This is a genomic window from Pseudomonas thermotolerans DSM 14292, assembly GCF_000364625.1.
Lineage (GTDB): Bacteria > Pseudomonadota > Gammaproteobacteria > Pseudomonadales > Pseudomonadaceae > Aquipseudomonas > Aquipseudomonas thermotolerans.
Map to the genome: position 1 here is coordinate 1 of NZ_KB822620.1, position 52146 is coordinate 52146.

A 52146-nucleotide genomic window follows, 5' to 3' on the forward strand; every position below is an offset into this window, starting at 1 on the left:
CCTTCCTGGGCGCGGATGCAGCCGGCGAAGTAGCGGAAGTGGTCGGCGGCCAGCGGCACGTCGGCATTCAGGGTCTCGCGGACCGCCTTGCCGTTGTCCCAGGTCTCGGTGACGGCCAGCAGTTCCAGGTTCTGCTCGATGCGGTCGGCGATCTTCAGCAGGATGTTGGAACGCTCCTGCACCGAGGTGCGCCCCCAGGCATCGGCCGCGGCGTGGGCGGCGTCCAGGGCGCGCTCGATGTCGGCGGCGTCGGAACGGGGGAACTCGGCGATCACTTCGCCGTTCACCGGCGAGGTGTTGGTGAAGTACTGGCCATTCACCGGCGGGACGAACTCACCGCCGATGTAGTTACCGTAGCGAGACTTGAAGGAAACGATGGCGCCAGGGGTGCCGGGATGCGCGTAGATCATGGAAGCCTCTCTCGTGCTGGATGCGCCTGCAGGCGAGGGGAAGAAGGGGGTATCCCTTAAGGCTTAGCAGAAGATGCACTGCCTGACGGGAGCGCCGATGGGTGGCCGCCCGATCTTTTCCGCCGTGCCGCGGTCGAACGGGGATTCGCAAGCGGCGCACGTCCTGGATTGGGGGCAACAGGCCGAGGCCCGGAAGCCCCGGTCGCTGTGCTAACCTGCGGCAAGATTTTCCGGGCGCCGACGCCCGCTCCAGAGGCCATTCATGCACATCCACATTCTCGGTATTTGCGGCACCTTCATGGGCTCGTTGGCGGTACTCGCCAAGGAGCTCGGCCATCGCGTCACCGGCTCTGACGCCAACGTTTATCCGCCCATGAGCACCCAGCTGGAGGCCCAGGGCATCGAGTTGCTGCAGGGCTACCTGCCCGAACACCTGAATCCGGCGCCGGACCTGGTGGTGATCGGCAACGCCCTGTCGCGTGGCAACCCGGCAGTGGAGTACGTGCTGAACAAAGGGCTGCCCTACGTCAGCGGTCCGCAGTGGCTGGCCGACCATGTGCTGCAGGGCCGCTGGGTGCTGGCGGTGGCCGGCACCCACGGCAAGACCACCACCAGCAGCATGCTGGCCTGGGTGCTGGAGCATGCCGGGATGAGCCCGGGCTTCCTGATCGGCGGAGTGCCGCGCAATTTCGCGGTGTCGGCGCGCCTCGGCGGTACCCCCTTCTTCGTGGTGGAGGCCGACGAGTACGACAGCGCCTTCTTCGACAAGCGCTCCAAGTTCGTCCACTACCGGCCACGGACCGCGATCCTCAATAACCTGGAATACGATCACGCGGACATCTTCCCTGACCTGGCGGCCATCGAGCGGCAGTTCCACCATCTGGTGCGGACCATTCCCGGCGAGGGGCTGATCATCCATCCGCAGGGCGAAGAAGCCCTGCAGCGGGTCATCGCCATGGGCTGCTGGACCCCGGTGCAGACCACCGGCGAAGGCGGCCAGTGGCAAGCGCGACTGCTCAGCGAAGACGGTTCGCGCTTCGAGGTACTCCATGAGGGGACCGTGCAGGGCGTGGTGGACTGGGAACTGAGCGGCCGCCACAACGTCAGTAACGCCCTGGCCTGCCTGGCCGCCGCCCGTCACGTCGGCGTGGTGCCGGAGCTGGGCATCGCCGGGCTGTGCAGTTTCAAGAGCGTCAAGCGGCGCATGGAGAAGGTCGCCGAGGTGCGCGGCATCACCCTCTACGACGACTTCGCCCACCATCCCACCGCCATCGCCACCACCCTGGACGGTCTGCGCAAGCGGGTCGGCGACGCTCCGGTGATCGCGGTGATCGAGCCGCGCTCCAACTCCATGAAGCTCGGCGCCCACCGCGAGGGGCTGGCGGATTCCGTGGCCCAGGCCGACCGGGTGTTCTGGTACGCGCCACCGAACCTCGGCTGGGACCTGGCCGCCACCGTGGCCGGCTCCGGGGTGCCCACCCAGGTGTGCGACTCCCTGGAGGCGATCATCTCCGGGGTCAAGGCCCAGGCCACTCCGGGCAGCCATGTGGTGATCATGAGCAACGGCGGTTTCGGCGGCCTGCACGGCAAGCTGGCTGCGGCGCTGGAGGCGTAGTTCTACTCCTTCTCCCCAGCGGGGAGGGGGAGGCCCTTTCCGGAGAAGGGGCATCTGGATTGACGAGGAGACTTCATGAGCGGTCCCGAACGCATCACCCTGGCGATGACCGGCGCTTCCGGCGCCCAGTACGGCCTGCGCCTGCTCGACTGCCTGATCCAGGAAGATCGCGAGGTGCACTTCCTGATCTCCAAGGCGGCGCAGCTGGTGGTCGCCACCGAGACCGACGTCAGCCTGCCGTCCAAGCCGCAGGCGATGCAGTCCTTCCTCAGCGAGTACACCGGCGCCGCCCCGGGACAGATCCGCGTCTACGGCAAGGAGGACTGGATGGCTCCGGTGGCCTCCGGCTCTGGCGCTCCCGGCGCCATGGTGGTCGTGCCCTGTTCCACCGGCACCCTGTCGGCGATTGCCACCGGCGCCTGCAACAACCTGATCGAGCGCGCCGCCGACGTGGCCCTCAAGGAGCGCCGCCAGCTGATCCTGGTGCCCCGGGAGTCGCCCTACTCGAGCATCCACCTGGAGAACATGCTCAAGCTCTCCAACCTGGGCGCGGTCATAGTGCCGGCCTCGCCGGGCTTCTATCACCAGCCGCAGACCATCGACGACCTGATCGACTTCGTGGTGGCGCGCATCCTCAACCTACTGAACATCCCCCAGGACATGCTGCCGCGCTGGGGCGAGCACCATCAGGTCAGCAGCGATGACTGAGTCCGGCGTGCCTGCTCGCCGATTCCGCGCCCTTGGCCTGGCGCTCGTGGTGCTGCTGCCCGGCTGCGCCACCGTGCGCGCCCTGGATGCCGCCAAGCCCGGCGCGCCCCTGGTGTATGCCGGCACCCGGCTGGACTGGTACGCACTGAACGGCGGCTGCTGCCCGGTGGAGCGCTTTGGCGCCGAGGCGCCCAGGCATGCCGTCCTCGACCTGCCCGGCAGCCTGCTTCTCGACACCCTGCTGCTGCCTTTCTCCCTGGCCGCCGTGCTGGGCATCAGCCTGGGCGTCACTGGCGGCTACTGAGCCTCCGTTGCCGTTCGTTCCCCTGGACGACCCGAGCGTCCGGGCGGGGCGTTCCCGTCCCGGAATCGGCTCGCATTTTCGCGATGGCGGGTTGGCACTACCCAATCATCGACTAGGCTGACCAAAAAAAACACAGCCTTCGTGAGGCAATGGTTATGCCCAGGGCCATCAGGATTTACGTCCGCGTCGTCAACCGGATCAACCTGTACGTCGGGCGCGCCACCATGCTGCTGTTCTTCGTGATGCTCGGCGTGCTGCTCTATTCGTCGATCTCCAAGGGGCTGCACATGCCGGCGATCTGGACGCTGGAGGTCGCCCAGTTCCTGATGGTCGCCTACTTCCTGCTCGGCGGCGGCTACTCCCTGCAGAGCGACGCCCACGTGCGCATGGACCTGCTTTACAGTCGCTGGTCGCCGCGCACCCGGGCCGTGGTGGATGCCTTCACCGGTCTGCTGCTGCTGTTCTACCTGGGGATGCTGCTGTACGGCGGGCTGTCCTCGACCCTGTACGCCATCCAGTACAACGAGACCAGCTATTCCACCTGGTCGCCGTACATGGCGCCGATCAAGATCGTCATGACCCTGGGCGTGGGCCTGATGCTGCTGCAGGCGCTGGCCATCTTCTTCACCGATCTCGCAGCCGCCAAGGGGGAGAGACTGGAATGAGCTACGAGATGATCGCCCTGCTGATGTTCTCCTCGATGATGCTCCTGCTGCTGACCGGCAAGCGGGTGTTCGGGGCCATCGGCTTCGTCGGGGTGCTGGCGGCCCTGCTGCTGTGGGGCGATGGTGGTGCGGAGATGGGCTTCAGCGCGGCCATGAAACTGATGAAATGGTATCCGCTGCTGACCGTGCCGATGTTCATCTACATGGGCTACATCCTCTCCGAGTCCCATGTGGCCGACGACCTCTACCGCATGTTCCACGTCTGGATGGGCCCGCTGCACGGCGGCCTGGCCCTGGGCACCATAGGCCTGATGGTGCTGATCTCGGCGATGAACGGACTGAGCGTGGCCGGCCTGGCCATCGGCGCCACCATCGCCCTGCCGGAGCTGCTGCGCCGCGGCTACGACAAGATCATGGTCACCGGGGTGATCCAGGCCGGCAGTACCCTGGGCATCCTGCTGCCGCCCAGCGTGGTGCTGGTGCTCTACAGCATGATCGCCCGCCAGCCGGTGGGCCAGCTGTGGCTGGCCGGGGTCTTCCCGGGGCTGCTGATGGCCCTGCTGTTCCTCGTCTACATCGCCATCCGTTGCCGCCTGCAGCCGCATCTGGGGCCGCCCTTGCCGGCGGAGGAGCGCCAGCAGATCACCTGGGGGGAGAAGGTCCGCCTGCTGCGCGCCGGGCTGGTGCCGCTGTTCGTGTTCTTCGCCATGAGCGGGCTGTTCCTGATGGGCGTCACCAGCCTGGTGGAAAGCTCCGCGGTGGGGGCCCTGGCTGCCACCCTGGCGGCTTTCGTACGCGGCCGGCTGACCCTCGGGGTGATGAAGGAAACCCTGCGCAAGACCCTGGGCGTCACCTGCATGTTCATGTGGATCATCCTCGCCGCGCTGTGCTTCGGCGCGGTGTTCGACGGCCTGGGCGCGGTCAGGGCGATCGAGGGGCTGTTCGTCGAGGAGATGGGCCTGGGGCCCTGGGAGATCATCATCCTGATGCAGCTGTCGTTCCTGGTTATGGGCATGTTCCTCGACGACACCGCCATGCTGGTCATAGTGGCGCCGCTGTACATCCCCCTGGTGGGGGCGCTGGGCTTCGACCTGGTGTGGTACGGGGTGCTCTACACCATCACTTGCCAGATGGCCTACCTGACCCCGCCGTTCGGCTACAACCTGTTCCTGATGCGCGCCCTGGCACCGCCGGAGGTGACCCTGCGCGACATCTACGTTTCCGTGGTGCCTTTCGTGCTGATCATGGCGCTCGGTCTGGCGCTGATCATGATCTTTCCGCAAATCGCCCTGTGGTTGCCGCAGCGCTACTACGGGCTTGGTTGAGGGGGAAAGGACGCACTTGGGGGGCTTCGCGCCGGGCTGGGCGAAGGCGTGCGTTCATCGTGCATCTGAGTCGACACTTACTGGAGAAGCAGCATGAGTACGAGACGCAAGTTCCTCAAGGACGCTGCCGTCGCCACGGGTGCCGCGGTGGGTACCGCGGCCCTGGGCTCGGCGCACATCTACGCCGCCGAGCCGAAGAAGATCACCTGGCGCCTGCAGACCTACGCCGGGCCGGCCCTGGCCGAGCACGTCATCAAGCCCTCCATCGAGGCCTTCAACAAGGTGGCCAGGGGCGAGATGGAGATCCAGCTCTACACCGCCGACCAGTTGGTGCCCACCGGCGAGCTGTTCCGCGCCATGCAGCGCGGCACCATAGACGCGGTGCAGAGCGACGACGACTCCATCGCGGCGCCGGTGGACGTTTCGGTGTTCGGCGGCTACTTCCCCTTCGCCAGCCGCTACAGCCTGGACATCCCGGTGCTGTTCGAGCAGTACGGCCTGCGCAAGATCTGGGAGGAGGCCTACAGTGAGGTGGAAGGCGTCACCTGGCTGGGTGCTGGGGCCTGGGACCCCTGCAACTTCGCCACCGTGCAGCCGATCCGCAGCCTGGCGGATCTCAAGGGCAAGCGCATCTTCACCTTCCCCACCGCCGGCAAGTTCCTCACCCGCTTCGGGGTGATCCCGGTGACCATCCCCTGGGAGGACGTCGAGGTGGCGGTACAGACCGGCGAGCTGGACGGCATCGCCTGGTGCGGCATCACCGAGTACACCACGGTGGGCTGGGCCAACGTCACCAAGTACTTCCTCACCAACAACATCTCCGGCGCCTGGATCGGCTCCTACTTCGCCAACAGCGAGAAGTGGGAGGCGGTGCCCGAGCACCTGAAGACCCTGTTCAAGCTGTGCATGGACAGCTCCCACTACTACCGGCAGTACTGGTACTGGGGTGGCGAGGCGCAGATCCGCGTGGAGGGCAAGAAACTGGAGCTGACCACCATCCCCGAGGCGGAATGGCGCACGGTGGAGGAGGAGGCCAAGAAGTTCTGGGACGAGATCGCCCAGACCAGTCCACGCTGCAAGCGGGTGGTGGAGATCTTCCGCAAGTACAACGCGCTCATGGCTGAGGCGGGGCCGCCGTACCGCTACAGCTGAGACGGCGGGGGTGGCGCACGGCGGAGCGCCACCCGGCTCGCCCGGGGACGGGCAGCGCGGGCTCAGAGCCCGCCGTCGTCCTCCAGGTCCACGTCCTCGCTGCTGGCCACCAGGGCCTCCAGACACTTGAGGCGATGCTCGCGCTCGCCCTCGGTGAGGATCCAGGTGTCGCTGGCCGCCTCGTAGCGCGCCTTCTCCACCGCCGCGCGGCTGAAGCGCCACTGCCGGCGGGTGCTGCCATCCATGGCCTCGATGCTCAGCAGGTGCTCCGCCTGGTCGCCGCGCAGCTCGAAATGCCAGGCGTAGAGGCCGTCGATCTCCAGCATGTCGGTGGTCTTCAGGGTGGCGAGCAGGGTGTCGGCTTGGCTCATGGTCGGCTCTTCGGACAGGGAATGATGGATCAGTTTACCGCCCCAGGCGGCGCAGCTCATCCGACTCCACCACCCGCACCCCGTCCTGCTCCTCCAGGGCCAGGCGCCACAGCGCGCGGGCCAGGGTGCAGGCGTGAATGCTGCGGTACTTGCCGGGGATCAGCCGCGCCAGCGGCGCCGCCAGCTGTTCGACCAGGCGCGTCTCGCTGCGCTCGCCGAGCAGCAGCGAGGGACGGGCGATGGTCAGCTGCGGCCAGTCCATGGCGCGCAGGGATTCCTCCATCTCGCCCTTGACCCGGTTGTAGAACACCGAGGACCTGGGATCGGCGCCCAGCGCGCTGACCACCAGGAAGTGACGGGCGCCGAGGGCGCGGGCGCGCTGCGCCACGGCCACCACCAGGTCATGGTCGACGGCGCGGAAGGCCTCCTGGGAACCGGCCTGCTTGATGGTGGTGCCCAGGCAACAGAAGGCGATGTCGAGTGGCCCGCCGAGCGTCGGCAGCAGGCTCGGCAGTTCGCCTTGCGGATTGTCCAGGCGGGGGTGTTCGGCCAGCGGGCGGCGCGTCGGGGCCAGCACGCGAAGGACCGTGGGTTCGCTGAGCAGACGGTCGAGCAGGTGTTCGCCGGTCAGCCCGGTGGCGCCGGCGAGCAGGATTCGTTGTGGCGTCAGATACATGGAGGACTCCCCCTATCCGTTACCAGCAAGCTTAGAAGCTAAGGACGCGGCTTGCCGACGGCCAGGGTGCCCATGGCTTCGCGCGCCTGGTTCTCGCGCAGCTGCCGCCAGCGTTGCAGGACACCCTGCGGTGCCCAGATCTGCGGTTCTGAGGGCTCGAAGCCGTCGCTTCTTTCGCGCTCGGCGATCAGCTCGCGGGCTCGCTGGAAGGCCCGCTCCAGATCGTCGGTCTCGTTCAGTGCCTGGCCGAAGAAGGCCTTGCCGAAGTAGGTGAAGTCGTTCTCCTCCGAGCAGCCGAAGGACACCCGGTCGGCGCGCGCCGCGGTGATCACCAGGGTGCGTTCGTCCTTGAGACCGGGCAGGAAGCCGCCGGAATAGCAGGCGGAGATCACCACCACCTTGTCGCGTTCGCGCAGCGGCGCGAGCAACTCGGCCAGCTCGGCGGCCGGCAGGTCGGCCAGGGCCAGGCGTGGCTGGTCGAGGACCAGCTCGTGGCCGGGGCTGCCGTGGCTGGTCAGGTAGATGAAGATCAGATCCTCCGCACCGCTGCGTTCGGCCAGGGTCTGCACGGCGCGGCGCAGGTTCTCGCGGGTGGCCAGTGGTCGGTCGACCAGGTGGTCGCGGTGGTTGACCAGGGTGATCTGGCCGAAGGCGCCGAAGCGTTGGCGCAGCAGCCGGCTGACGTAGTCTGCCTCGCGGAGGAACACGCTCTGCTTGCCGTCGCCGGCCAGGCTCAGGCTGTACAGCTCCAGCGCCGGGGTGGAGGCGGGCAGGGCGGCGAGGCTCGCGTCGAGCAGCGCGCCCTGGCGCAGCAGGCCGAGCTCCAGCGGGTCGGGTAGCGGGCGGTCCTGCTCGTCGCGGACGCGCTGGCCCTCGCGCCAGAGGCCGCCCAGCACGCTGCCGTCGGCGCGACTGAGCCTGCCCCGGCCGTGGAACTGGCCCTCGGCGAAGTGACCCTCGTAGACGCTGCCGTCAGGCTGGCGCAGGACGCCTTCGCCGTGGAACAGCCAGTCGCGGAAGTGGCCCTGGTAGTGGCTGCCGTCGGCGCCGAGGAATTCGCCCAGGCCGTTCAGTGCGCCGTCCCTGAACTCGCCGCTCCAGATGTCGCCCGCGGCGCTCTGGTAGCGGCCCTTGCCGGCGAACTGGTCATCGACGAAGGTGCCGCTGTACTGGTCGCCTTCCTGGCTCTGGTAGGTGCCCTGACCGTTCAGCCGGCCGTTCCTGAAGGAGCCGGCGAACTGGCTGCCGTCGCTGTCGATGCGCACCCCGGTGCCGTTGGGCTGGCCGTTGCTGAACTGGCCCTGGAAGCTGCTGCCGTCGTCGCGCTCCAGCTTGCCGAGACCGTTGAACTGATCATTGCGGAATTCGCCCTGGTAGCGAGAGCCGCTCTGCTCAAGGCGCCCCAGGCCGTGCATCCGGCCGTTCTCGAAGGCGCCCTGGTAGCGGGTGCCGTTGCCGTAGGTAAGGGTGCCGTTGCCGTGGAACAGGCCACGGCGGAACTCGCCGACGTAGCGTTCGCCGTTGGGCCCGTGCCACTCGCCGGGGCCGTCGAGCAGGCCGTCCTTGAAATGTCCCTCGAACCAGCTGCCGTTGGCGTAATCCAGGCGCCCCGGGCCCTGCAGCAGGCCGTCGACGATCTGCCCGCGGTAGCGGCCGCCGTCGGGCAGCAGGGCATCGGGCGGAGTCAGGGGGTCGCCTTCGCCGCAGGCGGCGAGTAGCAGGACGAGGAGGCAGGGAACGAGCAGACGGGGCATGGTGGAAAGCCGTTACCGGTCGGGAAATGCCGGAAGTATGCCCCAGAAAGGCGACGGGGCGCGCCTGGCGCCCCGTCTTGGGCCGTGCTCCGTTCAGACGAAGCAGAGGGCCAGGGTCTCGGCGACGAAGGCCGGCTTGGCCTGGCCCTCGATTTCCAGGGTGCAGCGGTTCTTCAGCAGCCACTGGCCGGGGTTCTTCTCGGTGACCTCGAGCAGGGTCATGGCCAGGCGCACCCGCGAGTCGACCGGCACCGGCTGGATGAAGCGCAGGCTGTCGAGGCCGTAGTTGACGCCCATCTTCATGCCCTGCGGGAGCACCGCAAGGTTCTCGCTGAGCTTCGGAATCAGCGACAGGGACAGGAAGCCGTGAGCGATGGTGGTGCCGAAGGGGGTCAGTCTGGCCTTTTCCGGATCCACGTGGATGAACTGGTGGTCCCCGGTGCACTCGGCGAACTGGTCGATGCGCGCCTGATCGATGGTCAGCCAGTCGGAATGACCGAGATCCTTGCCGATGTAGTTGTTCAGTTCGGAAACGGGTACGAACGGCATGCTGCCTCCTTGCCTGGGCGGTGCGTTGTTGTTGTGGAGCCTGGCCCGGCCAACCTCAGCACGGGCGATTGCGGTGGTCAAGCCGTCATCCATGCTGCAAATGCCCTGCCATGGATGCCGCCTGCCTATAATGGGGCTCTGCCCGCTCCCGGGGGAGGCGGGCATCGTTCCGGAGGTATCCCGATGCTGTTACGTGGCCTGACCTGGCTGGTGTTCTTCCAGCTGCTGGGTACGGTGCTCAATGTGCTGCTTTTGCCCATGCTGCCGGGGCCGATCATCGGCCTGGTGCTGCTGCTGGTGTTCCTCAAGCTGCGCGGCGAGGTGGGCGAGCCGTTGCAGCAGGCCGCGTCCAGCCTGCTGCGCTACCTGCCGCTGCTGCTGGTGCCGCCGGCGGTGGGTGTGATGGCCTACGCGAAGGACATCGCCGCCGACTTCTGGGCGGTGATGGGCTCGCTGATCCTCTCGCTGCTGCTCGCGGTGGCGTTCATCGGCTGGCTGATGCAGAAGCTGATCGACCGCCAGGCGCGGCACAGGAGCGAGCCATGAGTCTCGACTGGGCGGGCGCCTGGCAGGCGCTGATCCACCATCCGCTGTTCGGCATCGGCATAACCCTGGCGGCCTATCAGCTGTCCCTGGCCGCCTACGAGAGGACCCGCTGGGTGTTCCTCCAGCCGGTGCTGGTGTCCATGCTGCTGGTGATCCTAGTGCTGCTCGCCTGCAACATCGACTTCCCCGAGTACCGCGCCAGCGTGCAGACCCTCACGGTGCTGCTCGGGCCGACCACGGTGGCCCTGGCAGTGCCGCTGTTCCTCAACCTCCGGCGCATTCGCCAGCTGTTCTGGCCGATCCTGGTGACCCTGCTGGTCGGCGGGGTGGCGGCCACCGGGCTCGGCGTGCTGCTCGCCTGGCTGTTCGGCGGCGAGCACCTGATGCTGATGAGCCTGCTGCCGAAGTCGGTGACCTCGCCGATCGCCATGCTGGTGGCCGACCAGATCGGCGGAATTGCCGCCCTGGCCGCGGTATTCGTGATGATCACCGGGGTGCTCGGCGCCATCTGTGGTCCGGCGGTACTGCGCCTGTGCGGCGTGCGCCATCCGGCTGCGCAGGGCATGGCGCTGGGCATCACCGCCCATGCGGTGGGCACCTCGCGGGCCCTGCAGGAGGGCGAGGAATGCGGGGCCTTCGCGGCGCTGGGCATGAGCCTGATGGGCGTCGCCAGCGCGGTGCTGCTGCCGCTGCTGATGGCGCTGATCGTCTGAGGCGCCCCGGTGCAGACCCAGACTCTATGCTTGCTATGACCGGTCCATGCAGGAAGTCCCCATGAAGCTGCCGCTGTTCCCCCTCAATACCGTGCTGTTCCCCGGCTGCACCCTCGACCTGCAGATCTTCGAGGCGCGCTACCTGGACATGCTCGGCCGCTGCATGAAGCAGGGTAGCGGTTTCGGCGTGGTGGCCATCATCGAGGGCCAGGAGGTCGGCAAGGCCGCCCAGCGCTTCGCCGGGATCGGCTGCGAGGCGCAGATCCGCGACTGGCAGCAGCTGGCCAACGGCATGCTCGGCATCCGCGTCGAGGGCGGCCGGCGCTTCCGTGTGCTGGACGCCGAGGTACAGCGCGACCAGCTCACCGTGGCCGAGGTGGCCTGGCTGGAGGAGCCGGCGGACCAGCCGCTGCTCGCCGAACAGGCCGACCTGGCAGCGCTGCTCGCGGCCCTCGCCGAGCACCCGATGGTCTCCGAGCTGGGCATGGGCGGGGTGGTGAGCAGCCAGCAGGCGCTGGCCAACCAGCTGGCCTACCTACTGCCGTTCTCCCTGCTGCACAAGCTGGAGCTGCTCAGCCTGGACACTCCCGCTGAGCGCCTGGGGCGTCTGCAGCGGCTGATCGAGCAGCTGCAGGACGGCCAGCCGGCCTGAGCCCTATTCCTCACGGGGCTTCCAGTTAGCCAGCAGGCTGTCGAACAGGCTGTCGATCAGCGCCGGGGTGTCCTGCAGCGGATCGAAGGAGCGCGGGTCGCGCAGCCAGTCGGTGAACAGCCCGATCAGCATGGCGTGCAGGGCGCGCGCGGCGAGCGGCGGGCTGATCCCCGGGCGCAGCCGCCCGCCGGCGTGGGCGTGGCGGAAGATGTTCTCGCAGAGCGCGATGAACTGCTCGATGAAGGTGTTGTGGCGTTCCTCGGCCTCGCGCAGCTCGTCGGTGAACTCGCAGCGGTGCAGCAGGATGGTGAAGATGCGCCGCTTCTGCTCGTCGCGGGCCAGGTCCTCGAGGGCCTCGATGCACATGTCGCGCAGCGCACGCAGCGAGTCGCAGGCGTTCTCGCCGCCGAGCCGGGCGGTGAGGATCTCCGGCGGCAGGCGCACCTGGTTGAGCATCTCGTTGAACAGGTGGGCCTTGTTCTGGAAGTGCCAGTAGACCGCTCCGCGGGTCACCCCGGCGTGCCGGGCGATGGTTTCCAGGCTGGTGTGCGCCACGCCCCGTTCTAGGAACAGTACCTCGGCGGCCTGCAGGATCGCGTGTCGGGTCTTCTCGGCATCTTCTTTGGTTCGGCGCATGGCGGCGGGCGGTTTACTGACTAGTCCTGGCAGGGAGTTTACAGACTTTATCTCTCCGGCAGTTCGGGCGGCTGTGGCGAGCCTGGCAGTCCGCGCGGGCCGAGGGCTTGGGGCAGGCTGACAGTCCGGCTATGCTGTCCGCCCCATCCGTCACGGATCCTCCATGAACTTCCGTCTCCTGCTGATTCTCGGTGCCCTCAGCGCATTCGGCCCGCTGGCCGTGGACATGTACCTGCCGAGCTTTCCGAGCCTGGCCGCGGCCTTTGCCACCGACATCGAACATGTGCAGTTGAGCCTGGCGGTGTACTTTGCCGGCCTGGCCCTCGGCCAGCTGTTCTACGGCCCGCTGGCCGACCGCATCGGCCGCCGTCTGCCGCTGCTCGCCGGGGTGGCGCTGTTCACCCTGGCCTCGCTGGGCTGCGCCCTGGCGCCGAGTCTGGAATGGCTGATCGCTGCGCGTTTCGTGCAGGCTCTCGGCGGCTGCGCGGGCATGGTGGTGACCCGTGCGGTGGTGCGCGACCTCTGTGACCCCATCGCCTCGGCCAAGGTGTTCTCGCAGATGATGCTGGTGATGGGCCTGGCGCCGATCCTGGCGCCGCTGATGGGCGGCCTGCTGCTGAAGACGGGCGGCTGGCAGTGGATCTTCCTCGCCCTGAGCCTGTTCAGCGCCCTCTGCGGCCTGGCGGTGGCGCTCTGGCTGCCGGAGACCATGCCGGCGGAGCAACCCAGGGCGCCTCTACGCGGCGCCCTGGGCCGCTACCGCCGGCTGTTCGGCGACGGCATCTTCCTCGGCCACGCGCTCACCGGCGGCCTGGTGATGGGCGGGATGTTCGCCTACATCTCCGGCTCGCCGTTCCTGTTCATCGAGCTCTACGGGGTGCCGGCGGAACACTACGGCTGGCTGTTCGGCCTCAACGCCCTGGGCTTCGTGCTGGTCAGCCAGCTCAACGCCCGTCTGCTGCACTGGCGCGGTCCGGACTTCTGGCTGCGGCGGGTGATCTGGATCTACCTGGGCGCCGCTCTGGCGACCCTGGGCCTGGCGCTGCACCAGCCGGCACAGCTCTGGCCGCTGGCGCTGCCGCTGTTCGGTGGCATCGCCTGCCTGGGCGCCATCCTGCCCAACACCACCGCCTGCGCAATGGCCGGGCAGGGGCAGAACGCCGGAGTGGCCTCGGCGCTGCTCGGTTCGCTGCAGTTCTGTATCGCCGCCGGCAGCTCGGCGCTGGTCGGTGTTCTGCACGACGGTAGTGCGGCCCCCATGGGCGAGGCCATCGGCCTCTGCGCACTGGCCGCGTTCGCCGTGGCCTGGCTGACCCGCCGCCTGGAGCTGCGCCAGGGACGCCTCTGAACGGCCGCGGCGCCAGGCGCCAGGTGTACGCAGGCGTCGAGACCGTCGGGGCCGGCCGAACGCCGATCTTCACGGCGGGCCTTCTCCCGTGGGCTCGGGGAGCGTCCCGCGCAGTCCCATACCCGCTCCGGCCCGGCGCACTGGCCGGCCACCGACTTCGGCGAAGAAGGGGAACGGCCGAGGGCGGTCGCCCCCGGCCGGTGCGGCGCTGCTCAGAAGCCTTCCAGGACGATCTTGCCCTTGGCCTTGCCGCTTTCTAGCAGGGCGTGGGCGCGGCGCAGGTTGGCCGCCTCGATGCGTCCGAAGTGCTCGGCCAGGGTGGAGCGGATCACCCCGCGGTCCACCAGTTGGGCGACCCGCTGCAGCAGGCGGTGCTGCTCGATCATGTCCGAGGTCTGGAACAGCGAGCGGGTGAACATCAGCTCCCAGTGCAGCGACAGGCTCTTGCGCTTGAGCTTGAGCACGTCCAGCCCATCCGGATCGTCGATCAGGCCCAGCTTGCCCTGGGGCTCCAGGGCCTCGACGATCTGCTCGAGATGCTGGTCGGTGTGGGTCAGGCTGGCCACGTGGCTCACCGCGCCGAGTCCCAGCTGGCGGAGTTCCGCGGCCAGCGGCTGGCTGTGGTCGATTACGTGGTGGGCGCCCAGCTCGCGCACCCAGTCGCGGGTTTCCGGCCGCGAGGCGGTGCCGATCACGGTCAGTCCGGTGAGCTGGCGGGCCAACTGGGTGAGGATGGAGCCGACCCCGCCGGCGGCACCGACGATCAGCAGGCTCTGCCCGGTCGGCGCCTGGCCCTCGGCGATGCCCAGACGGGTGAACAGCAGTTCCCAGGCGGTGATCGCGGTCAGCGGCAGAGCGGCCGCCTGGGCGAAGTCCAGGCTTGCCGGCATGGGGCCGACGATGCGCTCGTCCACCACGTGCAACTCGCTGTTGGCGCCGGGGCGGTCCAGGGCTCCGGCGTAGAACACCCGGTCACCGGGGCGGAACAGACTCACCTCGGCGCCCACCGCGCGGACCACGCCGGCCACGTCCCAGCCCAGCACCTTGGCCTGGCCGGGCTCCGGGGCGACGCCGCGGCGCACCTTGGTGTCCACCGGGTTGACCGAGATGGCGCGAACCTCCACCACCAGATCGCGCGGGCCGGGCTGCGGCTCGGGTAGCTCGACGTCCTGCAGGGAGCGGGGATCGGCGATGGGCAGGGACTGGTAATAGGCGACGGCTTTCATGGCGACCTCCTGGGATGGCATGCCGTGGTTGGGAGTGGCCATGCTGGTCTTTCTCGCTGGCAAGAAAAAGCGGCGGGAGATAGAGTCTCTTTCAACGTAATTTTGAAAATCCTCCCATGCTGCGCCTCGACGACCTGGAGCTCTTCGTCCGCACCGCCGACACCGGCAGCCTGTCCGCCGCCGCGCGTGCCCTGGATGTGTCCCCGGCGGTGGCCAGCGCCGCCCTCAAGCGCCTGGAGCAGGCCCTGGAGGTGCGCCTGCTGGTGCGTTCCACGCGCAGCCTGCGGCTCACCGCCGAGGGTGAGCAGTTCCTCGCCCATGCCCGCGCCGCCCTGCGCAGCCTGGAGGAGGGCCGCGGCCTGCTGGCCGGCGGCAAGACGGCGATCAGCGGCGAGCTGCGCCTGGCCGCGCCCTCGGACTTCGGCCGCAACGTGCTGCTGCCCTGGCTGGACGCCTTCCAGGCCGAGCACCCGCAGCTTCGCGTGCGGCTGCTGCTCGGCGACCGGGTCAGCGACCTGTTCCGCCAGCCTGCGGACATCGCCCTGCGCTACGGCATCCCCGACGACTCCAGCCTGGTGGCGCTGCCCCTGGCGCCAGCCAACCGTCGGGTGCTGTGCGGCGCGCCCGGCTACTTCGCCTGCCACCCGGCGCCACGTCAGCCGGATGAGCTGCGCGAGCACAACTGCCTGCTGTTCATGCTCGGCGAGCGGGTCCATGACCGATGGCACTTCTACCGGGGGCGCCGCGAGGCCAGCGTGACGGTGCGCGGCGACCGCAGCAGCGACGACGCCGACGTGGTGCGCCGCTGGGCGGTGGCCGGACGCGGGCTGGTCTACAAGTCCTGGCTGGACGTGGCCGGCGACGTTCAGGCCGGGCGCCTGCAGCTGGAGCTGGTCGACTACCAGGGCGAGCCGGCCCCGCTCAACCTGATCTGCACCCACCGCGCCCAACTGACCCGCCCGGTGCGCCTGTTGCGCGATTTCCTGCAGGCGCGCTGTGCCGAACTGCTTGCCGCCGCGCCCTGGTAGCGCAGACTGCGACAACCCGGTCGTTCTCAAAGGCGCCGGCGCGCTGCTAGAGTCCGGACATCGACCTGAGGGATGCCATGTCGTCCACCTTCGCCCACCGCCCATCGCCGACCGTCTGGATGCTGTACTTCAGCGTCCTCCTTGGCGTGCTTCTCTGCGGCCTCGGCCACGGGCAGATGCAGGGTCTCCGGCTGAATGGCGTCGGCGGCACCTTCTGCTCTCTGACCGAGCCGAACCGCCCGGCCCCGACTCCGGCCGTCGGCGGCGCGCTGGACGAACGGTTCGCTGTCGCCAGCTTCGACTGCCCGCTGTGCGCCAGCCCGGGCCTCGTCCCGGCGCTGCCTCTGGCCCTGTGCTGGCCGCGTGCCGCCAGCCCGCTGCGCGGCCGGCAGTGCGACAAGGCGTCGCCGCGCCACGTCTGGCCATCGGCCAATCCCCGCGCTTCTCCTGCCGGCTGACTCGCCACCTGCCCGACCCGTTCGGACCATTTCCGAGTCATTCGTTTGCAAGGAGAACCTTCATGAACTTTGCCAAGATCCTGCTGCTCGCCGCCCTGCTCGTGCCCTGCGGCCCGCTGTTCGCTCACCAGTACCAGGCCGGGGAGCTGCATATCGACCATCCCTGGTCGCGGGAGATGCCGCCCAGCGCGCCGACCGCCGCCGCCTATTTCGTGATCCAGAACCGGGGCGCCGAGGCCGACCGCCTGCTCGGCGTGGCGACCCCGGCGGCTGGCAGGGCCGAGCTGCACGAGCACGTGCACGTCGGCGGGATGATGAAGATGCAGCCGGTGGCCAGCGTGGCGGTTCCCGCTCACGGCGAGGTGCGCTTCGCCCCCGGCGGCTACCACGTGATGCTCTTCGAGCTGCCCCGGCAGTTCCGCGACGGCGAACGCTTTCCGCTCACCCTGCGCTTCGAGAAGGCCGGCGAGGTCGAAGTGGCGGTGGCGGTGCAGAAGGACGCCCCCGCCGCGGCCCCGCACGGCCATGACCAGGGCGCCGGCCATGACCACTGAGTGAGGCTCAGCGCCGTCGGTTGCCCAGCCAGTCCAGCATGCCCAGCCCGGCGGCGCGGCCGCTGGCGAAGCAGGCAGTGAGCAGGTAGCCGCCGGTGGGCGCCTCCCAGTCGAGCATCTCCCCGGCGCAGAACACCCCCGGCAACTCGCGCAGCATCAGGCGTTCGTCGAGGGCCTCGAAGGGGACCCCACCGGCGCTGCTGATCGCCTCGTCCAGCGGCCGCGGACGCAGCAGGCGCAGCGGCAAGGCCTTGATGGCCGCCGCCAGGCGCGTCGGATCGGCGCGGGTCGCGGTATCGCTCAGCTCGCGCAGCAGCCCGGCGCGCACCCCGTCGAGGCCCAGCCGGCCGCGCAGGTGGTTGCTCAGCGACTTGCTGCCGCGCGGCTTGCGCAGCGCCGCCTCGACCTGCTCCAGGCTCTTCTGCGGCAGCAGGTCGAGGCGCACGGTGGCGCTGCCGCCGCGGGCGATGCGCTCGCGGATCTCCGCCGACAGGGCATACACCAGGCTGCCTTCCACCCCGTGCGCGGTGATCACGAACTCGCCTTGGCGCGGCGTACCGTCCTCCAGGGCGATGCTCACCGGCTTGACCGGCGCCCCGGCGAAGCGCTCGGCGAAGGTCGTGCTCCACCCGGCCACCTCGAAGCCGCAGTTGCTCGGGCGCAGCGGCGCTACGGGAATGCCGCGTGCTTCCAGCAGAGGCACCCAGGCACCGTCCGAACCGAGCCGCGCCCAGCTGCCGCCGCCCAGGGCCAGCAGGGTGGCCTCGCTCGCTATCGAGCGTTCGCCCTCCGGGGTGGCCAGGCGCAGGCTGCCGTCCGGCTGCCAGCCCAGCCAGCGGTGCCGGGTGTGGATGTTCACCCCCAGTTCGCGCAGCCGGCGCAGCCATGCGCGCAGCAGCGGCGCGGCCTTCATGTCGGAGGGGAACACCCGTCCGGAGCTGCCCACGAAGGTGGCGATGCCCAGGCCGTGGATCCACTCGCGCAGAGCGGCGGCGTCGAAGTCGGCGAGCAGTGCGGCGATCTGTGCCTGGCGCTCCCCGTAGCGGGCGAGGAAGCGCTCCCTGGCCTCGGCATGGGTGATGTTCATCCCGCCCACCCCGGCGAGCAGGAACTTGCGCCCCACCGAGGGCATGGCGTCGTAGAGGTCCACCGTGGCGCCGCCGCGAGCCAGTACCTCGGCGGCCATCAGCCCGGCGGGGCCGCCGCCGATGATGGAGGTGCGCAGGGTCGAGGACGGGGCGGTATGAGGCATGGGGCTGGCATCCGGACGAAGGGGCGGCCATGTTACCGCGCCTGTAGCAGTGTGTCGCAGTGACAGGGCCGGGCGATGCCGGCAGCATGGCGGATGCGTTCCGTGCGCAGACACGGACGTTCCCCAGCCTCGCCTGCGTGCCCAGTGGAAACAGCGAGGACGCCCATGAGCATCACATCCGCCGACATCTGTCAGGCCGCCGACGCCCTGCGTGGCTGCGTCGGCTTCAACCGCAAGACCAGCCGCTACATCGTGCGCTTCAGCGAGGACGCCTTCGGCATGGAGGTCGCCGAGGACAGCATCGTCCCGGCCAGTGAGTTCGTCTGGCGCGAGCATACGCCCGGGGTCATGGTCCTGGCCCGCGAGCATCTGCGGGTGCTGCTGGACATGAACATCAACGAGCGTCTCAACGTCAGCGAACCGCTCCTGATCTACATGCGCCGCGAGGACCTGCCGGAGATCCTCGCCCAGCGCACCCTGTGCCGCTCGCCCTGAGCACTTGCCTCGTCAGGCGAACTCGGCCCGGACGCGCGCCGCGGCGTGGTGCAGCAGGCCGTGGCGCCGGGCCAGCGCCTGGCGGTCCTTGTCGTAGCCGCCGCCGATCAGCCCCGCCACGGGAATCTCCCGGGTCAGGCAGTGGCGCAGCACCGTCGCGTCGCGGTCGGCGATGCCGGCGTCGCTGAGCTGCAGCAGGCCGAGGGCGTCATCGCGGTGCACGTCCACTCCAGCGTCGTAGAGCACCAGGTCCGGCTGGTAGAGGGGCAGCAGGTAACTCAGGGTGTCGTCCACCACCTTCAGGTAGTCGGCGTCGCCCATGCCCACCGGCAGGGGGATGTCCCAGTCGCTGCGGGCCTTGCGCGCCGGGAAGTTCTTTTCGCAGTGCAGCGAGACGGTGACGGCCTCGGGCACGTCTTCCAGCAGCCGCGCGGTGCCGTCGCCCTGGTGCACGTCGCAGTCGAAGATCAGCACCCGGTCCACCTTGCCGGCTTCCAGCAGGTAGCGGGCGACGATTGCCAGGTCGTTGAAGATGCAGAAGCCCGAGGCGTGGTCGTAGTGGGCATGGTGGGTGCCGCCGGCCAGGTGGCAGGCCAGGCCGTGCTCCAGGGCCAGCTCGGCGGCCAGCAGCGAGCCGCCCACCGCGCGCACCGTGCGCCGCGCCAGGGCTTCGCTCCACGGCAGGCCGAGGCGGCGCAGCTCGGCGGCATCCAGTTCGCCGTTCAGGAAGCGCGCGACGTAGGCCGGGCAGTGGGCCAGTTCGAGGATCTCCCGCGGGCAGGGTTCGGGGCGCAGCAGTTCGGCGTCGCGGGTCAGGCCGCTGGCCACCAGATGGTCGCGCAGCAGGCGGAACTTCTCCATGGGAAAACGGTGTCCGGCAGGGAAGGGTGGGCTGTAGTCGTCGTGGTAGACCAGCGGCAGGGGCATACAATGAAGGCTCCGGGGCGATGCCCGGAGTATGACCGAGATGCCCCGGAGTGCCGAGATGGTCGAGCCGATCGAACTGCAACGCCCCCGCCTGTGGCTACGCCGCTGGCGCGCCGAGGACCTGCCGGCGCTGGCCGCGCGGGTGTCTTTCAGCACCGCCGGCAATGAGCGCGCGCGTCGGCTGATGGAGGCCATCGGCCTGCGCCGCGATCCGCCCGGCGACTTCCTGCATCCGCGCCTGTCGGACGGCCGTCCGCTGCGTCCCCATCCGCTCTACCGGCTGTGCCGCGAGGATTGGGAGGCCGCCCATGGATGAGCCGCGCGCCTACCATGAGCTCAGCAAGCATCGCCCGGAGCGCTTCGCCCCCGGCCCCGGGCACCTCGACTGGGCCACCCAGCCGGCGCCTTTCCGCCGCTATGCCGGGGCCCGGCTGATCGAGCTGTGGCACCGCCCGCTGGAGGAGTCGCCGCGCTACGACGCGGTGTTTGCCGGTCCAGTCGGTGCTCCGGCACCGCTCGATCGCTCCAGCGTCTCCCAGCTGCTCTACGACAGCCTGGCGCTCTCCGCCTGGAAGGCGGCCGGCGGCAGCCGCTGGGCGCTGCGGGTCAACCCGTCGTCCGGCAATCTGCACCCCACCGAGGCCTACCTGCTGCTGCCGCCCGGTGCCCTGGAGGAGCAGGGGCTGCTGGTCCACTACGCGCCGGACGCCCATGCCCTGGAGGTGCGCGCCGAGCTGCCGGCGCCCCTAGGCGAGCAGTTGCGCGCGGCCCTGCCGGCCGGCGGCCTGCTCCTCGGCCTGGCCAGCATTCCCTGGCGCGAGGCCTGGAAGTACGGCGAGCGAGCCTACCGCTACTGCCAGCACGACCTCGGCCACGCCCTGGCCTGTCTGGCCATCGCCGCCAGCGCCCTGGGCTGGCAGGTGCGCCTGCTGCGTGGCATCGCCGAGGCGCGTCTGGACGGCCTGCTCGGCCTGGACCGCGCAGGCTTCGCGGAGGCCGAGTGGGCCGATTGCCTGCTGTGGATCGGCCCGTCGCAGGACGCCGAGCCGCGCCTGCCCGAGGCGCTGCTCGCGGGCCTTGCCGCCCTCGACCTGCAGGGCCTGCCGAACCGCCTGTCGCGCCACTATCGCGACTGGCCGGAGCTGGCACGCATCCACGCCTGGTGCCGCGCTCCGGCCCTGCCGCCGCTGCTCTGGACGCATTCGCCCGCGCTGGTGCGCGAGGACAACCCCGGCCTGCCGCTGCGCCCGCTGCTGCACCGCCGGCGCAGCGCACAGGCCATGGACGGCCGCAGCGGCATCCAGGTGGAGCTGTTGCGTGCCTGGCTGCGCCGCCTGCTGCCGGAACACTCGCCGGTGCCCTTCGCCCTGACTGGCGAGCCGCCGCGGGTGGATCTGCTGCTCTTCGTCCACCGTGTCGCGGGGCTGGCGCCCGGGCTGTACTGGCTGGGGCGCTGCGAGGACCGCCCGCAGGCGCTGCGCGAGGATTTCCTCTGGCAGCGCCTGGACGGCGAGCTGCCGCTCTACCGCCTGCTGGAAGGCGATGCCCGGCAACTCGCCGGGTTCCTCTCCTGCGGCCAGGAGATCGCCGCCGACGGCTGCCTGGCGGTGGCCATGCTGGCGCGCTTCGATGCGGCCCTGGCGGTCGGCCCCTGGGGCTATCCGCGGCTGTACTGGGAATGCGGGCAGATCGGTCAACTGCTCTACCTGGAGGCCGAGGCGGCCGGGCTGTCCGGCACCGGGATCGGCTGCTTCTTCGACGATGCCCTGCACGAATTGCTCGGAATTGCCGACAGCCGCTGGCAAAGCCTTTACCATTTCACCCTTGGCCGGGCGGTATGGGACGGGCGCCTGACGTCCCTGCCGGCCTATCAACAACTTCGAAGATCGCCGAAGAGCGGTAGCGCAGAGGAGACGTAGTCGGATGAGTCGCGTGCTGGATGATCTGGTGGCCTTGCTGAGCCTGGAATCCATCGAGGAAAACCTGTTCCGGGGCGCCAGCCAGGACCTGGGCTTCCGTCAGCTGTTCGGTGGCCAGGTGCTCGGCCAGTCGCTGTCCGCCGCCAGCCAGACGGTGGAGGAGGCCCGTCACGTGCATTCCCTGCACGGCTACTTCCTGCGTCCCGGCGACGCCAGCCTGCCGGTGGTCTACAACGTCGACCGGGTGCGCGACGGCGGCAGCTTCAGCACCCGGCGGGTCACCGCCATCCAGAAGGGCAAGCCGATCTTCTTCTGTAGCGCCTCCTTCCAGTACGAGGAGGAGGGTTTCGCCCACCAGCTGAGCATGCCCGAGGTGCCGGCGCCGGAGAGCCTGCCCACCGAGCTGGAGATCATGCAGCGCAACGCCGAGCGGATTTCCGAGCGGGTGCGCGACAAGCTGCTCTGCGCCAAGCCCATCGAGATCCGCCCGGTGACCGCCCACAACCCCTACGACCCGGCCCCCGGCGAGCCGGTCAAGTATGTGTGGTTCCGCGCCGACGGCAGGCTGCCGGACGTCCCGGCGCTGCACAAGTACATCCTCGCCTATGCCTCGGACTTTGGGTTGCTGACCACCTCGCTGCTGCCCCACGGCGTGTCCATCTGGGATAGGTTCATGCAGGTGGCCAGCCTCGACCACGCGCTGTGGTTCCACCGCGACCTGCGCGCCGACGACTGGCTGCTCTACGCCATGGATAGCCCCTGGAGCGGCAACGCCCGCGGCTTCGCCCGCGGCAGCATCTTCAACCGTCAGGGGCAGTTGGTCGCCTCGGTGGCCCAGGAAGGTCTGATCCGCAAGCGCGAGGACTGGCAGTGAAACTGCGCCAGGCCCGCCACTGGGTGTTCGACATGGATGGCACCCTGACTGTGGCGGTGCACGACTTCGCGGCCATCCGCCGTGCTCTGGGGATTCCCGCCGAGCAGGACATCCTCCACCACCTGGCCGCGCTGCCCGAGGCGGAGGCGGCGGCCAAGCACGCCTGGCTGCTGGAGCACGAGCGCGAGCTGGCGATCGGCTCGCAGCCGGCGCCCGGCGCCGTGGCGCTGGTCCGCGAGCTGCACGAGCGCGGCTGCCGGCTCGGCATCCTGACCCGCAACGCCCACGAGCTGGCGCTGCTGACCCTGAGCGCCATCGGCCTCGGCGACTGCTTCGCCAGCTGCGATGTGATCGGTCGCGGCGAGGCGCCGCCCAAGCCGGATCCGGCCGGGCTGCTGCGCTTGGCCGGGCAGTGGGGCGTGGCGGCGGAGGAGTTGGTGATGGTCGGCGACTACCGCTTCGACCTGGAGTGCGCGCGGGCCGCCGGGGCCTACTCGGTGCTGGTCAACCTGGCGGAGAACCCCTGGCCGGAGCTTAGCGACGCCTTCGCGCGGGACTGCGCGGAACTTCTGGCGATGCTATGAACGGCAGCCGGGCTGCGCCCGGCGCGAGCGGAGCGGGAAGTTACAGGCGTGCCGCGGCGAAGGTGTCGCACTTGCCGACCTGGCCGCCCTCGAAGCCCAGCTTGAACCAGCGCATGCGCTGCGCCGAGGTGCCGTGAGTGAAGGAGTCCGGCACCACGCGACCGCGGGATTGCTCCTGCAGACGGTCGTCGCCGATGGCGTTGGCGGCGTTCAGGGCCTCCTCGATGTCGCCGGGCTCCAGCCAGTTCAGGCGCTGCTGGGCATGGTAGGCCCAGACCCCGGCCAGGCAGTCGGCCTGCAGTTCCTGGCGGACCAGCAGGCCGCTGTCGCCCTCCACCCGCTCGCCGCGCTGGCGGGCGGCGTTGACCCTGGCGCTGATTCCCAACAGGGTTTGCACATGGTGGCCCACCTCGTGGGCGATCACGTAGGCCTGGGCGAAGTCGCCGGCCGCAGAGAAGCGCTGTTCCATCTCGCGAAAGAACTCCAGGTCGAGGTACACCTGACGGTCGCCGGGACAGTAGAAGGGGCCGGTGGCCGAGGAGGCGAAGCCGCAGGCGGAGCTCACCCCGCCGCGGAACAGCACCAGCTTGGGATCCTGGTACTGGCGGCCGGCCTGCTGGAAGATCGCCCGCCAGGTATCCTCGGTGTCGCCGAGCACGGCGCGGACGAACTCGGCCTGCTCGTCGTCGGCCGCCGGGGCGCGGCCCTGGGTGGAGGAGGGCACGCTGACCGACTGCTGGCTCATGCTCACCACGTTGCCGAGGATCTGCAGCGGGTCCTGGCCGCTGAGCAGGCCGATCACCACCACCACGGCCACCGCGCCGAGGCTGAGGCCCTTGCCGCCTCCCATGCGCATGCCACCGCTGCCGCGGGCATCCACCACGTTGTCGCTGCGACGGGCTTTTTTCCAGAGCATCTCGCAATCCTCAGAAGAACCTGGCCTTCAAAGTGTCGTCCCTGTGCGGCCCGGCTGCCAGGCTACCGGTCCGGAATCCGGCCTCAGCGGCCCGGGTAGTCTGCCAGCAGTTGCTGCCGGCCGTCGCGGCCTACGCCGATCACCTGGTAGGCGTCCTGGTGGTCGCCCATCTCCATGCCCGGCGAGCCCATGGGCATGCCCGGCACCGCGGCGCCTAGCAGGTCGGGGCGCTGGCGTAGCCTGAGGATGTCGGCGGCCGGCACGTGGCCCTCGACGAACTTGCCGTCGATCACCCCGGTGTGGCAGGAGCCGAGACTGTAGGGCACGCCGAGGCGCAGTTTGACCGCCGCCATGTCCTGCTCGACGTGGTCGCGGACCGTGAAGCCGTGCTCCTCGAGGTGGCGGACCCATGCTTTGCAGCAGCCGCAGTTGGCGTCGCGGTGGACATCGATGACTGGAGCCTCGCTCGCCTGGGCGAGGCCGGTGAGCAGGCCGGCGAGAAGCAGCAGCTGGCGCATGGAAGCTCTTCCTGTGTGGGTAAAGCGGGCAGCTTAGCCGCCACTGGGGGAAGCGCCAAGCGTCGTCGGTTATGGGATGCATTTGGCAGTTTCGGGCAGGCGGTGCGAACGAAAACGCGTTCGGCGGGTCTGTGCAGGGTCACAAGAGGCAAACCCCAATGACTTTCGCACGAATCATCCTGGCCATTCAGATCCTGATTCTGGGTGGCGTGGGCATGGCCTATTGGGTGCGACCCTACGAGATGGCCAATCTCAACGGCCTGCTGCTCATGGAAAGCATTTCGGTGATCAACGTGCGGGTCTGGTTAGGCGGCCTGCAGGTCGGCCTGGCGCTGTTCCTCGGCTCGACCCTGCGCGACCGCGCCAGCATCCGCAGCGGCCTGATGCTGGTCATGCTGCTGCAGGGCACCCTGGCCCTGGCGCGCATCACCGCGGTGTGGCTGGACCGCGACAGCCTGCTGCTGGAGGACTATTCCGCGCTCTCGGTGAAGGTGTTCACCGCTCTGCTGGCCGGCCTGGCACTGTGGCGCCTGGACCTTCTGGAGCGCCGGGAAGCCCTGGCGGCGCAGCGCCTGCTGGCCGCGGACGGCGGCGAGGTGCCGCCGCAGGACTGATTGTGCGGGCTCGCTAGGTGGCTTCGGGGGCATCCTGGGAATGCCCGACCGAGGTATCCGCGTCGTCTGGAAATAGCCGGGCGCAGGTCAGCCGGGTCGTCCTTGCGGGCACGCGCATTCCCTCTCCCGTTACGGGAGAGGGGGCTCTCTTCCCGGGGGAGAGGGAAAGGGGATGGCCCGGCTCTAGCGGCGTTCCAGAAGCACGCCGGCTTCCATGTGCGGGGTGTAGGGGAACTGGTCGAACAGGGCGCAGCGCACGACGCGGTGGGTGTCGTGCAGTTGGGCGATGTTCGCCGCCAGCGTCTGCGGATTGCAGGAGATGTACAGAATGCGTCCGAAGCGCCGGGTCAGCTCGCAGGTGTCCGGGTCCATGCCGGCGCGCGGCGGGTCGACGAACACGGTGCCGAACCGGTAGCTCTTCAGGTCGATGCCGGCCAGGCGGCGGAACGGACGCACCTCGTTCAGCGCCTGGGTGAGTTCCTCGGCGGACAGGCGCACCAAGGCCACGTTGTCGATGCCGTTGTCGGCCAGGTTGGCCAACGCGGCCTGCACCGAGGTCTTGCTGATCTCGGTGGCCAGCACCTGGCGCACCCGGGTGGCCAGCGGCAGGGTGAAGTTGCCGTTGCCGCAGTACAGCTCCAGCAGGTCGTCGTCGCGCTCGCCGAGCATCTCGTAGGCCCAGCCGAGCATCTTCCGGCATACCTCGCCGTTGGGCTGGGTGAAGGCACCCTCCGGCTGACGGTAACGGAAGCGCCGGCCGGCCACCTCCAGTTCCTCCTCCACGTAGTCACGGCCGATCACCAGGCGCTGGCCGCGCGAGCGGCCCACCAGGCTGACCCCCAGCTCGCCGGCCAGGCGCTCGGCCTCGGCCTGCCAGGCGGCGTCCAGCGGACGGTGGTAGCAGAGGGTGATCAGTGCGTCGCCGGACAGGGTGGTGAGGAACTCCACCTGGAACAGCTTGAAGCCGAGCACCTGACTGGCCTGCCAGGCGGCCTGCAGGGACGGCATCAGCTCGTTGATGCGCCGGCTGGCGATGGGGAAGCGGTCGATGAGGATCGGCGTGCGCTTGTCGCCGGGGGCGAACATCGCGTAGTGGCGCCGCTCACCCTCGCGCCACAGGCGGAACTCGGTGCGCAGGCGGTAGTGCTCGCGGGGCGAGTCGAATACCTGCGGTTCGGGGGCGTCGAAGGGCGCCAGCAGTTCGGCGAGGCGGCGGGCCTTGTCAGCGAGCTGGCGGTCGTACTGCGCGGGGTTGAAGTCGGGAGCGCTCATCAGTGCGGGAAGGCCATCTTGATCACGAACAGGATGGACAGGATCACCAGGGCCGGGCTCAGCTCGTTCCAGCGGCCGGACAGGGTCTTGATCGCCGCCCAGGCGATGAAGCCGAAGGCGATGCCCTCGGCGATGGAGTAGGTGAAGGGCATGGCCAGGGCGGTGACCAGCACCGGCGCGGCGGTGGTCAGGTCGCTCCAGTCGATCTCCGCCAGGCCCGAGGCCATCAGCACGGCGACGAAGAACAGCGCCGGCGCGGTGGCATAGGCCGGGATGCTGCCGGCCAGCGGGGAGAGGAACAGGGCCAGGAGGAACAGCACGGCGACCACGCAGGCGGTCAGCCCGGTGCGCCCGCCGACGCTCACCCCGGCGGCCGATTCGATGTAGCTGGTGGTGGTCGAGGTGCCCAGCAGGGAGCCGCCCATGGCCGCCGTGCTGTCGGCGATCAGCGCGCGCCCCATCTTCGGCATATGGCCGTCGGCGCGCATCAGTCCGGCCTTCTTGGCCACCGCGATGAGGGTCCCGGAGTTGTCGAACAGGTCGACGAACAGGAAGGCGAAGATCACCGTGACCAGACCGATCTCCAGGGCGCCGCGGATGTCCAGCTGCAGGAAGGTGGGGGCCAGGGACGGCGGCATGGAGATCAGCCCGCCGAATTCGGAGATGCCCAGCAGGATGCCCACCACGGTTACCGCAAGGATGCCGATCAGCACCGAGCCGGTGACCTTGCGGGCGTCCAGGGCGACGATCAGGAAGAAGCCGAGCACCGCGAGGATAGGCTCTGGTCTGGTGAGGTCGCCGACGGTCAGCATGGTGGCCGGGTGGGCGGCGACGATGCCGGCCTTCTGCAGGGCGATCAGGGCGAGGAACAGGCCGATGCCGGCGGCGATCGCCGAGCGCAGGGCCAGCGGGATGCTGTTGATGATCCACTCGCGGATGCGCAGGATCGACAGGACGAAGAACATCACCGCGGAGAGGAACACCGCGCCCAGCGCCACCTGCCAGCTGTGCCCCATGTGCAGCACCACGGTGTAGGTGAAGAAGGCGTTGAGGCCCATGCCGGGAGCCAGGGCGATCGGGTAGTTGGCGATCAGGCCCATGATTGCCGAGCCGATGGCGGCGGCCAGGCAGGTGGCGACGAACACCGCGCCCTTGTCCATGCCGGTCTCGCCGAGGATCGCCGGGTTGACGAAGAGGATGTAGGCCATGGTCAGGAAGGTGGTGACCCCGGCGAGGACTTCGGTGCGCACGTTGGTGTTGTGGGCGTGGAGTTGGAATAGTCTTTCCAGCATGAGAGGCTCCCGGGCAGCGGAGGGTGCAGGCACAAGCTAAGCACGTCTGCCTGCGGCCTGCCGAAAGGCGGCGCATCATACCAGCTGGCCCGCAGCCGGTGAATTTCGCCGGCGCGGGCCGCCCATCGACCCCATTACAGGATGAGAGCCATGACAGTCCGAGCCCTGATCGCCGTCGCCGACGGCGTGGAAGACCTGGAAACCGTGACCCTGATCGACGTGCTGCGCCGCGCCGAGGTGGAAGTGGTAGTGGCCAGCATCGAAGCGCGGCGGATGATCACCTGCGCTCGCGGCACCCGGCTGACCGCCGACGCCATGCTGGTCGACCTGCTGGCACAGGACTTCGAGCTGATCGCCCTGCCCGGCGGCATGCCCGGGGCGGAGCGCCTGGCCGGGCACGGCCCGCTGGGCGAGCTGGTGGTTCGCCAGGCCAAGGCCGGCAAGCTGTTCGCCGCGATCTGCGCGGCGCCGGCGCTGGCCCTGCAGCAGTACGGGGTGCTGCGCCAGCGGCGGATGACCTGCTACCCGGCGTTCAGCGACCGGCTGTCCGGCTGCAGCTTCGTCGACGAGCCGGTGGTGGTGGACGGCAACTGCATCACCAGCCAGGGGCCGGGCACCGCGCTGGCCTTCGCACTGACCCTGGTCGAGCAGTTGGCCGGCAAGGGCAAACGCAACGCGGTGGCCAAGGCGATGCTGGCCGCCTGACCTTCGTTACCTCGCTTCCTCGGGCTCGTGCATGTGGTCGCGGCGCGCCAGGGTGGGGAACAGCTTCACCCAGAGGCCGGCGACCAGCACCGCGCCGATCCCGCCGATCAGCACCGCCGGCACGGTGCCGAACCAGGCGGCGCTGAGCCCGGCGCGGAAGTCGCCGAGCTGGTTGGAGGCGCCGATGAACAGCGAGTTCACCGCGCCGACCCGGCCGCGCATGTCGTCCGGAGTCTGCAGCTGCACGAAGGCGCCGCGGATCACCATGCTCACCATGTCCGCCGCGCCCATCAGCACCAGGCTGGCCAGGCTGAACCACAGCGAGGTGGAGAGGCCGAAGGCGATGGTCGCCACGCCGAAGATCGCCACCGAGATGAACATCACCGGGCCCACCTTGCGTTCGATGGGGAAGCGCGCCAGCCAGATCGACATCAGCAGCGCGCCCACCGCCGGCGCCGAGCGCAGCAGGCCGAGGCCCCAGGGACCGGTGAGCAGGATGTCCTTGGCGAACACCGGGAGCAGGGCGGTGGCGCCGCTGAGCAGCACCGCGGCCATGTCCATGGACACCGCGCCGAACACGTCGGCACGGCTGCGCAGGAAGCGGAAGCCGGCCAGCAGGGAGCGTAGCGAGGGTTTCTCGTTGCTCGGCGTCTGGTTGTTGGGCAACTGCAGCATCAGGCACAGCGCGGCCAGGTAAAGAACCGCCGCAGGGCCGTAGACCCATAGCGGGGAGAGGGCGTAGAGCAGGCCGCCGAGCGCCGGCGCGACTATGGTGGCCATCTGCATGGCCGAGGCCGAGGCGGCCACCGCGGCGGGGAACAGGCTGCCGGGGACGATGTTCGGCAGCAGCGCCTGAGTGGTGGGCATCTCGAAGGCCCGCGCGGTGCCGAGCAGGAAGGCGATCAGGAAGATCAGCTCACGGCTCAGGCCGTCGCCGAGCACCGCGACCAGCAGGCTGAGCGCTACCAGGCCCTGGCCGGCCTGGCAGAGGGCCGCCACCTTACGGCGATCGAAGCGGTCGGCGACGTGCCCGGTGAGCAGGATGAACAGTACCTTGGGCATGAACTCGATGAGGCCGACCAGACCGAGGTCCAGCACGTTGCCGGTCAGGCTGTAGAGCTGCCAGCCGATGGCCACGGTGAGCATCTGGAAGCCGCTGGCGGTGAAGACCCGGGCGAACCAGTAGGCGAGAAAGGGTCTCTGATGACGAAGCAGGAGTTTCTGGTGGGTGGACATGGCAGGGACCGATGCTTAGCGAGCTAATAGTTTGCCAGCGTCGCGGCCTGCCTGTAACCGGGGGCTGTGATAATCGCCCGTTGCGTGCGGGGACGGCGCGCAGCCGGCTCCGTGACAATCCGTCACAGCGGCAATCCACCACAGCGGAAAGCGTGTCGGACGGAGTTAGGCTTTCTGGCATATCTTGATCCGGGTCAAGACCTCGGCCCGGACTTTCCGGTAGGCACCTGCCGCGTGACGACGGGCGGATCCGGAACTCCCGAACGTGCGGCTGCCCTCGGGCCGGTCGCAGCAACTGAGCGAGGAGGCCCTATGTTTGGTTTGGATGCCCTGGAACTGGCCCGCATCCAGTTCGCCTTCACCGTGTCCTTCCACATCATCTTCCCGGCGATCACCATCGGCCTGGCCAGCTACCTGGCGGTGCTGGAAGGGCTGTGGCTGAAGAGCGGCGAGGAGGTGTACCGCGACCTCTACCACTTCTGGTCGAAGATCTTCGCGGTCAACTTCGGCATGGGCGTGGTTTCCGGGCTGGTCATGGCCTACCAGTTCGGCACCAACTGGAGCGCCTTCTCCGACTTCGCCGGCGCGGTCACCGGGCCCCTGCTGACCTACGAGGTGCTCACCGCCTTCTTCCTCGAGGCGGGCTTCCTCGGCGTGATGCTGTTCGGCTGGAACCGGGTCGGCCCCGGCCTGCACTTCCTCTCCACGCTGATGGTGGCGCTGGGCACCCTGCTGTCCACCTTCTGGATCCTCGCCTCCAACAGCTGGATGCACACGCCGCAGGGCTACGAGATCCTCGACGGCCGGGTGGTGCCGGTGGACTGGCTGGCGGTGATTTTCAATCCCTCCTTCCCCTACCGGCTGGCGCACATGGCCACCGCGGCCTTCCTGGCCACCGCCTTCTTCGTCGGCGCTTCGGCGGCCTGGCACCTGCTGCGCGGGCGCGACACCCCGCCGATCCGCAAGATGCTCTCCATGGCCATGTGGATGGCCCTGCTGGTGGCGCCGCTGCAGGCCTTCATCGGCGATCTGCACGGCCTCGACACCCTCAGGCACCAGCCGGCGAAGATCGCCGCGGTGGAGGGCCACTGGGACAACAGCAGCGGCGAGCCGACTCCGCTGATCCTGGTCGGCTGGCCGGACATGGCCCGCGAGGAGACCCGCTTCAAGGTGGAGATCCCCTACCTGGGCAGCCTGATCCTCACCCACAGCCTGGACGAGCAGGTGCCGGCGTTGAAGGAGTTCCCGCCCGAGGACCGGCCCAACTCGCTGGTGGTGTTCTGGTCGTTCCGCCTCATGGTGGCCCTCGGCCTGCTGATGATCCTCACCGGCGTCTGGAGCCTCTGGCTGCGCTGGCGCGGGCGGCTCTACCAGACGCGGCCGTTCCTCCACCTGTGCCTGTGGATGGGGCCCGCGGGGCTGCTGGCGATCCTCGCCGGCTGGTTCACCACCGAGGTGGGTCGCCAGCCCTGGGTGGTCTACGGGCTGTTGCGCACCGCCGATGCGGTGTCCGGCCACGGGGCGCTGCAGATGGGCGTGACCCTGGCGCTGTTCGTGGTGGTGTACTGCGCGATCTTCGGCGTCGGCATCAGCTACGTGTTGCGCCTGGTGCGCAAGGGGCCGGTCAGCGCCGAGGGCCGGTTGCCCAGTCCCGGCGGCCCCGGCCAGCCGCGCACCCCGGCGCGGCCGCTATCGGCTCCCGACGAGGGGCTGGACGAAAGCGTCGCCAGCGACGCGCTGCACGGGAGGAACTGAGTCATGGGCATCGATCTTTCCCTGATCTGGGCGGTGATCATCATCTTCGGGGTGATGATGTACGTGGTGATGGACGGCTTCGACCTGGGCATTGGCATCCTCTTCCCCTTCGTCAGGGACCGGGGCGAGCGCGACCTGATGATGAACACCGTGGCGCCGGTGTGGGACGGCAACGAGACCTGGCTGGTGCTGGGCGGCGCGGGGCTCTTCGCGGCCTTCCCGATGGCCTACTCGGTGGTGCTCTCGGCGCTCTACCTGCCCATCGTGTTGATGCTCATCGGCCTGATCTTCCGCGGCGTGGCCTTCGAGTTCCGCTTCAAGGCCAAGCTCAGCCGCCAGCACCTGTGGGACAAGGCGTTCATCGGCGGTTCCCTGGCGGCGACCTTCTTCCAGGGCGTGACCTTGGGCGCCTTCATCGACGGCCTGGCGGTGGAGAACCGCGTCTACGTCGGCGGCGCCCTGGACTGGCTGACGCCTTTCTCGGTGTTCTGCGGCCTGGCGCTGATCGTCGCCTACGCGCTGCTCGGTTGTACCTGGCTGATCATGAAGACCGAGGGGCGCCTGCAACGCCAGATGCACGATCTGGGCAGCCCGCTGGTCTGGGCGCTGCTGGCGGTCACCGGTATCGTCAGCCTGTGGACACCGCTGGCACACCCGGCCATCGCCGAGCGCTGGTTCAGCCTGCCCAACCTGTTCTGGTTCCTTCCGGTGCCGCTGCTGGTGCTGCTGTGCACCTTCGCGCTGCTGCGGGCGATCCACCGCAACGCCCACTACGCGCCTTTCGTCCTCACCCTGGCGCTGATCTTTCTCGGCTACAGCGGCCTGGGGATCAGCCTGTGGCCGCACATCATCCCGCCGGCGGTGAGCATCTGGGACGCCGCCGCGCCGCCGCAGAGCCAGGGATTCGCACTGGTCGGCGCGCTGTTCATCATCCCCTTCATCCTCATGTACACCGCCTGGAGCTACTACGTGTTCCGCGGCAAGGTGACACCGGATCAGGGCTACCACTGATGGCTGGACCGCCGCGTTCCCCGCTCTGGCAGCGCCTGGCCTGGCTGCTGGCGATCTGGACGGCCAGCGTGCTGGCCCTCGGCGTGGTGGCCTGGCTGCTGCGTCTGCTGATGACGGCTGCGGGGCTGCGCGCCTAGGACTTCCCCCGCCCGACACCCCCCGGGAGGGCCAGCCGTTACTTGCGCGCCTTCAGCACCACGAACTTGGGCGTCGCCGCCACCTGTTCCACGCTGCGGAACAGCCGCTTGAGCTTGACGTGGTAGCCCAGGTGGCGGTTGCCGACGATCCACAGTTCGCCGCCGCTCACCAACGCCGCGCGAGCCTGCTGGAACATGCGCCAGGCGAGGAAGTCGCCGACCACCTGCTGCTGGTGGAAGGGCGGGTTGCACAGCACCAGGTCCAAGGACTCCGCCGGCTGCCCGGCCAGGCCGTCGGCGGCGCGGATCTCCACCGGTCGCGCGCCGAGCGCGGCCTGCCAGTTCTCCGTGGCGGACTGCACCGCCATGTAGGACTCGTCCACCAGGGTCAGCTGCGCCTCGGGGTTGGCCAGCGCGCAGGCGATACCGAGCACGCCGTTGCCGCAGCCGAGGTCCGCCACCCGCGCCGTGCCCAGTCCCGTGGGCAGATGGGGCAGGAAGGCGCGGGTGCCGATGTCCAGCCCTTCTCGGCAGAACACGTTGGCATGGTTGGCCAGCTCCAGCTCGGACGGCGGGGAAGCTACCGCGCTAGGCGATAGTGCGTTGGAACCAGGCCCTAAATGCTCATTCGCACCCGGCAAGCTGCGCTTTTTCGCCTGGTTCCGGCTTGCCTCGCCGCCGCTCGTCACGCTTCCCAGCCGCCCTAGATCCAGGCGGTAGCGGGTCGGGTAGGGCGACACCGGCGCCGGGCGCGGCTCCGGCGTGGCGAACAGCAGGCGGGCCTTCTTCACCGCCAGGGAGGCCTGCACCGAGCCGATGTATTGCTCCAGCAGGTCGCCGGCGGCGCGCGGCAGGTGCTTGACCATGCCCGCGGCGATCACCCGCGCGCCGGGTGCCAGCCGGCCGTGCAGGCGAATCAGCTGTTCCTCGAGCAGCGCCAGAGTCTTGGGCACGCGGATCAGCACCAGGTCGAAGGGCCCTTCCGGGGTAGCGCTGGCCGGCACGAAGCGTACCGAGTCCGTGTCCAGGCCGTTGCGCGCCAGGTTCTTGCCGAGGGCCAGGCAGCCCAGATGCGAGTCGCCGCTGCTGGTCACCCGAGCGTGGGGCGCCAGCGCGCAGGCCAGGGCGCCGAAGCCGTCGTTGAGCAGCAGTACCCGGGTCTCGCGGTCCAGCCCCTGCTCGTGCAGGTGGTTGAGCAGGTACTCGTCGGCGGCGTCGAAGGCCTGCAGCGGGTCGTCGCGGCGCTCCGGCTGGCGGATCAGGTCGAGGCTGGCGAAAGGCGTAGCGAATATAGGCATAAGAACTGGCGGTGTTTCCCGGCGCGCATTTGCGCGAGACTGGCTGGGCAAAGAGGAGCGCAAGTATGACCGCCAGCGCAGAGAAGTTCACCCGCCAGACCATCCGTGACATCCGCCCCCTGACGCCCAGTCTGTTCACCTTCCGCACCAGCCGGGACCCGGGCTTTCGCTTCCGCGCCGGACAGTTCGCCCGCCTGGGGGTGGCCAAGGCCGACGGCAGCCTGGTCTGGCGCGCCTACTCGATGGTCTCCGCGCCCCACGACGAGTTCCTCGAGTTCTTCTCCATCGTGGTCCCCGACGGCGAGTTCACCAGCGAGCTGGCCCGCCTGCGTGAGGGCGACTGCCTGCTGGTGGACCGCCAGGCCTTCGGCTTCCTGACCCTCGACCGCTTCCCGGACGGCCGCGACCTCTGGCTGCTCGGCACTGGCACCGGGCTGGCGCCCTTCCTGTCGATCCTCCAGGACTTCGAGGCCTGGGAGCGCTTCGACAACATCGTGCTGGTCTACAGCGTGCGCAATGCCCGCGAGCTGGCCTACCAGGAGCTGATCGCCGGGCTGAAGGAGCGCGACTACCTGGCCGAGCACGTCCACAAACTGCGCTACATCCCGGTGGTGACCCGCGAGCCCTATCCCGGCGCGCTCAACCGACGCATCACCACCCTGATCGACGACGGCGAGCTGGAGCGCGCCGCCGGCCTGGAGCTGGACCCGGCCCGCTCGCGGATCATGCTCTGCGGCAACCCGCAGATGATCGAGGACACCCGGGCGGTGCTGAAGAAACGCGGCATGAGCCTGGCGCTGACCCGCAGGCCGGGGCAGATCGCGGTGGAGAACTACTGGTAGGCGGGAAAGCAGGGGATGGGCGGCCGACGTTGCCGGTCGGCCGCCCGGGGGAATGCTACTTCTGCTGGTTCTTGAGCAGGTCGCGGATCTCGGCCAGCAGCTCCTGCTCCTTGGTCGGTGCCGGCGGCTCTTCCGGCGCGGCGGCCTCCTCGCGCTTCAGCTTGTTCAGTGCCTTGATGCCCATGAAGATGGCGAAGGAGATGATGGTGAAGTCGATGACCGTCTGGATGAACTTGCCGTAGCCGATCGCCACCGCCGGGTTGTCGTCTTCCGCGGCCTTCAGGGTGATGGCCAGATCGGAGAAGTCCACCCCGCCGATCAGGATGCCCAGCGGCGGCATGATCACGTCGCCAACGAAGGACGAGACGATCTTGCCGAACGCCGCGCCGATGATGATGCCCACTGCCATGTCGACGACATTTCCCTTGACCGCGAAGGCCTTGAACTCGCTGAGCAGACTCATTGTGTGACTCCCTGTGTTTTGAGTGAGGTGCGCGCAGTGTAATCCAGGCGGCCCCGGTTGCGGAGCGCCGTGTCGCGGATCGTCCCGACAGGGCGGCTTTCGTCGCCAGGCCGGGGCATTCGCGGTGCGCTGAACTAGTCTTCTGGATGACCATCATCCGCGAGGAGGGGCCACCAATGCCGCTCGAACACCATCCGTTGCACCGCGAATTCCCCCAGTACCAGAACCAGCTGCGCGCCCTGATGCAGGCCGATGCCAAGTTCTCCCGCCTGGTCGAGGAATACCAGGCCATCGACCAGCGGATCTACGACGCCGAGGACGGCCGCCAGCCGCTGGACGACCAGGCTCTGCAGGGCCTCAAGCTGCAGCGGGTCAACCTCAAGGATCAGATCGTCCGCATGCTCCAGCAGTCGGGGGCATGACCAGCCCTTGACCTCCGTCAAGCGAGGGATCGGCCGACAAGGCTAGGCTTGTCGACAGATTTTTTCCTGGAGTAGCGACCATGCCTGACAAGCACCGCTCCCACGGTACCGTCCGCCTGCCGCGTGGCGCTTCCCTCGGTCGGCAGCGTGAACGCCTGGCCCGCCTGCAGCAGCAGTTCGAATCGGTCGAACGCCGGATCTTTCGCATCGAAAGCGGCCTCGAGCCGCCCGAGACCCTCAGCCTGACCGCGCTGCGCCTGTATCGCAGCGGACTGCAGGAGGACATCACCCGCCTGCGCAACCAGCTCGGCCTGCCGGCTCGGCAATCCATTCGCCTGTCGCTGGTATGATGCGCGCTTTCCCCTTCACGGAGAGCATCCATGGCCAAGGCCAAGCGCATCTATGGCTGCACGGAGTGCGGCGCGACCTTTCCCAAATGGGCCGGCCAGTGCGCTGACTGCGGGGCCTGGAACACCCTGGTGGAGACCGTCGAGCCGGCCGGTGCCGGCTCCGAGGCGCGCGGCGGCTGGGCCGGCCAGCAGGCCCAGGTGAAGACCCTGGCCGAGGTCAGCGTCGAGGAAATGCCGCGCTTCCCCACCGGCTCGGTGGAGCTCGACCGGGTGCTCGGTGGCGGCCTGGTGGACGGCTCGGTGGTGCTGATCGGCGGCGACCCGGGGATCGGCAAGTCCACCATCCTGCTGCAGACCCTGTGCAACATCGCCCAGCGCTTCCCGGCGCTGTACGTCACCGGCGAAGAGTCCCAGCAGCAGGTCGCCATGCGCGCGCGGCGCCTGGGCCTGCCGGAGGACCGCCTCAAGGTGATGACCGAGACCTGCATCGAGGCGATCATCGCCACTGCCCGCCGCGAACAGCCCAAGGTCATGGTGGTGGACTCCATCCAGACCATCTTCACCGAGCAGCTGCAGTCCGCCCCCGGCGGCGTCGCCCAGGTGCGCGAGAGCGCCGCCCTGCTGGTGCGCTACGCCAAGCAGAGCGGCACGGCGATCTTCCTGGTCGGCCACGTCACCAAGGAGGGCGCGCTGGCCGGCCCGCGGGTGCTCGAGCACATGGTCGACACCGTGCTCTACTTCGAGGGCGAGTCCGACGGCCGCCTGCGCCTGCTGCGCGCGGTGAAGAACCGCTTCGGCGCGGTCAACGAGCTGGGCGTGTTCGGCATGACCGACCGCGGCCTCAAGGAGGTCTCCAACCCCTCGGCGATCTTCCTGACTCGTGCCCAGTCGGAGGTGCCCGGCAGCGTGGTGATGGCCACCTGGGAGGGCACCCGGCCGATGCTGGTGGAGGTGCAGGCCCTGGTGGACACCAGCCACCTGGCCAACCCGCGGCGCGTCACTCTGGGCCTGGACCAGAACCGCCTGGCCATGCTGCTCGCCGTGCTGCATCGCCACGGCGGCATCCCCACCCACGACCAGGACGTGTTCCTCAACGTGGTGGGGGGGGTGAAGGTGCTGGAGACCGCCTCGGACCTGGCGCTGATGGCCGCGGTGATGTCCAGCCTGCGCAACCGGCCGTTGCCCCACGACCTGCTGGTGTTCGGCGAGGTCGGCCTGTCCGGCGAGGTGCGTCCGGTGCCGAGCGGTCAGGAGCGCCTCAAGGAAGCCGCCAAGCACGGTTTCAAGCGCGCCATCGTGCCTAGGGGCAATGCGCCCAAGGAACCGCCGGCCGGCCTGCAGGTGGTTGCCGTGACCCGTCTGGAGCAGGCCCTCGACGCCCTCTTCGAGTGACCTGCGACGCTCTGTCGCTGCCCCGGCGCAGGCGTGCTTGTCGCAGATCAATGTCCGCTGCGCCCTGCGGCAGGAGCATGGAGTCGACTTCATCACGGAGGTGGAATCCATGTTCCTGTTCTTCGACCTCTTCGCCAAAATCCTCAACTACGAACCGGGCCGTCCGCGCGACAGCGCCGAGGAGCGTCGCGAGGCGAGCATCGGCGCACGACGGGTTGCCCGTCGCCGCGCTGCGCTGTGATGCCTGAGGGGAAGACGGAAGGGCGCCTGGTGCGCCCTTTCCTGTCCTGGGGGGCGCTCATGGCCTGCCCAGGGCGGCCAGTTCCCGGTCCAGCAGCCGTGCGTCGCCGAGGTTGAGCTCCACCAGGCGGCGCAGGTGGCTGAGCGAGTCCAGGTCGATGGCCCGGCACTCGAAGCCGAGCAGGCCATCGCGGCTGTGCGCCAGGCGCACTTCCATCTGCACCACCACCTCGGCGGACAGCGCGATGCGTACCGCGAAGGGCGCGTCGGCATCGCCGGCCCAGCCCGCCGGCCGCTCGACCAGCAGGCCCTTGAGCGACAGGTCGTGGAGCACCACCGGCCAGCAGCGTCCGGCCTGGCAGAGCTGGGTGTCGGCGTCGAAGGCCACGCGCTGGAAGCGTCTTCGTTCGGGCTGGGAATCGTTCATCCGGGAAATCCTCCGTGTTGCGTCCCACCACTATAGCCAGCGCCGCACGCGGGCACGGTAGCGCCGGTAGGCGTCGCCGAACAGGCGCTCCAGCACGGCCTCCTCGTGGACGATCACGGCGCGGTTCATGACAAGGATCAGCAGCGGCAGGAGGAGCCACGGCCACCAGCTGTGCAGCAGCAGGCCGATACCGGCGTAGATCAGGGTGAAGCCCAGGTAGATGGGGTTGCGCGAGTAGCGGAAGGGACCCCTCTGCAGCAGGCGTTTGGGCTTCTTGTAGGGATTGAGGGTGGTGTCGTGCTGGGTCAGGGCGAGGGCCGACCAGGCGGCCAGCAGGATGCCGGCGTCGATCAGCCCCCAGCCGAAGTAACGGGTCCAGTCGTTCTCGGCGAGGGGGAGGGGTAGGAGTTCCGCCAGGGCCCAGGCGAGGGCCACGAAGATCAGGTAGATCAAAGGCGGCGGGAGCAGGACGCGATCTTGACGGGTGGACATGGTGCCTCCTGGCAGGAATCGATAGCGGCAACTTTGTCTTTCTTCTGGATTGACAGCACGGGAAGTGTCGCTAAAGCTGCTGAGGGCTGTCGATGCCTGAGCCGTAGTCGTGGGTCGGGAGCCTAGGAAAGAGTGTTACCAACGAAGAAAATGGAGTGATTTATGGACAAGCGACTGCTGAGCAAAGGTTTGATCATCGGCATGCTGAGCGCTGTGAGCCTCGGCGCCCAGGCCGACGCCGCCGGCGGTAACGGCTGCGGTTGGGGCAACATGCTGTTCGAAGGCCAGCGCGGTCTAGGGCCGCACATCCTGGCCACCACCACCAACGGCACCTCCGGTAACGCCACCTTCGGCATGACCTCCGGCACCAACGGCTGCGACACCAGCGGGCGTCTTGGCTACAACGGCCGCTCTTGGCTGGCCATGAACGGCATGCTTGACTCCATCGCCGAAGACATGGCCCAGGGCCAGGGCGAAGCCCTGGACGCCTACGCCGTGCTGCTGGGCGTCGAGAAGCAGGACCGCGCCCACTTCGCCAAGGTCACCCACGAGAACTTCAACGTGATCTTCAGCAGCCCCGACGTGACCAGCGAGGAAGTGCTGAACGCCACCCTCGAGGTGATGAGCCGCGATGCGCAGCTGGCCCGCTACGCCAAGCAGTCCGCCTGATCGACAGCCGCATCAGCGAAGCCGGGCCCATGCCCGGCTTTCGTTTTTTCGGACGGTCGCTTGCGACTTTCGTAGGGTCAAGAATGGCCAACTCCGAGCAAAGCGCTAAGCTAGGGCGCTTGCAGTCCGAAAAACCATCCGGAGTAACCCATGAACAATAACAATAGCGTCCTGCGGCACCTGCCCTGGGTGGTGGTGGCCGTGATCGGCGCCTTCGCCTTGGGGGTGGTCGCCTTGCGTCGTGGCGAAGCGATCAACGCGCTGTGGATCGTGGTCGCCGCCGTAGCCATCTACCTGATCGCCTACCGCTACTACGCTCTGTTCATCGCCAATCGGGTGATGCAGCTCGATCCGAGCCGCGCTACCCCGGCACTGATCCACAACGACGGCCTGGACTACGTGCCCACCAACAAGCACGTGCTGTTCGGCCACCACTTCGCCGCCATCGCCGGCGCCGGCCCGCTGGTGGGCCCGGTGCTCGCCGCGCAGATGGGCTACCTGCCCGGCACCCTGTGGCTGATCGCCGGGGTGGTGCTGGCCGGCGCGGTGCAGGACTTCATGGTCCTGTTCCTTTCCACCCGCCGCAACGGCCGCTCGCTGGGCGAGATGGTTCGCGAGGAGATGGGCCAGGTGCCCGGCACCATCGCCCTGTTCGGCTGCTTCCTGATCATGATCATCATCCTCGCGGTGCTCTCGCTGATCGTGGTCAAGGCCCTGGCGGAAAGTCCCTGGGGCATGTTCACGGTGATGGCGACCATCCCCATCGCGGTGTTCATGGGCCTCTACATGCGCTTCATTCGCCCCGGGCGGATCGGCGAGATATCGGTGATCGGCGTGGCCCTGCTGCTCGGCTCCATCTGGCTGGGCGGGCAGATCGCCCAGGATCCCGAGTGGGCGCCCGTGTTCACCTTCACCGGCGTGCAGATCACCTGGATGCTGGTGGGCTACGGCTTCGTCGCCGCGGTGCTGCCGGTGTGGCTGATCCTCGCCCCGCGCGACTACCTGTCCACCTTCCTGAAGATCGGCACCATCGTCGGTCTGGCCATCGGCATCCTCATCGTCATGCCGGAGCTGAAGATGCCAGCGCTGACCCAGTTCGTCGACGGTACGGGGCCAGTGTGGAAGGGCAGCCTGTTCCCCTTCCTGTTCATCACCATCGCCTGCGGTGCGGTATCGGGCTTCCATGCGCTGATCTCCTCGGGCACCACGCCCAAGCTGTTGGCCAGCGAGGCTCATGCCCGCTACATCGGCTACGGCGGCATGCTGATGGAGTCTTTCGTGGCCATCATGGCGATGGTCGCCGCCGCGGTGATCGAGCCGGGCATCTACTTCGCCATGAACAGCCCGGCGGCCATCGTCGGTGCGGACACCGCCAGCGTCGCTGCCACAGTGAGCAGCTGGGGCTTCCTGATCACCCCCGAGCAGCTGGAGGCCACCGCCCGCGACATCGGCGAGACCACTATCCTGTCCCGTGCCGGCGGCGCGCCGACCCTGGCGGTAGGCATCGCCTACATCCTCCATCAGGTGCTGCCGGGCGACGGCGCCATGGCCTTCTGGTACCACTTCGCGATCCTCTTCGAGGCGCTATTCATCCTCACCGCGGTGGATGCCGGTACCCGTGCCGGCCGCTTCATGCTCCAGGACCTGCTCGGCGAGTTCGTGCCGGCGCTGAGCAACACCGAGTCCTGGGCCGCCAACATGCTGGCCACCGCCGGTTGCGTGGCGCTCTGGGGCTGGCTGCTCTACCAGGGCGTGGTGGATCCGCTGGGCGGCATCAATACCCTGTGGCCACTGTTCGGCATCTCCAACCAGATGCTCGCCGGCATCGCGCTGATGCTTGGCACTGTGGTGCTGATCAAGATGAAGCGTCAGCGCTATGCCTGGGTGACCATGCTGCCGGCCCTCTGGCTGCTGATCTGCACCACCAGCGCCAGCCTGATCAAGCTGTTCGACTCCAACCCGGCGGTCGGCTTCCTGGCTTTGGCCGACAAGTACCGCGCCGCGCTGGATGCCGGCGAGGTGCTGGCTCCGGCGAAGAGCATCGAGCAGATGCACCACGTGATCTTCAACGCCTACACCAACGCGGCGCTGACCGTGCTGTTCCTGCTGGTGGTGTTCAGCATCCTGTACTATTCGGTGCGCGTCAGCCTCCGGGCCCTGCGCGAGGAGCAGCGTTCCGACCAGGAAATGCCGTTCCAGCCGATTCCCGAGGTATGAGAGGATTCCGGCCCCCGAGCGGGGCCGGAACCGTCAGGTGGCCGCTAATGTTCAACGACTTGAGTCGACTGGGTAAGTATCTCGGCCAGGCCGCCCGCCTGATGGTGGGCATGCCGGATTACGACAACTACGTCGAACACATGCGCAGGAAGCATCCCGGCCAGCCGGTGATGAGCTACGAGGAATTCTTCCGCGAGCGCCAGGAGGCGCGCTACGGCGGCGGCAAGGGCAAGCCCTTCCGCTGCTGCTGATGTCCGACGCCACGCCCCTACGTGGCGCTTTTCTTTCCGGACCCGATAGGGGTCTTCAGCGTTGCTTTCCAGGAATAGCCATGTCCCAGACTCCCATTCCCGTCACCGTGCTCAGCGGCTTTCTCGGCGCGGGCAAGACCACCCTGCTGCGCTACCTGCTGCGTGCCGAGCACGGCCTGAAGATTGCGGTGATCGAGAACGAGTTCGCCGCCAGCGGGATTGACAGCCAGCTACTCGGCGACGCCCCGGCGCAGGTCGTCACTCTGGCCAACGGCTGCGTGTGCTGCAGCATCCACGGCGACCTCGAGCGCGCCCTGTTCCTCCTCCTGGAGCGTCTGGACAGCGGCGAGATCGCCTTCGACCGCCTGGTGATCGAGTGCACCGGCCTGGCCGATCCGGCACCCATCGCCCAGACCTTCTTCGTCGATGAGGAACTGCGCGAGCGCTACCTGCTGGATGCGGTGGTCACCCTGGTGGACGCCGCGCATGCCGAGGTTCACCTGCAGCAGGCCATCGCCCAGGCGCAGGTAGGTATCGCCGACCGCATCCTGGTCAGCAAGCGCGACCTGGTGGACGCTGCCGCCTTCGAGGCGCTCTGCGAGCGGCTGACCCACATCAACCGCCGGGCGCCGATCCAGGTGGTTGAGCACGGGTGCATCGACCTGAGCCAACTGCTCGACGTGCGTGGCTTCAACCTCAACGCCGAGATGGGCCTGAGCCTGCGCCCTCTGCGCCCGGTGGCCAAGGCCGACCGCATCGCCAGCCTGGTGCTGCGCAGCGAGCGGCCGTTGGACCTCGGCCGACTGAGCGACTTCATGAACGATCTCCTGGAGAATCACGGCCTCTCGCTGCTGCGCTACAAGGGCGTGCTGAATATCGCCGGCGAGGCACGGCGCCTGGTGTTCCAGGGCGTGCTCAGGCTCTACGGCTTCGACTGGGACGCGGAGTGGGGCGCCGACGAGCCGCGCGAGAGCGTGCTGGTGTTCATCGGCGACGAGCTTCCGGAGGAGCGGATTCGCGCCGGGTTCGCGGCGGTGGCCGGCGACCTGGCCTGAGTCTCGCCAGTATGGAGGGAGGCTGCGGCCTCCCTTGGCGTTTGCGCTGTGCTCGGTAGGGCGGTCGGCGGCGTCCTACCGGAGCTGTGCCCGCGGTGCTGTACGTCGGGTTGATAGTTGGCTTACTAACTTTGTGGTAATATGGGGCATCTCCGCAATCGGTATCTCACCGTGTTTCTGTTCTTCGACATCTTCGCCAAAAACCTGCAGATCGACCTTCCTCGCCGCGAGCACCTGGCCTTCAAGGAACGCCAGCAAGCCAAGCTCCTCCGCCGCCGCCACCGCAAGTCCGAGCGCCCGCGCTGACCCGGCGCATCCCGCCTGAGGGCCTCCGGCCTGCACTGACTTGCCTGACCTGTCGGCAGGTTTTCCAAACGTCCAGCCAGTAGATGATCCCGCACGGGCCGTCGGCTTCTGTCAGCGTGCGTTCCTGTGCCAGCGCCGCTGGCCGGTCGCGAGGCCTGCCGGCAGCGTTGACGCGGCAAAAGAAAAGGGAGGCCGAGGCCTCCCTTTTTCTTTCGGGGCTGTGCCGTTCGCTCTTAGTCGAACAGGCCGAAGGTCAGGTAGCTCCACCAGGAGCGGCCGCGCCGCGGTATGCTGGCTTCTGCGTCTTCCTCGTTTTCCTCGTTGGCGTCCTGGTTCTCCGGCAGCAGCTCTTCGGGAATCGCGTCCTGGGCGTCCTGGAACTGCTTGAGCACGTCCTGGCTGGCACGGGTCTCGCCCGGGGGCAGCGGTGCGTCGCTCTCGATCAGGCCGAGGGTCATGCGGCTCAGCCAAGAGCGGTGGTCTTCCTCGGTCTCGCGCGGCTTGAACTCGCCGTCCTTGATCGAGGGGTGGTCCGGGTAGTTGAGCTTGAGGGTTTCCAGGCTGGTGGCGGCCAGGTCGTCGAGGTGCAGGCGCTGGTAGGCCTCCACCATGATCGCCAGGCCGTCGCCCACCGCCGGAGTTTCCTGGAAGTTCTCCACCACGTAGCGGCCGCGGTTGGCGGCGGCCACGTAGGCCTGGCGCTTCAGGTAGTAGTTGCCGACATGCACCTCGTAGGCGGCCAGCAGGTTGCGCAGGTAGATCATGCGCTGCTTGGCGTCCGGCGCGTAGCGGCTGTTCGGGAAGCGGCTGGTGAGTTGGGCGAACTCGTTGAAGGAGTCGCGCGCCGCGCCCGGGTCGCGCTTGGTCATGTCCAGCGGCAGGAAGCGCGAGAGCAGGCCACGGTCCTGGTCGAAGGAGGCCAGGCCCTTGAGGTAGTAGGCGTAGTCGACGTCCGGATGCTGCGGATGCAGGCGGATGAAGCGCTCGGCGGCGGCGCGCGCGGCTTCCGGTTCGCCGTTCTTGTAGTAGGCGTAGATCAGTTCCAGCTGGGCCTGTTCCGCGTAGCGGCCGAACGGATAGCGGGACTCCAGAGCCTTCAGCTTGTTCACGGCGCTGGTGTAGCTCTTGTTGTCCAGGTCGGCCTGGGCCTGCCGGTACAGCTCCGCCTCGCTGAGGTTCTCATCGACCTGTTCCTTGGTCGAGGAACAGGCGGCGGTAAGGGCGAGGATGGCGATCAGCAGCAGGTGTTTCACTTGCATGGCGGCTTGCGTCCCTGTGACGGCCGGCTGTCGTGGCCGGAACCGTCCTGTTATGATGAGCCCCCGGCAAAACCGGGGCTAAAAGACGCCGTATTTAACCACAAGCGCGCAGCCGAAACCAAAGGCCGCGCCCCGCCGTTACCGAGCATGTCCTCCATCGAATCCCAGTGCATCCAGCTACGAGCCGAAGTGCCCTCCGAACTGGGCGGGCAGCGCCTCGACCAGGTCGCCGCGCGGTTGTTCTCCGACTATTCCCGTTCCCGGCTCACCGCCTGGATCAAGGACGGCCGGCTGACCGTCGATGGCGCCGTGCTGCGCCCGCGCGACATCGTCCATGTCGGCAGCCAGCTCAGCCTGGATGCGGAGCAGGAGGCCCAGGGCGAGTGGCTGGCCCAGGACATCGAACTGAACGTCGTCTACGAGGACGAGCACATCCTGGTGATCGACAAGCCCGCCGGGCTGGTGGTGCACCCGGCTGCCGGCCACGCCGACGGCACCCTGCTCAACGCCCTGCTGCACCATGTGCCGGAGCTGGTCAACCTGCCGCGCGCCGGCATCGTCCATCGCCTCGACAAGGACACCACCGGGCTGATGGTGGTGGCCAAGACCCTCAGCGCCCAGACCCGCCTGGTCGAGCAGCTGCAGGCGCGCAGCGTCAGCCGCATCTACGAGGCCATCGTGATCGGCGTGATCACCTCCGGCGGCACCATCGACGCGCCCATCGGCCGCCACGGTACCCAGCGGCAGAAGATGGCGGTGACCCAGGGCGGCAAGCCGGCGGTCAGCCACTACCGGGTGCTGGAGCGCTTCCGCTCGCACACCCACGTGCGGGTCAAGCTGGAGACCGGGCGCACCCACCAGATCCGCGTGCACATGAGCCACATCGGCTATCCGCTGGTGGGCGATCCGCTGTACGCCGGACGCTTCCGCATCCCGCCGGCGGCCAGTCCGACCCTGGTGGAGGAGCTCAAGAACTTCCCCCGCCAGGCCCTGCACGCGCGCTTCCTCGAGCTGGAGCATCCGGCCAGTGGGCAGCGCATGAAGTGGGAGTCGCCGCTGCCCGACGATTTCGTCTGGCTGCTCACCCTGTTGCGGCAGGACAGCGATGCCTTCGTTGGCTGAGAGCTGCATCATTCCCGACTGGCCGGCGCCCGCTCGGGTGCGCGCCTGCGTGACCACCCGCGCAGGCGGGGTCAGCGTCGGGCCCTTCACCAGCCTGAACCTCGGCGACCACGTCGGCGACGATCCGCAGGCGGTGGCCGAGAACCGTCGCCGGCTGGTCGCGGCGCTGGGCTGCCGGCCGGCCTGGCTGCGCCAGGTGCACGGCATCCGGGTGGTGGAGGCGGATCCTGCGCAGGTCGCCGAGGCCGACGGCTGCTGGACGGCCGCCCCTGGCATCGCCTGCTCCTCGATGACCGCCGACTGCCTGCCAGTGCTGTTCTGCGACCGCGCCGGCAGCCGGGTGGCCGCCGCCCACGCGGGCTGGCGCGGGCTGGCCGGCGGCGTGCTGGAGGCCACCCTGGAGGCTCTGGCGCTGCCGGCGGAGCAGGTGCTGGCCTGGCTGGGACCGGCCATCGGCCCGCAGGCCTTCGAGGTCGGTCCCGAGGTGCGCGAGGCCTTCCTCGCCAGCCATCCCGAGGCCGCCCAGGCCTTCGTTGCAAGTCACAACCCCGGCAAGTTCCTCGCCGACCTCTACCAGTTGGCGCGCATCCGTCTGGCCGCCCGTGGCATCACCGCGGTGTACGGTGGTGGCTTCTGCACCTTCAGCGATCCGCGCTTCTTCTCCTACCGGCGCGCCGCCCGCACCGGGCGCTTCGCCAGCCTGGTCTGGCTGCAGCCTTAGGGTGTCGCTGACCCATATCAAGTTCCGCCGGCTTGAATCGCAGGAAACTGTCCACATCTAGTCTTCAACTCCGCGGGCTTTTCGTCGTAGGGCGTTCATCGGCCCGGCCCGCTTCTTCAGGAAGGAAAGGACAGATCCATGCGAATCGACCGATTGACCAGCAAGCTGCAGCTTGCCCTCTCCGACGCCCAGTCCATCGCCGTCGGCCTCGATCATCCGGCCATCGAGCCGCTGCACCTGATGCAGGCCCTGCTCGAGCAGCAGGGTGGCTCCATCAAACCGCTGCTGATGCAGGTGGGCTTCGACATCGCCGCCCTGCGCCAGGCGCTGAGCCGTGAGCTGGAACAGCTGCCCAAGCTGCAGAACCCCACCGGCGACGTGAACCTCTCCCAGGACCTGGCGCGCCTGCTCAACCAGGCCGACCGCCTGGCCCAGAAGAAGGGCGACCAGTTCATCTCCAGCGAGCTGGTGCTGCTCGCCGCCCTGGACGAGAACACCCGGCTCGGCAAGCTGCTGCTCTCCCAGGGGGTATCCCGGAAGGCCCTGGAGAACGCCATCAACAACCTGCGCGGCGGTGCCACCGTCAGCGACCCCAATGCCGAGGACGCCCGCCAGGCCCTGGACAAGTACACCATCGACATGACCAAGCGCGCCGAGGAAGGCAAGCTGGACCCGGTGATCGGTCGTGACGACGAGATCCGTCGTACCATCCAGGTCCTGCAGCGGCGCACCAAGAACAACCCGGTGCTGATCGGCGAGCCCGGCGTCGGCAAGACCGCCATCGTCGAAGGCCTGGCCCAGCGCATCGTCAACGGCGAAGTGCCCGACGGCCTCAAGGACAAGCGCCTGTTGGCTCTGGACATGGGCGCGCTGATCGCCGGCGCCAAGTTCCGCGGCGAGTTCGAGGAGCGCCTCAAGGCGGTGCTCAACGAGCTGGCCAAGCAGGAAGGTCGGGTGATCCTGTTCATCGACGAGCTGCATACCATGGTCGGCGCCGGCAAGGCCGAGGGTGCCATGGACGCCGGCAACATGCTCAAGCCGGCCCTGGCCCGTGGCGAGCTGCACTGCGTGGGTGCCACCACCCTGGACGAGTACCGCCAGTACATCGAGAAGGACGCGGCCCTGGAGCGGCGCTTCCAGAAGGTGCTGGTGGACGAGCCTTCCGAGGAGGACACCATCGCCATCCTGCGCGGCCTCAAGGAGCGCTACGAGGTGCACCACGGGGTGAGCATCACCGACGGCGCCATCATCGCCGCGGCCAAGCTCAGCCACCGTTACATCACCGACCGCCAACTGCCGGACAAGGCCATCGACCTGATCGACGAGGCAGCCAGCCGCATCCGCATGGAGATCGACTCCAAGCCCGAGGAGCTGGACCGTCTGGACCGCCGCCTGATCCAGCTGAAGATCGAGCGCGAGGCCCTCAAGAAGGAAGACGACGAGGCCACCAAGAAACGCCTGGCCAAGCTCGAGGAGGACATCGCCAAGCTGGAGAAGGAATATTCCGATCTGGAAGAGATCTGGAAGTCCGAGAAGGCCGAGGTACAGGGCTCGGCGCAGATCCAGCAGAAGATCGAGCAGGCCAAGACCGAGCTGGAGCTGGCCCGGCGCAAGGGCGACCTGAACCGCATGGCCGAGCTGCAGTACGGGGTGATCCCGGATCTGGAGCGCAGCCTGCAGATGGTCGACCAGCACGGCAAGCAAGAGAACCAGCTGCTGCGCAACAAGGTCACCGAGGAGGAGATCGCGGAGGTGGTCTCCAAGTGGACCGGCATCCCGGTGGCCAAGATGCTCGAGGGCGAGCGCGAGAAGCTGCTGAAGATGGAGGAACTGCTGCATCAGCGGGTGATCGGCCAGAACGAAGCGGTGACCGCAGTGGCCAACGCCGTGCGGCGCTCCCGCGCCGGTCTTGCCGACCCCAACCGGCCGAGCGGCTCCTTCCTGTTCCTCGGCCCCACTGGCGTGGGCAAGACCGAGCTGTGCAAGGCGTTGGCCGAGTTCCTCTTCGACACCGAGGAGGCCTTGGTGCGCATCGACATGTCGGAGTTCATGGAGAAGCACAGCGTGGCCCGCCTGATCGGTGCGCCGCCCGGCTACGTGGGCTACGAGGAGGGCGGCTACCTGACCGAGGCGGTGCGCCGCAAGCCCTATTCGGTGGTGCTCATGGATGAGGTGGAGAAGGCCCACCCGGACGTCTTCAACATTCTTCTCCAGGTGCTCGAGGACGGCCGCCTGACCGACAGCCACGGGCGCACCGTGGACTTCCGCAACACCGTGGTGGTGATGACCTCCAACCTCGGCTCGGCGCAGATCCAGGAGCTGGCCGGCGACAAGGAGGCCCAGCGTGCCGCGGTGATGGATGCGGTAAGCAGCCACTTCCGCCCGGAGTTCATCAACCGCATCGACGAGCTGGTGGTGTTCGAGCCGCTGGGCCGCGAGCAGATCGCCGGCATTGCCGAGATCCAGCTGGGCCGCCTGCGCAAGCGTCTGGCCGAGCGCGACCTGAGCCTGACGCTGGCGCCGGAGGCGCTCGACAAGCTGATCGCCGTCGGCTACGACCCGGTCTACGGTGCGCGGCCGCTCAAGCGAGCCATCCAGCGCTGGATCGAGAACCCGCTGGCGCAGCGCATCCTTGCAGGGCAGTTCGCCCCGGGGGCGACCATCACCGCCAAGGTGGAAGGCGAGGAGATCGTCTTCGTCTGAGGACGCAAGCCGTCCGCGCCCGTCCAGGACGCGGGCGAACCCGGCGGAAAAGCCACGACGGCCGCTCAGCGATGGGCGGCCGTCGTGCGTTTACAGGCGTCGTAGCAGGGCTTGCAGGGCGGCGGTCTGCTCGTCGGCCAGGTCGATGATGTGGAAGCCCGCCCAGTAGTGGCTGCCATCCGCCGCCGAGCGGGTCCACAGGCAGTCGGCGCCGAGGGTCACTTCGCGCACTCCTTCGATCGGCTCCGCCGGGGCCAGGCAGCATTCGTAGACGTTGTCCACCTGCAGCGGGGAGTCGCCGAACAGCATGAAGCCCTCCGGGGACAGGTCGACCACCCGGCCAAGCCGCTGGGTCGTGTTGAGGTCGAATACTTCCAGTCGCAGCTCGGTAGTATGGCGGTTGTGCTGGCGACGATCTTCCATTGCGACTCCTCAGCTCGAGGTGATGCGGCCGGTGAACCGCTGAAGGACACGGTAGATGGCAGTCAGGGCGCGATCCATCAGGGGGGCGCTGCGTTCGGGCGGCACCACGCGTGCCAGGCCCTGTTCCATTTCACTGGCCAGCAGGGTCAGCGGCTTGATCGCCACCCGCTGGCCGCTCTTGTCGACGAACATGTAGTTGTGGGTGGTGGGGCTGTACCAGGAGAGCTTGAGCTGGCGCACCTGGTCGCCGCTGCCGAACTCGAACCAGGTGCCGAACTCCACGCGGCTCAGCTCCTTGGCCAGCAGCTGGGCGCGTGGCGACATGCCGGAAGTGGGCATGCGCTCGAGCAGCTGGACGTCCTCGCCGAGCATGGCGCCCAGTGGACTCTCCGGGAACTGTGCCTCGAGCTGGTCGACCACCTCCGGCTGCTTGGCCTGCACGGCATGCTGACAGGTGACCAGATCCTGGAGCAGCTTGCGGATGCCGTCCTCGTGGTAGCTGCCGAGTTGCTCCAGGCCGTGGCGCAGGCTCTCCAGCAGGCCGACGCGGATCTGCTTCAGGCGCTCCCGACCTTCTTCGTCCAGCGGCGTGGTGCTCCACGCCAACTGCTCGGCCACCTCGCTGGCGCGCTGCCAGTCCGCGCTATGCGCGCCGTGTCGCAGCTGGATGAACACCAGCACGTCGGTCCAGGTGAGCTCCAGGAAGTTGCGGATCAGCGTCGGCACCTCGCGCTCGTGCAACGCACGCTCGACCACGTCCAGCGCTTGCTGGCGGGCTTCCAGGAGCCGGTCGCGGCCCTTGGCGGCCTCCACGGCGCGGCGCTCGCGCAGGTCCACCTTCTGCCTGAGCGCGGAGACGAATTCGTTGAACTCATCGTGCAACTGGTCGAACAGCGCCAGGTCGCCGGCGTAGTCCTGCACCACCCGCTCGACCACCCAGTGCATCTTCTCCAGCAGGGCCTGGCTTTCGCCTTCGCCGCCGTAGAGCACCCCGGCCTGGGCCATGGCGTTGAGCAGCCGACGCGCCGGGTGATGGTGCTGAGTGAACAGCGCCTTATCCTGCAGAGCCACCTTGAGCAGCGGGGTGTGCAGGTGAGAGAGCGCGGTCTTGCAGACGTCCGGCAGGTTCTCGTCGTCGAGGATGAAGTCGAACAGCATGCCCACCAGGTCGATGACGTCGGTTTCCTGTTCGGACAGCTTCTGCTGGCCGGGCAAGCTGCTGTGGGCCTCCAGTTGGGCTTGCAGGCTGGCCTTGAGCTCTTCCACCGGCTGCGGCTGCCGGATGCGCTGGGCCAGCTCGCGGGCCGACTTCTCCTGCAGGCGGTTGAGGGCGTCCAGCAGATCCTTGGCGCTGTAGGTGCGGGTGGCTCCGTGCGGGGCGAAGCTGGCGATGCTGCGGGTGCGCCCGAAGGTGGCGTTCTCGCCCTCGCGCTGGCGGTATTCGCTGAGCAGGGCGGCCAGTCCGCTGAACAGCATGCCCGGATCGCTGGGCGGCGGCTCGCTGAGGTCGCTCGGCGGCGGCACGTCGTGGAAGCGCGGGGCGGTCTGGGATGGCGTCTCGCCGCTGCTGGCTGTCGGAGCGGCGGCAGTCCGGGAACCATGTGCGGAGGCAGGCGCCGCCGGGGGCGGTCGGTCTGTCTGCGGTGCGGCTTCCGGGGCGGCTGCGGCCTGCGGCGTGGCTGGTCGCGCCGGGCTGTTCGGGCTGCGCTGTACGCTGTATTTCAGGTTGGGCAGGATGCCGGCGTCGACCAAGCGCTTGTTCATCGCTTCGTACAGGCTGTCGAGGCTCTGCATCACGTGGCGGTCGAACAGCATGTATAGGATGGTCTTGATGCGCAGTGGGAAGGGGCAGGGCGCCAGGGCGTCACGGAAGGCCTGGGCGATCGCCTGTGGGCCGAAGGGGTTGCTGTCCTCGCCGAGCTTGCGGCCGTTGTTGAGCACCGCCAGGCGCTGCTCCAGGGCGAACAGCTGCTGGGCGCAGCGCGCCTTGACCCTGCTGACCATGTTGGCCACCTGCAGGGTCTCCTCGTAGTCCTCGGTCTGCACCAGGGACAACTGCTCGGCATCCACCTGCGGTGGCGCCTCCGGCTGACTGAGCCTGCCCTCGAGGAAGTCGTTGAAGTTCTGCGCGATCTGCTGGTGGTAGGTGCGCTCGATGCGGGGGCGCTGGCGGCGGATTTCCCGCATGTTGTCGAAGAACAGGGCCTGGACCTGGTTGTTCTCGGCTTTCTCGGCCCCTTCGAAGAGGGCGTCATCGACTTGCCCGAAGACTCCGGCCAACTGCTCGGCCAGGCGGTTCATCGCCAGTTTCCGGCAGGATTGCACCAACTCGCCGAAGCGTGGCTGGATGACCCGGCTGGCAACGGTGCTGGCTACCGCAGGGGTGGGTTTGTGGGGCGGGGTGTCCTGACCTTTGCTCATGGACATTCCTAGGCGTTAGCCGGAAGGCGCACATCCGGTGTGGACGAATGCGGCAAACATATAGCAGTCCATCGGATGCCTGCAAATCATTGTCTACCAAGCGCTTTGGGGGGGGTTGACAGGCGTTTCGCGAAACGTAAAATGGCGCGCCTCTGAAGCGCGAATCCACTTGGAAGTGCCACAGAGTCGGGAATACCGTAGTTCCGCGATAGCTCAGTCGGTAGAGCAAATGACTGTTAATCATTGGGTCCCTGGTTCGAGTCCAGGTCGCGGAGCCAAATTCTAGACGGGGTATAGCGCAGTCCGGTAGCGCGCCTGCTTTGGGAGCAGGATGTCGGGAGTTCGAATCTCTCTACCCCGACCAATCCGAATCTCCGGGTCGTTAGCTCAGTGGTAGAGCAGTTGGCTTTTAACCAATTGGTCGTAGGTTCGACCCCTACACGACCCACCATGTCGAAATCCCCCGTGACGCCAGTCACGGGGGATTTTTCTTTGTCCCGCCGTCTCGTCCGGCAATGCCGGGAGCACGGCGTGGCCGTCCTCCCGAAGCCCGGGCTCAGTGCAGCTTCAGACGCGGCTCGGTGCTGCGTCCGATGCGGTCGCCGAGCATCAGCAGCAGGGTACGCAGCGGGCCGTACAGGGCCATCTGGTGCATGCGGTACAGCGAGACGTAGAACATCCGCGCCAGCCAGCCCTCAAGCTTGACGCTGCCCATCAGGTTGCCCATGAGATTGCCCACCGCGCTGAAGCGCGACAGCGAGATCAGCGAGCCGTAGTCGCGGTACTGGTAGTGCGGCAGCGGCCTTCCGGCCAGGCGGTGGCGGAAGCTCTTCACCAGCAGCGAGGCCTGCTGGTGGGCGGCCTGGGCGCGTGGCG

At 68.4% G+C, this 52146-nt stretch carries 58 protein-coding genes and 3 tRNA genes (1 of these 61 only partly in view); 39 read left to right on the forward strand and 22 right to left on the reverse strand.

Annotated elements, in window-relative coordinates; all coding sequences use genetic code 11:
* Positions 1 to 410, reverse strand: a 410-nt coding sequence (locus H165_RS18650) for an aldehyde dehydrogenase family protein (RefSeq protein ID WP_040640661.1), incomplete at its 3' end; no start/stop codon positions are given.
* A gap of 262 nt (positions 411 to 672) precedes the next feature.
* Between H165_RS18650 and mpl the strand changes: the two genes are divergently transcribed.
* From mpl to H165_RS0114900, 6 genes are all read left to right on the forward strand, one after another.
* A complete protein-coding gene (mpl, locus tag H165_RS0114875; RefSeq protein ID WP_017939737.1) occupies positions 673 to 2025 on the forward strand; it encodes a UDP-N-acetylmuramate:L-alanyl-gamma-D-glutamyl-meso-diaminopimelate ligase in 1353 nt (450 codons plus the stop codon).
* A 75-nt stretch (positions 2026 to 2100) separates the two neighbouring features.
* The gene (ubiX, locus tag H165_RS0114880) at positions 2101 to 2733 is read left to right on the forward strand and encodes a flavin prenyltransferase UbiX (protein ID WP_017939738.1); all 633 of its coding nucleotides are present in this window, start codon (positions 2101 to 2103) and stop codon (positions 2731 to 2733) included.
* A complete protein-coding gene (locus H165_RS0114885; protein ID WP_017939739.1) occupies positions 2726 to 3037 on the forward strand; it encodes a YceK/YidQ family lipoprotein in 312 nt (103 codons plus the stop codon). The genes ubiX and H165_RS0114885 overlap by 8 nt, the downstream gene beginning before the upstream one ends.
* Positions 3038 to 3192: 155 nt before the next feature.
* The gene (locus tag H165_RS0114890) at positions 3193 to 3702 is read left to right on the forward strand and encodes a TRAP transporter small permease subunit (protein WP_017939740.1); all 510 of its coding nucleotides are present in this window, start codon (positions 3193 to 3195) and stop codon (positions 3700 to 3702) included.
* A complete protein-coding gene (locus H165_RS0114895; protein WP_017939741.1) occupies positions 3699 to 5027 on the forward strand; it encodes a TRAP transporter large permease in 1329 nt (442 codons plus the stop codon). Before H165_RS0114890 ends, H165_RS0114895 begins: the two co-directional genes overlap by 4 nt.
* 93 nt (positions 5028 to 5120) lie before the next feature.
* A complete protein-coding gene (locus H165_RS0114900; RefSeq protein ID WP_017939742.1) occupies positions 5121 to 6179 on the forward strand; it encodes a TRAP transporter substrate-binding protein in 1059 nt (352 codons plus the stop codon).
* Between the two features lie 62 nt (positions 6180 to 6241).
* Here the strand turns inward: H165_RS0114900 and H165_RS0114905 are convergent, their stop codons facing one another.
* The 4 genes from H165_RS0114905 to H165_RS0114920 form a co-directional block, all read right to left on the reverse strand.
* A complete protein-coding gene (locus tag H165_RS0114905) occupies positions 6242 to 6550 on the reverse strand; it encodes a DUF5629 family protein (protein ID WP_026146659.1) in 309 nt (102 codons plus the stop codon).
* Positions 6551 to 6584: 34 nt separating this feature from the next.
* Positions 6585 to 7226: an oxidoreductase gene (locus tag H165_RS0114910; protein ID WP_017939744.1), complete on the reverse strand. Its 642-nt coding sequence runs from the start codon at positions 7224 to 7226 to the stop codon at positions 6585 to 6587.
* A gap of 38 nt (positions 7227 to 7264) precedes the next feature.
* Entirely contained in the window at positions 7265 to 8980 is a 1716-nt protein-coding gene (locus H165_RS0114915) for a C13 family peptidase (protein ID WP_017939745.1), read from the reverse strand.
* Between the two features lie 93 nt (positions 8981 to 9073).
* Positions 9074 to 9529 carry a MaoC family dehydratase gene (locus H165_RS0114920; protein WP_017939746.1) on the reverse strand — a complete coding sequence of 152 codons (456 nt, stop codon included), beginning with the start codon at positions 9527 to 9529 and terminating at the stop codon, positions 9074 to 9076.
* Positions 9530 to 9712: 183 nt separating this feature from the next.
* On the opposite strand from H165_RS0114920, the gene H165_RS0114925 reads away from it, so the two are divergent.
* From H165_RS0114925 to H165_RS0114935, 3 genes are all read left to right on the forward strand, one after another.
* Complete coding sequence (locus H165_RS0114925; RefSeq protein ID WP_017939747.1) at positions 9713 to 10075, forward strand: CidA/LrgA family protein; 363 nt, start codon at positions 9713 to 9715, stop codon at positions 10073 to 10075.
* Positions 10072 to 10788 (forward strand): LrgB family protein, encoded by a 717-nt coding sequence (locus H165_RS0114930; RefSeq protein WP_017939748.1) that lies wholly within the window; start codon positions 10072 to 10074, stop codon positions 10786 to 10788. The genes H165_RS0114925 and H165_RS0114930 overlap by 4 nt, the downstream gene beginning before the upstream one ends.
* A 61-nt stretch (positions 10789 to 10849) precedes the next feature.
* Positions 10850 to 11440 carry an LON peptidase substrate-binding domain-containing protein gene (locus H165_RS0114935; protein ID WP_017939749.1) on the forward strand — a complete coding sequence of 197 codons (591 nt, stop codon included), beginning with the start codon at positions 10850 to 10852 and terminating at the stop codon, positions 11438 to 11440.
* A gap of 3 nt (positions 11441 to 11443) precedes the next feature.
* Here the strand turns inward: H165_RS0114935 and H165_RS0114940 are convergent, their stop codons facing one another.
* The gene (locus H165_RS0114940) at positions 11444 to 12076 is read right to left on the reverse strand and encodes a TetR family transcriptional regulator (protein WP_017939750.1); all 633 of its coding nucleotides are present in this window, start codon (positions 12074 to 12076) and stop codon (positions 11444 to 11446) included.
* A gap of 163 nt (positions 12077 to 12239) precedes the next feature.
* Here H165_RS0114940 and H165_RS0114945 point away from each other — a divergent pair, with 163 nt between their 5' ends.
* A complete protein-coding gene (locus tag H165_RS0114945) occupies positions 12240 to 13424 on the forward strand; it encodes a multidrug effflux MFS transporter (protein WP_017939751.1) in 1185 nt (394 codons plus the stop codon).
* A gap of 212 nt (positions 13425 to 13636) precedes the next feature.
* On the opposite strand, the gene H165_RS0114950 is transcribed toward H165_RS0114945, so the two are convergent.
* Positions 13637 to 14650 carry a zinc-binding alcohol dehydrogenase family protein gene (locus tag H165_RS0114950; RefSeq protein ID WP_017939752.1) on the reverse strand — a complete coding sequence of 338 codons (1014 nt, stop codon included), beginning with the start codon at positions 14648 to 14650 and terminating at the stop codon, positions 13637 to 13639.
* A gap of 116 nt (positions 14651 to 14766) precedes the next feature.
* Here H165_RS0114950 and H165_RS0114955 point away from each other — a divergent pair, with 116 nt between their 5' ends.
* The 3 genes from H165_RS0114955 to H165_RS0114965 all read left to right on the forward strand — a co-directional run bounded on the left by H165_RS0114955 (position 14767) and on the right by H165_RS0114965 (position 16690).
* Positions 14767 to 15678, forward strand: a complete 912-nt coding sequence (locus H165_RS0114955) for a LysR family transcriptional regulator (RefSeq protein WP_017939753.1) — start codon at positions 14767 to 14769, stop codon at positions 15676 to 15678.
* A gap of 77 nt (positions 15679 to 15755) precedes the next feature.
* The gene (locus H165_RS0114960) at positions 15756 to 16136 is read left to right on the forward strand and encodes a DUF2946 family protein (protein ID WP_017939754.1); all 381 of its coding nucleotides are present in this window, start codon (positions 15756 to 15758) and stop codon (positions 16134 to 16136) included.
* Between the two features lie 62 nt (positions 16137 to 16198).
* Positions 16199 to 16690 carry a copper chaperone PCu(A)C gene (locus tag H165_RS0114965; protein WP_017939755.1) on the forward strand — a complete coding sequence of 164 codons (492 nt, stop codon included), beginning with the start codon at positions 16199 to 16201 and terminating at the stop codon, positions 16688 to 16690.
* 7 nt (positions 16691 to 16697) lie between these two features.
* Here the strand turns inward: H165_RS0114965 and H165_RS0114970 are convergent, their stop codons facing one another.
* A complete protein-coding gene (locus H165_RS0114970; RefSeq protein ID WP_017939756.1) occupies positions 16698 to 17942 on the reverse strand; it encodes a TIGR03862 family flavoprotein in 1245 nt (414 codons plus the stop codon).
* A 165-nt stretch (positions 17943 to 18107) separates the two neighbouring features.
* On the opposite strand from H165_RS0114970, the gene H165_RS0114975 reads away from it, so the two are divergent.
* On the forward strand, positions 18108 to 18437 hold the full coding sequence (locus H165_RS0114975) for a DUF2025 family protein (RefSeq protein ID WP_017939757.1): 330 nt from the start codon (positions 18108 to 18110) through the stop codon (positions 18435 to 18437).
* Between the two features lie 12 nt (positions 18438 to 18449).
* Here H165_RS0114975 and H165_RS0114980 read toward each other — a convergent pair whose 3' ends face one another.
* Positions 18450 to 19364 carry a histone deacetylase family protein gene (locus H165_RS0114980; protein ID WP_017939758.1) on the reverse strand — a complete coding sequence of 305 codons (915 nt, stop codon included), beginning with the start codon at positions 19362 to 19364 and terminating at the stop codon, positions 18450 to 18452.
* 58 nt (positions 19365 to 19422) lie between these two features.
* On the opposite strand from H165_RS0114980, the gene H165_RS18655 reads away from it, so the two are divergent.
* From H165_RS18655 to H165_RS0115000, 4 genes are read left to right on the forward strand one after another with little or no spacing between them, the layout of a single operon-like run.
* Positions 19423 to 19680 carry a hypothetical protein gene (locus tag H165_RS18655; protein WP_026146660.1) on the forward strand — a complete coding sequence of 86 codons (258 nt, stop codon included), beginning with the start codon at positions 19423 to 19425 and terminating at the stop codon, positions 19678 to 19680.
* The gene (locus H165_RS0114990; protein ID WP_017939760.1) at positions 19673 to 21283 is read left to right on the forward strand and encodes a SagB/ThcOx family dehydrogenase; all 1611 of its coding nucleotides are present in this window, start codon (positions 19673 to 19675) and stop codon (positions 21281 to 21283) included. The genes H165_RS18655 and H165_RS0114990 overlap by 8 nt, the downstream gene beginning before the upstream one ends.
* A 4-nt stretch (positions 21284 to 21287) precedes the next feature.
* Complete coding sequence (tesB, locus tag H165_RS0114995) at positions 21288 to 22157, forward strand: acyl-CoA thioesterase II (RefSeq protein WP_017939761.1); 870 nt, start codon at positions 21288 to 21290, stop codon at positions 22155 to 22157.
* Positions 22154 to 22741 (forward strand): HAD family hydrolase, encoded by a 588-nt coding sequence (locus H165_RS0115000; protein WP_017939762.1) that lies wholly within the window; start codon positions 22154 to 22156, stop codon positions 22739 to 22741. Before tesB ends, H165_RS0115000 begins: the two co-directional genes overlap by 4 nt.
* A 40-nt stretch (positions 22742 to 22781) precedes the next feature.
* Here H165_RS0115000 and ypfJ read toward each other — a convergent pair whose 3' ends face one another.
* Together ypfJ and H165_RS0115010 are read right to left on the reverse strand one after the other, a co-directional pair.
* Positions 22782 to 23657 (reverse strand): KPN_02809 family neutral zinc metallopeptidase, encoded by an 876-nt coding sequence (gene ypfJ / locus H165_RS0115005; RefSeq protein WP_017939763.1) that lies wholly within the window; start codon positions 23655 to 23657, stop codon positions 22782 to 22784.
* Positions 23658 to 23740: 83 nt separating this feature from the next.
* Entirely contained in the window at positions 23741 to 24175 is a 435-nt protein-coding gene (locus H165_RS0115010) for a DUF411 domain-containing protein (protein ID WP_017939764.1), read from the reverse strand.
* Positions 24176 to 24333: 158 nt separating this feature from the next.
* Between H165_RS0115010 and H165_RS18660 the strand changes: the two genes are divergently transcribed.
* Complete coding sequence (locus tag H165_RS18660; protein WP_017939765.1) at positions 24334 to 24789, forward strand: DUF4345 family protein; 456 nt, start codon at positions 24334 to 24336, stop codon at positions 24787 to 24789.
* Between the two features lie 183 nt (positions 24790 to 24972).
* Here H165_RS18660 and trmA read toward each other — a convergent pair whose 3' ends face one another.
* On the reverse strand, positions 24973 to 26061 hold the full coding sequence (gene trmA / locus H165_RS0115020; RefSeq protein WP_017939766.1) for a tRNA (uridine(54)-C5)-methyltransferase TrmA: 1089 nt from the start codon (positions 26059 to 26061) through the stop codon (positions 24973 to 24975).
* A complete protein-coding gene (locus tag H165_RS0115025) occupies positions 26061 to 27353 on the reverse strand; it encodes an NCS2 family permease (protein WP_017939767.1) in 1293 nt (430 codons plus the stop codon). The genes trmA and H165_RS0115025 overlap by 1 nt, the downstream gene beginning before the upstream one ends.
* A 150-nt stretch (positions 27354 to 27503) precedes the next feature.
* Between H165_RS0115025 and H165_RS0115030 the strand changes: the two genes are divergently transcribed.
* A complete protein-coding gene (locus H165_RS0115030; protein WP_017939768.1) occupies positions 27504 to 28058 on the forward strand; it encodes a DJ-1 family glyoxalase III in 555 nt (184 codons plus the stop codon).
* 6 nt (positions 28059 to 28064) lie between these two features.
* Here the strand turns inward: H165_RS0115030 and H165_RS0115035 are convergent, their stop codons facing one another.
* On the reverse strand, positions 28065 to 29294 hold the full coding sequence (locus tag H165_RS0115035) for an MFS transporter (protein WP_017939769.1): 1230 nt from the start codon (positions 29292 to 29294) through the stop codon (positions 28065 to 28067).
* A gap of 312 nt (positions 29295 to 29606) precedes the next feature.
* On the opposite strand from H165_RS0115035, the gene H165_RS0115040 reads away from it, so the two are divergent.
* Genes H165_RS0115040 through H165_RS19275 form a run of 3 tightly spaced genes read left to right on the forward strand, consistent with a single transcriptional unit; the run spans position 29607 to position 32197 of the window.
* Positions 29607 to 31049 (forward strand): cytochrome ubiquinol oxidase subunit I, encoded by a 1443-nt coding sequence (locus H165_RS0115040; RefSeq protein WP_017939770.1) that lies wholly within the window; start codon positions 29607 to 29609, stop codon positions 31047 to 31049.
* Between the two features lie 3 nt (positions 31050 to 31052).
* Entirely contained in the window at positions 31053 to 32060 is a 1008-nt protein-coding gene (gene cydB / locus H165_RS0115045; protein ID WP_017939771.1) for a cytochrome d ubiquinol oxidase subunit II, read from the forward strand.
* Positions 32060 to 32197 (forward strand): DUF2474 domain-containing protein, encoded by a 138-nt coding sequence (locus tag H165_RS19275; protein WP_017939772.1) that lies wholly within the window; start codon positions 32060 to 32062, stop codon positions 32195 to 32197. Before cydB ends, H165_RS19275 begins: the two co-directional genes overlap by 1 nt.
* A gap of 38 nt (positions 32198 to 32235) precedes the next feature.
* On the opposite strand, the gene H165_RS0115055 is transcribed toward H165_RS19275, so the two are convergent.
* Entirely contained in the window at positions 32236 to 33495 is a 1260-nt protein-coding gene (locus H165_RS0115055) for a methyltransferase (protein WP_017939773.1), read from the reverse strand.
* Between the two features lie 65 nt (positions 33496 to 33560).
* Here H165_RS0115055 and H165_RS0115060 point away from each other — a divergent pair, with 65 nt between their 5' ends.
* Positions 33561 to 34337 (forward strand): ferredoxin--NADP reductase, encoded by a 777-nt coding sequence (locus tag H165_RS0115060; RefSeq protein ID WP_017939774.1) that lies wholly within the window; start codon positions 33561 to 33563, stop codon positions 34335 to 34337.
* Between the two features lie 55 nt (positions 34338 to 34392).
* Here the strand turns inward: H165_RS0115060 and mscL are convergent, their stop codons facing one another.
* Positions 34393 to 34800: a large-conductance mechanosensitive channel protein MscL gene (gene mscL / locus H165_RS0115065; protein ID WP_017939775.1), complete on the reverse strand. Its 408-nt coding sequence runs from the start codon at positions 34798 to 34800 to the stop codon at positions 34393 to 34395.
* A 176-nt stretch (positions 34801 to 34976) separates the two neighbouring features.
* Between mscL and H165_RS0115070 the strand changes: the two genes are divergently transcribed.
* From H165_RS0115070 to H165_RS0115085, 4 genes are all read left to right on the forward strand, one after another.
* On the forward strand, positions 34977 to 35222 hold the full coding sequence (locus tag H165_RS0115070) for an HP1242/YdcH family protein (RefSeq protein WP_017939776.1): 246 nt from the start codon (positions 34977 to 34979) through the stop codon (positions 35220 to 35222).
* Between the two features lie 80 nt (positions 35223 to 35302).
* On the forward strand, positions 35303 to 35572 hold the full coding sequence (locus tag H165_RS18665) for a hypothetical protein (RefSeq protein ID WP_017939777.1): 270 nt from the start codon (positions 35303 to 35305) through the stop codon (positions 35570 to 35572).
* A 30-nt stretch (positions 35573 to 35602) separates the two neighbouring features.
* A complete protein-coding gene (gene radA, locus H165_RS0115080) occupies positions 35603 to 36964 on the forward strand; it encodes a DNA repair protein RadA (protein WP_017939778.1) in 1362 nt (453 codons plus the stop codon).
* A gap of 37 nt (positions 36965 to 37001) precedes the next feature.
* Entirely contained in the window at positions 37002 to 37205 is a 204-nt protein-coding gene (locus tag H165_RS0115085; protein ID WP_017939779.1) for a hypothetical protein, read from the forward strand.
* Positions 37206 to 37262: 57 nt separating this feature from the next.
* Here H165_RS0115085 and H165_RS0115090 read toward each other — a convergent pair whose 3' ends face one another.
* Positions 37263 to 37631: a PilZ domain-containing protein gene (locus H165_RS0115090; RefSeq protein ID WP_017939780.1), complete on the reverse strand. Its 369-nt coding sequence runs from the start codon at positions 37629 to 37631 to the stop codon at positions 37263 to 37265.
* Between the two features lie 30 nt (positions 37632 to 37661).
* Entirely contained in the window at positions 37662 to 38123 is a 462-nt protein-coding gene (locus H165_RS0115095; RefSeq protein ID WP_017939781.1) for a methyltransferase family protein, read from the reverse strand.
* A 162-nt stretch (positions 38124 to 38285) separates the two neighbouring features.
* Between H165_RS0115095 and H165_RS0115100 the strand changes: the two genes are divergently transcribed.
* The 5 genes from H165_RS0115100 (at position 38286) to H165_RS20115 (ending at position 42621) form a co-directional block, all read left to right on the forward strand.
* Positions 38286 to 38792, forward strand: coding sequence for a DUF3015 domain-containing protein (locus tag H165_RS0115100; protein ID WP_017939782.1), 507 nt, complete (start codon positions 38286 to 38288; stop codon positions 38790 to 38792).
* A 150-nt stretch (positions 38793 to 38942) separates the two neighbouring features.
* Complete coding sequence (locus H165_RS0115105; protein ID WP_017939783.1) at positions 38943 to 41009, forward strand: carbon starvation CstA family protein; 2067 nt, start codon at positions 38943 to 38945, stop codon at positions 41007 to 41009.
* Positions 41010 to 41056: 47 nt separating this feature from the next.
* A complete protein-coding gene (locus H165_RS0115110; RefSeq protein ID WP_017939784.1) occupies positions 41057 to 41260 on the forward strand; it encodes a YbdD/YjiX family protein in 204 nt (67 codons plus the stop codon).
* 80 nt (positions 41261 to 41340) lie between these two features.
* Positions 41341 to 42315, forward strand: coding sequence for a GTPase (yjiA, locus tag H165_RS0115115; protein ID WP_017939785.1), 975 nt, complete (start codon positions 41341 to 41343; stop codon positions 42313 to 42315).
* A 171-nt stretch (positions 42316 to 42486) separates the two neighbouring features.
* Complete coding sequence (locus tag H165_RS20115) at positions 42487 to 42621, forward strand: hypothetical protein (protein WP_269319528.1); 135 nt, start codon at positions 42487 to 42489, stop codon at positions 42619 to 42621.
* A 233-nt stretch (positions 42622 to 42854) separates the two neighbouring features.
* On the opposite strand, the gene H165_RS0115125 is transcribed toward H165_RS20115, so the two are convergent.
* Positions 42855 to 43880 (reverse strand): outer membrane protein assembly factor BamD, encoded by a 1026-nt coding sequence (locus H165_RS0115125; RefSeq protein WP_017939787.1) that lies wholly within the window; start codon positions 43878 to 43880, stop codon positions 42855 to 42857.
* A 147-nt stretch (positions 43881 to 44027) separates the two neighbouring features.
* Here H165_RS0115125 and rluD point away from each other — a divergent pair, with 147 nt between their 5' ends.
* The 3 genes from rluD to clpB all read left to right on the forward strand — a co-directional run bounded on the left by rluD (position 44028) and on the right by clpB (position 48426).
* Entirely contained in the window at positions 44028 to 45002 is a 975-nt protein-coding gene (gene rluD / locus H165_RS0115130; protein ID WP_017939788.1) for a 23S rRNA pseudouridine(1911/1915/1917) synthase RluD, read from the forward strand.
* Entirely contained in the window at positions 44986 to 45723 is a 738-nt protein-coding gene (gene pgeF, locus H165_RS0115135; RefSeq protein WP_026146661.1) for a peptidoglycan editing factor PgeF, read from the forward strand. Before rluD ends, pgeF begins: the two co-directional genes overlap by 17 nt.
* A gap of 138 nt (positions 45724 to 45861) precedes the next feature.
* The gene (clpB, locus tag H165_RS0115140; protein WP_026146662.1) at positions 45862 to 48426 is read left to right on the forward strand and encodes an ATP-dependent chaperone ClpB; all 2565 of its coding nucleotides are present in this window, start codon (positions 45862 to 45864) and stop codon (positions 48424 to 48426) included.
* 90 nt (positions 48427 to 48516) lie between these two features.
* Here the strand turns inward: clpB and H165_RS0115145 are convergent, their stop codons facing one another.
* The gene (locus H165_RS0115145; protein WP_017939791.1) at positions 48517 to 48849 is read right to left on the reverse strand and encodes a PilZ domain-containing protein; all 333 of its coding nucleotides are present in this window, start codon (positions 48847 to 48849) and stop codon (positions 48517 to 48519) included.
* A 9-nt stretch (positions 48850 to 48858) separates the two neighbouring features.
* A complete protein-coding gene (locus tag H165_RS0115150; protein ID WP_017939792.1) occupies positions 48859 to 51270 on the reverse strand; it encodes a DUF1631 domain-containing protein in 2412 nt (803 codons plus the stop codon).
* Positions 51271 to 51472: 202 nt separating this feature from the next.
* Here H165_RS0115150 and H165_RS0115155 point away from each other — a divergent pair.
* The 3 genes from H165_RS0115155 (at position 51473) to H165_RS0115165 (ending at position 51721) form a co-directional block, all read left to right on the forward strand.
* A tRNA-Asn gene (locus H165_RS0115155) sits at positions 51473 to 51548 on the forward strand.
* A 9-nt stretch (positions 51549 to 51557) separates the two neighbouring features.
* A tRNA-Pro gene (locus H165_RS0115160) sits at positions 51558 to 51634 on the forward strand.
* A gap of 12 nt (positions 51635 to 51646) precedes the next feature.
* A tRNA-Lys gene (locus H165_RS0115165) sits at positions 51647 to 51721 on the forward strand.
* 105 nt (positions 51722 to 51826) lie between these two features.
* Here the strand turns inward: H165_RS0115165 and H165_RS0115170 are convergent.
* Positions 51827 to 52146, reverse strand: the final stretch of a protein-coding gene (locus tag H165_RS0115170) for an NAD(P)/FAD-dependent oxidoreductase (protein WP_017939793.1). The gene runs 979 nt beyond the window's last position; 320 of the gene's 1299 nt are visible here — the last part of the coding sequence; its start codon lies beyond the right edge, outside the window — the gene reads right to left on this strand; it ends in the stop codon at positions 51827 to 51829.

Excerpts from the sequence above, each read along its gene's own strand:
- H165_RS0115125 (WP_017939787.1), bottom strand. The coding sequence starts at position 43,880 with ATGCAAGTGAAACACCTGCTGCTGATCGCCATCCTCGCCCTTACCGCC.
- yjiA (WP_017939785.1), top strand. The coding sequence starts at position 41,341 with ATGTCCCAGACTCCCATTCCCGTCACCGTGCTCAGCGGCTTTCTCGGC.
- H165_RS0114910 (WP_017939744.1), bottom strand. The coding sequence starts at position 7,226 with ATGTATCTGACGCCACAACGAATCCTGCTCGCCGGCGCCACCGGGCTG.
- pgeF (WP_026146661.1), top strand. The coding sequence starts at position 44,986 with ATGCCTTCGTTGGCTGAGAGCTGCATCATTCCCGACTGGCCGGCGCCC.
- H165_RS0115070 (WP_017939776.1), top strand. The coding sequence starts at position 34,977 with ATGCCGCTCGAACACCATCCGTTGCACCGCGAATTCCCCCAGTACCAG.
- H165_RS0114905 (WP_026146659.1), bottom strand. The coding sequence starts at position 6,550 with ATGAGCCAAGCCGACACCCTGCTCGCCACCCTGAAGACCACCGACATG.
- H165_RS0114935 (WP_017939749.1), top strand. The coding sequence starts at position 10,850 with ATGAAGCTGCCGCTGTTCCCCCTCAATACCGTGCTGTTCCCCGGCTGC.
- H165_RS0114930 (WP_017939748.1), top strand. The coding sequence starts at position 10,072 with ATGAGTCTCGACTGGGCGGGCGCCTGGCAGGCGCTGATCCACCATCCG.
- H165_RS0114975 (WP_017939757.1), top strand. The coding sequence starts at position 18,108 with ATGAGCATCACATCCGCCGACATCTGTCAGGCCGCCGACGCCCTGCGT.
- H165_RS0115040 (WP_017939770.1), top strand. The coding sequence starts at position 29,607 with ATGTTTGGTTTGGATGCCCTGGAACTGGCCCGCATCCAGTTCGCCTTC.
- mpl (WP_017939737.1), top strand. The coding sequence starts at position 673 with ATGCACATCCACATTCTCGGTATTTGCGGCACCTTCATGGGCTCGTTG.
- H165_RS0114895 (WP_017939741.1), top strand. The coding sequence starts at position 3,699 with ATGAGCTACGAGATGATCGCCCTGCTGATGTTCTCCTCGATGATGCTC.
- H165_RS0114890 (WP_017939740.1), top strand. The coding sequence starts at position 3,193 with ATGCCCAGGGCCATCAGGATTTACGTCCGCGTCGTCAACCGGATCAAC.
- H165_RS0114900 (WP_017939742.1), top strand. The coding sequence starts at position 5,121 with ATGAGTACGAGACGCAAGTTCCTCAAGGACGCTGCCGTCGCCACGGGT.
- H165_RS0114945 (WP_017939751.1), top strand. The coding sequence starts at position 12,240 with ATGAACTTCCGTCTCCTGCTGATTCTCGGTGCCCTCAGCGCATTCGGC.
- H165_RS0115060 (WP_017939774.1), top strand. The coding sequence starts at position 33,561 with ATGACCGCCAGCGCAGAGAAGTTCACCCGCCAGACCATCCGTGACATC.
- H165_RS0115105 (WP_017939783.1), top strand. The coding sequence starts at position 38,943 with ATGAACAATAACAATAGCGTCCTGCGGCACCTGCCCTGGGTGGTGGTG.
- mscL (WP_017939775.1), bottom strand. The coding sequence starts at position 34,800 with ATGAGTCTGCTCAGCGAGTTCAAGGCCTTCGCGGTCAAGGGAAATGTC.
- H165_RS0115110 (WP_017939784.1), top strand. The coding sequence starts at position 41,057 with ATGTTCAACGACTTGAGTCGACTGGGTAAGTATCTCGGCCAGGCCGCC.
- H165_RS0115095 (WP_017939781.1), bottom strand. The coding sequence starts at position 38,123 with ATGTCCACCCGTCAAGATCGCGTCCTGCTCCCGCCGCCTTTGATCTAC.
- clpB (WP_026146662.1), top strand. The coding sequence starts at position 45,862 with ATGCGAATCGACCGATTGACCAGCAAGCTGCAGCTTGCCCTCTCCGAC.
- rluD (WP_017939788.1), top strand. The coding sequence starts at position 44,028 with ATGTCCTCCATCGAATCCCAGTGCATCCAGCTACGAGCCGAAGTGCCC.
- H165_RS0114940 (WP_017939750.1), bottom strand. The coding sequence starts at position 12,076 with ATGCGCCGAACCAAAGAAGATGCCGAGAAGACCCGACACGCGATCCTG.
- H165_RS0114970 (WP_017939756.1), bottom strand. The coding sequence starts at position 17,942 with ATGCCTCATACCGCCCCGTCCTCGACCCTGCGCACCTCCATCATCGGC.
- H165_RS0115055 (WP_017939773.1), bottom strand. The coding sequence starts at position 33,495 with ATGCCTATATTCGCTACGCCTTTCGCCAGCCTCGACCTGATCCGCCAG.
- H165_RS0115030 (WP_017939768.1), top strand. The coding sequence starts at position 27,504 with ATGACAGTCCGAGCCCTGATCGCCGTCGCCGACGGCGTGGAAGACCTG.
- H165_RS19275 (WP_017939772.1), top strand. The coding sequence starts at position 32,060 with ATGGCTGGACCGCCGCGTTCCCCGCTCTGGCAGCGCCTGGCCTGGCTG.
- H165_RS0115100 (WP_017939782.1), top strand. The coding sequence starts at position 38,286 with ATGGACAAGCGACTGCTGAGCAAAGGTTTGATCATCGGCATGCTGAGC.
- H165_RS0115150 (WP_017939792.1), bottom strand. The coding sequence starts at position 51,270 with ATGAGCAAAGGTCAGGACACCCCGCCCCACAAACCCACCCCTGCGGTA.
- H165_RS0115090 (WP_017939780.1), bottom strand. The coding sequence starts at position 37,631 with ATGAACGATTCCCAGCCCGAACGAAGACGCTTCCAGCGCGTGGCCTTC.
- H165_RS0114990 (WP_017939760.1), top strand. The coding sequence starts at position 19,673 with ATGGATGAGCCGCGCGCCTACCATGAGCTCAGCAAGCATCGCCCGGAG.
- tesB (WP_017939761.1), top strand. The coding sequence starts at position 21,288 with ATGAGTCGCGTGCTGGATGATCTGGTGGCCTTGCTGAGCCTGGAATCC.
- H165_RS0115010 (WP_017939764.1), bottom strand. The coding sequence starts at position 24,175 with ATGCGCCAGCTGCTGCTTCTCGCCGGCCTGCTCACCGGCCTCGCCCAG.
- H165_RS0114955 (WP_017939753.1), top strand. The coding sequence starts at position 14,767 with ATGCTGCGCCTCGACGACCTGGAGCTCTTCGTCCGCACCGCCGACACC.
- H165_RS0114980 (WP_017939758.1), bottom strand. The coding sequence starts at position 19,364 with ATGCCCCTGCCGCTGGTCTACCACGACGACTACAGCCCACCCTTCCCT.
- ypfJ (WP_017939763.1), bottom strand. The coding sequence starts at position 23,657 with ATGCTCTGGAAAAAAGCCCGTCGCAGCGACAACGTGGTGGATGCCCGC.
- H165_RS0114960 (WP_017939754.1), top strand. The coding sequence starts at position 15,756 with ATGTCGTCCACCTTCGCCCACCGCCCATCGCCGACCGTCTGGATGCTG.
- H165_RS18655 (WP_026146660.1), top strand. The coding sequence starts at position 19,423 with ATGGTCGAGCCGATCGAACTGCAACGCCCCCGCCTGTGGCTACGCCGC.
- H165_RS0115025 (WP_017939767.1), bottom strand. The coding sequence starts at position 27,353 with ATGCTGGAAAGACTATTCCAACTCCACGCCCACAACACCAACGTGCGC.
- H165_RS0114920 (WP_017939746.1), bottom strand. The coding sequence starts at position 9,529 with ATGCCGTTCGTACCCGTTTCCGAACTGAACAACTACATCGGCAAGGAT.
- H165_RS0115145 (WP_017939791.1), bottom strand. The coding sequence starts at position 48,849 with ATGGAAGATCGTCGCCAGCACAACCGCCATACTACCGAGCTGCGACTG.
- H165_RS0114885 (WP_017939739.1), top strand. The coding sequence starts at position 2,726 with ATGACTGAGTCCGGCGTGCCTGCTCGCCGATTCCGCGCCCTTGGCCTG.
- H165_RS0114915 (WP_017939745.1), bottom strand. The coding sequence starts at position 8,980 with ATGCCCCGTCTGCTCGTTCCCTGCCTCCTCGTCCTGCTACTCGCCGCC.
- radA (WP_017939778.1), top strand. The coding sequence starts at position 35,603 with ATGGCCAAGGCCAAGCGCATCTATGGCTGCACGGAGTGCGGCGCGACC.
- H165_RS0114950 (WP_017939752.1), bottom strand. The coding sequence starts at position 14,650 with ATGAAAGCCGTCGCCTATTACCAGTCCCTGCCCATCGCCGATCCCCGC.
- cydB (WP_017939771.1), top strand. The coding sequence starts at position 31,053 with ATGGGCATCGATCTTTCCCTGATCTGGGCGGTGATCATCATCTTCGGG.
- H165_RS18660 (WP_017939765.1), top strand. The coding sequence starts at position 24,334 with ATGACTTTCGCACGAATCATCCTGGCCATTCAGATCCTGATTCTGGGT.
- trmA (WP_017939766.1), bottom strand. The coding sequence starts at position 26,061 with ATGAGCGCTCCCGACTTCAACCCCGCGCAGTACGACCGCCAGCTCGCT.
- H165_RS0114965 (WP_017939755.1), top strand. The coding sequence starts at position 16,199 with ATGAACTTTGCCAAGATCCTGCTGCTCGCCGCCCTGCTCGTGCCCTGC.
- H165_RS0115035 (WP_017939769.1), bottom strand. The coding sequence starts at position 29,294 with ATGTCCACCCACCAGAAACTCCTGCTTCGTCATCAGAGACCCTTTCTC.
- H165_RS18665 (WP_017939777.1), top strand. The coding sequence starts at position 35,303 with ATGCCTGACAAGCACCGCTCCCACGGTACCGTCCGCCTGCCGCGTGGC.
- ubiX (WP_017939738.1), top strand. The coding sequence starts at position 2,101 with ATGAGCGGTCCCGAACGCATCACCCTGGCGATGACCGGCGCTTCCGGC.
- H165_RS0114925 (WP_017939747.1), top strand. The coding sequence starts at position 9,713 with ATGCTGTTACGTGGCCTGACCTGGCTGGTGTTCTTCCAGCTGCTGGGT.